41 protein-coding genes are annotated in these 47,744 nt (G+C 28.6%); 5 read left to right on the top strand and 36 right to left on the bottom strand.

Annotated features, from left to right (window positions below; all coding sequences use genetic code 11):
- Positions 1-111 precede the first annotated feature (111 nt).
- On the bottom strand, positions 112-2,217 hold the full coding sequence (locus MBFIL_RS07160; protein ID WP_066973028.1) for a beta strand repeat-containing protein: 2,106 nt from the start codon (positions 2,215-2,217) through the stop codon (positions 112-114).
- A 587-nt stretch (positions 2,218-2,804) separates the two neighbouring features.
- Here MBFIL_RS07160 and MBFIL_RS10630 point away from each other — a divergent pair.
- The 3 genes from MBFIL_RS10630 to MBFIL_RS07150 are packed head-to-tail and all read left to right on the top strand — an operon-like array spanning position 2,805 to position 3,388.
- Positions 2,805-2,957 (top strand): hypothetical protein, encoded by a 153-nt coding sequence (locus tag MBFIL_RS10630; protein WP_157078719.1) that lies wholly within the window; start codon positions 2,805-2,807, stop codon positions 2,955-2,957.
- 4 nt (positions 2,958-2,961) lie between these two features.
- A complete protein-coding gene (locus MBFIL_RS07155; RefSeq protein WP_066973026.1) occupies positions 2,962-3,237 on the top strand; it encodes a hypothetical protein in 276 nt (91 codons plus the stop codon).
- Positions 3,191-3,388: an HVO_A0114 family putative DNA-binding protein gene (locus MBFIL_RS07150; RefSeq protein WP_066973024.1), complete on the top strand. Its 198-nt coding sequence runs from the start codon at positions 3,191-3,193 to the stop codon at positions 3,386-3,388. The genes MBFIL_RS07155 and MBFIL_RS07150 overlap by 47 nt, the downstream gene beginning before the upstream one ends.
- Positions 3,389-3,644: 256 nt before the next feature.
- On the opposite strand, the gene MBFIL_RS07145 is transcribed toward MBFIL_RS07150, so the two are convergent.
- From MBFIL_RS07145 to mcrB, 22 genes are all read right to left on the bottom strand, one after another.
- Positions 3,645-3,932: a PRC-barrel domain-containing protein gene (locus MBFIL_RS07145; protein WP_245637475.1), complete on the bottom strand. Its 288-nt coding sequence runs from the start codon at positions 3,930-3,932 to the stop codon at positions 3,645-3,647.
- 99 nt (positions 3,933-4,031) lie between these two features.
- Positions 4,032-4,661: an NTP transferase domain-containing protein gene (locus MBFIL_RS07140; RefSeq protein ID WP_066973022.1), complete on the bottom strand. Its 630-nt coding sequence runs from the start codon at positions 4,659-4,661 to the stop codon at positions 4,032-4,034.
- Between the two features lie 53 nt (positions 4,662-4,714).
- Positions 4,715-5,086 (bottom strand): DUF2283 domain-containing protein, encoded by a 372-nt coding sequence (locus MBFIL_RS07135; protein WP_066973021.1) that lies wholly within the window; start codon positions 5,084-5,086, stop codon positions 4,715-4,717.
- Between the two features lie 2 nt (positions 5,087-5,088).
- Entirely contained in the window at positions 5,089-5,385 is a 297-nt protein-coding gene (locus MBFIL_RS07130; RefSeq protein ID WP_157078718.1) for a hypothetical protein, read from the bottom strand.
- Positions 5,386-5,439: 54 nt separating this feature from the next.
- Positions 5,440-6,906, bottom strand: a complete 1,467-nt coding sequence (locus MBFIL_RS07125) for a methanogenesis marker 14 protein (protein ID WP_066973017.1) — start codon at positions 6,904-6,906, stop codon at positions 5,440-5,442.
- 109 nt (positions 6,907-7,015) lie between these two features.
- Positions 7,016-7,468, bottom strand: a complete 453-nt coding sequence (locus MBFIL_RS07120; RefSeq protein WP_066973015.1) for a universal stress protein — start codon at positions 7,466-7,468, stop codon at positions 7,016-7,018.
- Between the two features lie 559 nt (positions 7,469-8,027).
- Positions 8,028-8,855, bottom strand: a complete 828-nt coding sequence (locus MBFIL_RS07115; RefSeq protein WP_066973013.1) for an Rpn family recombination-promoting nuclease/putative transposase — start codon at positions 8,853-8,855, stop codon at positions 8,028-8,030.
- 428 nt (positions 8,856-9,283) lie between these two features.
- Entirely contained in the window at positions 9,284-9,739 is a 456-nt protein-coding gene (locus MBFIL_RS07110) for a universal stress protein (protein WP_066973011.1), read from the bottom strand.
- A 56-nt stretch (positions 9,740-9,795) separates the two neighbouring features.
- Entirely contained in the window at positions 9,796-10,866 is a 1,071-nt protein-coding gene (locus MBFIL_RS07105; RefSeq protein ID WP_066973009.1) for a calcium/sodium antiporter, read from the bottom strand.
- Between the two features lie 496 nt (positions 10,867-11,362).
- On the bottom strand, positions 11,363-12,295 hold the full coding sequence (gene mtrH, locus MBFIL_RS07100; RefSeq protein WP_066973007.1) for a tetrahydromethanopterin S-methyltransferase subunit H: 933 nt from the start codon (positions 12,293-12,295) through the stop codon (positions 11,363-11,365).
- A gap of 15 nt (positions 12,296-12,310) precedes the next feature.
- Positions 12,311-12,532: a tetrahydromethanopterin S-methyltransferase subunit MtrG gene (gene mtrG, locus MBFIL_RS07095; protein WP_066973006.1), complete on the bottom strand. Its 222-nt coding sequence runs from the start codon at positions 12,530-12,532 to the stop codon at positions 12,311-12,313.
- Between the two features lie 12 nt (positions 12,533-12,544).
- Entirely contained in the window at positions 12,545-12,748 is a 204-nt protein-coding gene (gene mtrF / locus MBFIL_RS07090) for a tetrahydromethanopterin S-methyltransferase subunit F (protein ID WP_066973003.1), read from the bottom strand.
- Positions 12,749-12,766: 18 nt separating this feature from the next.
- The gene (mtrA, locus tag MBFIL_RS07085; protein WP_066973001.1) at positions 12,767-13,492 is read right to left on the bottom strand and encodes a tetrahydromethanopterin S-methyltransferase subunit A; all 726 of its coding nucleotides are present in this window, start codon (positions 13,490-13,492) and stop codon (positions 12,767-12,769) included.
- Positions 13,493-13,822 (bottom strand): tetrahydromethanopterin S-methyltransferase subunit B, encoded by a 330-nt coding sequence (locus tag MBFIL_RS07080; RefSeq protein ID WP_066972999.1) that lies wholly within the window; start codon positions 13,820-13,822, stop codon positions 13,493-13,495. It lies immediately after the preceding gene.
- 11 nt (positions 13,823-13,833) lie between these two features.
- Positions 13,834-14,667, bottom strand: coding sequence for a tetrahydromethanopterin S-methyltransferase subunit MtrC (gene mtrC / locus MBFIL_RS07075; protein ID WP_066972997.1), 834 nt, complete (start codon positions 14,665-14,667; stop codon positions 13,834-13,836).
- Positions 14,667-15,389: a tetrahydromethanopterin S-methyltransferase subunit D gene (gene mtrD / locus MBFIL_RS07070; RefSeq protein WP_066972995.1), complete on the bottom strand. Its 723-nt coding sequence runs from the start codon at positions 15,387-15,389 to the stop codon at positions 14,667-14,669. The genes mtrC and mtrD overlap by 1 nt, the downstream gene beginning before the upstream one ends.
- A 14-nt stretch (positions 15,390-15,403) precedes the next feature.
- Positions 15,404-16,297 (bottom strand): tetrahydromethanopterin S-methyltransferase subunit E, encoded by an 894-nt coding sequence (gene mtrE / locus MBFIL_RS07065; RefSeq protein ID WP_066972993.1) that lies wholly within the window; start codon positions 16,295-16,297, stop codon positions 15,404-15,406.
- A 463-nt stretch (positions 16,298-16,760) separates the two neighbouring features.
- Positions 16,761-18,416: a coenzyme-B sulfoethylthiotransferase subunit alpha gene (gene mcrA, locus MBFIL_RS07060; RefSeq protein WP_066972991.1), complete on the bottom strand. Its 1,656-nt coding sequence runs from the start codon at positions 18,414-18,416 to the stop codon at positions 16,761-16,763.
- A 15-nt stretch (positions 18,417-18,431) separates the two neighbouring features.
- On the bottom strand, positions 18,432-19,181 hold the full coding sequence (gene mcrG / locus MBFIL_RS07055) for a coenzyme-B sulfoethylthiotransferase subunit gamma (protein WP_066972989.1): 750 nt from the start codon (positions 19,179-19,181) through the stop codon (positions 18,432-18,434).
- Position 19,182: 1 nt separating this feature from the next.
- Positions 19,183-19,779: a methyl-coenzyme M reductase I operon protein C gene (mcrC, locus tag MBFIL_RS07050; RefSeq protein ID WP_066972987.1), complete on the bottom strand. Its 597-nt coding sequence runs from the start codon at positions 19,777-19,779 to the stop codon at positions 19,183-19,185.
- A gap of 73 nt (positions 19,780-19,852) precedes the next feature.
- Complete coding sequence (gene mcrD / locus MBFIL_RS07045; RefSeq protein ID WP_066972985.1) at positions 19,853-20,305, bottom strand: methyl-coenzyme M reductase operon protein D; 453 nt, start codon at positions 20,303-20,305, stop codon at positions 19,853-19,855.
- Between the two features lie 105 nt (positions 20,306-20,410).
- Complete coding sequence (gene mcrB, locus MBFIL_RS07040) at positions 20,411-21,742, bottom strand: coenzyme-B sulfoethylthiotransferase subunit beta (protein ID WP_066972983.1); 1,332 nt, start codon at positions 21,740-21,742, stop codon at positions 20,411-20,413.
- Positions 21,743-22,761: 1,019 nt separating this feature from the next.
- Here mcrB and mmp10 point away from each other — a divergent pair.
- On the top strand, positions 22,762-24,012 hold the full coding sequence (mmp10, locus tag MBFIL_RS07035; protein WP_066972980.1) for a methyl coenzyme M reductase-arginine methyltransferase Mmp10: 1,251 nt from the start codon (positions 22,762-22,764) through the stop codon (positions 24,010-24,012).
- A 439-nt stretch (positions 24,013-24,451) separates the two neighbouring features.
- Here mmp10 and MBFIL_RS07030 read toward each other — a convergent pair whose 3' ends face one another.
- The 7 genes from MBFIL_RS07030 to MBFIL_RS07005 form a co-directional block, all read right to left on the bottom strand.
- Positions 24,452-24,808 (bottom strand): hypothetical protein, encoded by a 357-nt coding sequence (locus MBFIL_RS07030; protein ID WP_066972978.1) that lies wholly within the window; start codon positions 24,806-24,808, stop codon positions 24,452-24,454.
- A 167-nt stretch (positions 24,809-24,975) separates the two neighbouring features.
- On the bottom strand, positions 24,976-25,668 hold the full coding sequence (locus MBFIL_RS07025; RefSeq protein ID WP_066972976.1) for a hypothetical protein: 693 nt from the start codon (positions 25,666-25,668) through the stop codon (positions 24,976-24,978).
- A gap of 121 nt (positions 25,669-25,789) precedes the next feature.
- A complete protein-coding gene (locus tag MBFIL_RS07020) occupies positions 25,790-26,395 on the bottom strand; it encodes a hypothetical protein (protein WP_066972974.1) in 606 nt (201 codons plus the stop codon).
- A 409-nt stretch (positions 26,396-26,804) separates the two neighbouring features.
- Positions 26,805-27,011: a hypothetical protein gene (locus MBFIL_RS07015; protein WP_157078717.1), complete on the bottom strand. Its 207-nt coding sequence runs from the start codon at positions 27,009-27,011 to the stop codon at positions 26,805-26,807.
- Positions 27,012-27,629: 618 nt separating this feature from the next.
- Positions 27,630-38,321 carry an Ig-like domain repeat protein gene (locus tag MBFIL_RS07010; protein WP_066972970.1) on the bottom strand — a complete coding sequence of 3,564 codons (10,692 nt, stop codon included), beginning with the start codon at positions 38,319-38,321 and terminating at the stop codon, positions 27,630-27,632.
- Between the two features lie 1,645 nt (positions 38,322-39,966).
- Complete coding sequence (locus MBFIL_RS10870; RefSeq protein ID WP_169805516.1) at positions 39,967-40,143, bottom strand: hypothetical protein; 177 nt, start codon at positions 40,141-40,143, stop codon at positions 39,967-39,969.
- 2 nt (positions 40,144-40,145) lie between these two features.
- A complete protein-coding gene (locus MBFIL_RS07005; RefSeq protein WP_066972968.1) occupies positions 40,146-40,475 on the bottom strand; it encodes a hypothetical protein in 330 nt (109 codons plus the stop codon).
- Between the two features lie 388 nt (positions 40,476-40,863).
- Between MBFIL_RS07005 and MBFIL_RS07000 the strand changes: the two genes are divergently transcribed.
- The gene (locus MBFIL_RS07000; protein ID WP_066972965.1) at positions 40,864-42,417 is read left to right on the top strand and encodes an ATP-binding protein; all 1,554 of its coding nucleotides are present in this window, start codon (positions 40,864-40,866) and stop codon (positions 42,415-42,417) included.
- Between the two features lie 60 nt (positions 42,418-42,477).
- On the opposite strand, the gene MBFIL_RS06995 is transcribed toward MBFIL_RS07000, so the two are convergent.
- The 6 genes from MBFIL_RS06995 to MBFIL_RS06970 form a co-directional block, all read right to left on the bottom strand.
- A complete protein-coding gene (locus tag MBFIL_RS06995; protein ID WP_066972964.1) occupies positions 42,478-42,861 on the bottom strand; it encodes a type II toxin-antitoxin system VapC family toxin in 384 nt (127 codons plus the stop codon).
- A 2-nt stretch (positions 42,862-42,863) separates the two neighbouring features.
- Positions 42,864-43,148 carry a hypothetical protein gene (locus MBFIL_RS06990; protein WP_066972962.1) on the bottom strand — a complete coding sequence of 95 codons (285 nt, stop codon included), beginning with the start codon at positions 43,146-43,148 and terminating at the stop codon, positions 42,864-42,866.
- Between the two features lie 337 nt (positions 43,149-43,485).
- Positions 43,486-44,124, bottom strand: coding sequence for a DUF3800 domain-containing protein (locus MBFIL_RS06985; RefSeq protein ID WP_066972960.1), 639 nt, complete (start codon positions 44,122-44,124; stop codon positions 43,486-43,488).
- Between the two features lie 453 nt (positions 44,125-44,577).
- Entirely contained in the window at positions 44,578-45,987 is a 1,410-nt protein-coding gene (locus MBFIL_RS06980) for an MFS transporter (RefSeq protein WP_066972957.1), read from the bottom strand.
- A 301-nt stretch (positions 45,988-46,288) separates the two neighbouring features.
- Positions 46,289-46,669, bottom strand: a complete 381-nt coding sequence (locus tag MBFIL_RS06975; RefSeq protein ID WP_245637476.1) for a type II toxin-antitoxin system VapC family toxin — start codon at positions 46,667-46,669, stop codon at positions 46,289-46,291.
- Positions 46,670-46,674: 5 nt separating this feature from the next.
- The gene (locus MBFIL_RS06970) at positions 46,675-46,911 is read right to left on the bottom strand and encodes an AbrB/MazE/SpoVT family DNA-binding domain-containing protein (RefSeq protein WP_066972953.1); all 237 of its coding nucleotides are present in this window, start codon (positions 46,909-46,911) and stop codon (positions 46,675-46,677) included.
- Positions 46,912-47,744 lie beyond the last annotated feature (833 nt).

Raw genomic sequence — 47,744 nt, 5'->3', positions numbered from 1 at the left:
TATAAGAATAATAGAAATAAAAATAAATGCAAAATAAAATGGAATTTCACTAAAAACGATGCTGATAAAAAATTATCCAAATATTATATTAACATATGAATATCATAAAAATTAAATTGTCGAGACACTAGCAGTATTATTAATAAAACTAGTATTTTCACTTATAAAAAAATTAGTTCCATTATTGTTGTAAATAGCTCCACCATCGTAAGCAGTGTTATTTATGAAATTAAAGCCTGTTATTGTGACTTTAGAACCATTATTATAAATAGCACCACCATTATTATTAGTACCCGTTAATTTACCGTTTGTGAAAGTTAAATTAATTAATGTGACATTTGTACCATTAGCAATGAAAAATATTCTTCCATTATTTAATGCATTTAATATTACTTCTTCTCCGCTGAGGCTAGTTTCACCTATTATAGTTATGTTTCTGTATATGGTTAAGTTAGTGTTGTTTTGAAGGATTACATTGGAGTTATTGTAATTACCTCCAGCTACATGGATAGTTGCTCCATATCCTGCAACTTCAAGAGCTTTTTGAATTGACTGAAAAGCATCAGACCATGCTGCTCCACTATTACCATCATTCCCACCAGTAGCATTAACATAAAGATTAAAAAGAGTGGAAACAAATCCATCAACAGTGAAAGTCACAAGCTCACCCACTTCAGGAGTGAAATTAAGAACATAAGTATCAGGTAACTTAGAAATATAAGTATCCTCATACCCATCAGTAGCATTAACAGTACCATTGAAAACTGGAATATTGCCCACAGTAAAAGCACCATTATTATTAAGATGGAAACTATAATTTAAGGTAGTTGTATTTTGAGAATAATCAATATTTAGTACATTAATATCCACTATGAAATAATTTGAAAGAGTTACAGTTCCTAATACAGAGTTTCCACGTGGATCTGTGTTATTTCCCCACCAATTATAATTAAGATTAACAGTTCCACCAGCCACATAAACTTGAGCATTACCAGTATTATTATAAAAACGATTATAATTCACAGTTAAATTTGTACTAGTATATATATCACCACCGTTTCTCTTAGCAGAATTATTAACAAAAGTACCATTATTGCGCACAGTAAAATTAACACCAGTACTATAAATAGCACCACCATCAGAATTAATAGCAGAATTATTAACAAAAACACTACCAGTACCCACAGTAAAATTAACACCACTATTCAAAATAGCACCACCATAACTACTAGCAGAATTATTAACAAAGGTACCACTACTACCCAGAGTAAAATTAGCACCACCATTATTATAAATAGCACCACCACTAGTAGCAGAATTATTAACAAAAGTACCATTGTTACCTACACTAAAATTAGCACCACCATTAATAATAGCACCACCAGAAGTACTAGCAGAATTATTAACAAAAATACTATTATCACCTACACTAAAATTAACACCATCATTAGTAATAGCACCACCATAATAATTACTAGCAGAATTATCAACAAAAGTACTATTATCACCTACACTAAAATTAACACCACTATTACTAATAGCACCACCATAATTAGCAGAATTATCAACAAAAGTACCATTGTTGTCTATACTAAAATTAGCACCCGTATTAGCAATAGCACCACCATAACTACTAGCAGAATTATTTATAAAACTTGTATTTTCATTTATAGTGAAATTAGTTCCATTGTTGTTATAAATAGCACCACCATTATACGCAGTGTTGTTTATAAAACTAGAACCATTTATTGTAACTTTAGAACCATTATTATAAATAGCACTACCATTATTATTAGTACCAGTAATATAAGCATTCATAAATGTTATGTTAATGAATGTGACGTTTAAGCCTTTACTTATGTAAAAGAGTCTTCCTGATCTTTCTCCGTCTATTATTACGTTTTCTTTTGATTCTCCTATGTATGTTATGTTTTTGGTTATGTTTATTCCTTTATTATTTGATCCTGTGTATGTTCCGTTTCCAATGTATATGATTTCATTGTTTCCAACTGTGTCTGTTGCATTTTTAATAGATAATTTAGAGTCATCTATGCTTTCTCCTGAATTATCATCACTACCGTTTGTTGCAACATATATGTTAGCAGCACTAATATTTGAAATAGCTAGGAATATTATTGTGAAAAATAAAATAAATAGTGCTATTTTTGTTATTTTTGATTTATTTATTAATTTGGTTTTATTTGTTTGATTACTCATTTTTAACCCCAATATTAGTTATTTAGATAATATATAATAATAATACAACAATAATTAGAAACAGTTGACTTTAACATAAAATTATAATTCTTATAATAGTTAATAACATATTATTTTATAAAATTATTTCAGTAGTTTAATATATATTATATATAATATATAAATGTTTGTGTTAATTAAAATAAATAGTAATTATACGAAATAGTAATTAATTAAAGAAAGATATTATGATTAAATAGCTATTAAAAAATAAAATCAAAAATGAAAGATTTTAAAGTTTATTCAATTGGTCTAAATAAATTAAAACTTGTACTTTTTATAAACAACCCTTAATTGTTCTTTAAATTATCTTAAACATGATTTTTTCCATAAAAATCTATGATTGAATTTTTATTGACTTAGTTAATTTTCCATGTGATGTTTAAAAAACAAGAAATACGTATATTAATTAAGAAACATAGCAACATATGGAAAGAAAAAACAGGAAAAACTAATAATTTATGATAAAGAAATTTATAAAGTATAGTCATATACTGATAACTGGAGTGTGATTATAATGCCTGATAACATCATAATAGATGATTATCATGATAAAAAAAACCATACATCCTGATCCTGAAAATCATCCCACACAATTTACAATACAATCAAAAACAGTAGATAAAACGTATGTGAGAGTAATAAGGCATGTTGATGAAAATAAAGGATTAGATATAAACAAATTAATAAAGGAGCTATAAAAATATGATCATAAGTTTAGTTAAAGAACAGAAAGGAACAGAAGTAATTAAGGAATTTGAAAATAAATATGGCTCTATTGATAGTTTAAATGAAAAATGGGAGAGAACAAAAAATGTATTATACTATTCCGATTTAGAAGCTTGGAAATATTATTTAAAAAATCCTGATAAAAAATACAAAAAAACACATAGTATAATGACTAATAGGGGAGATATCATTAACAGATTTAGATTTGAATTTATTAAACACTATAAAAAAGGAGAACCCCGAGTCAATTAGAGAATTAGCTAGAATAATAGATAAAGATATATCAACAGTTCAACCAAAAATAAAAAATTTAAGTGAAAATGGTTTTATAAACTTTAAAGAAGGAAGGAAAAATAGTAAAATACCTTATTTAAATTATGATGAAATAACAATAGCTATTTAGTTTATTATATTATATATTTGGCTGTGCAACAAATCAGTTAAACAATCACAGCATATAGTATATAAATTTTGAGATAATTTAAAAACTTATTTTAAATGAAATATATACTATTTACACAAAAAATAGAAATATGCTAATTATATGATAAGACAATATAATAATAAATTGTAAAAAGAGCATGAATAGCTATTAACATATTGTTTAATAGCTAAATAAGTGTTTATAAACAATTTAATGATTTTATTTATATGGTTAGCTATTCAGCAACAATGATAAATTCTCCAACTTTTTCGACCTTAGCAAAAGGAATATATAACATGTTACCTTCTTTTCTAGCTCCTTTAATGCGAACATTTTTATCATTTTCTGTTTGAACAACTATATCAACGATTTTACCACTTTTTTCATTAATAACTAATTCTTCAAGAATTCCTAATCTTCGAGCATTGTTAGTTGCTACTTCGTATGTCTTAATTTCTCCCCATAACTTTTCTTCCATAATAGGAGTTGCTTTAGGTTCTGCATTTATATTCATAGTTTTCATATTTACACCAATTATATATTTATGAACTTAATAAGTTATATAGTTAGCTATTTAGATAACATGTATATGATTTATATTTAAGTGTATATTTAGTTATTCCTATTGATTTAATAGATTATTAGCTATTTCAACATCTTCAAGAGTATTTATATTAAAAGCAAGTTCCAAGTTAGGAACAATTAACTTCTTCTCACTTTGTATTATATTTTTACTTATTAATATGTTTAATCCAGAAGGAATCAAATCATCAAAAACAAATGAAGGTTCAATTGAATAATCATTAAAAATAGTTAAAGGAGCAAAAACACTCATAGCTATTTCATCACAACTATAATATTCCTCAAGAACCTTATCAATAGTATCCGAAGATATAAAAGGAAGATCAGAATTAATAGTTAGAATAACTTCATTTAATCCATTATTTTCTAATTTATCCAATATAAATGAGAGATCTTCAACATATCCATCTCCAGGAGTATCAATGTAAGAAAATTCATGATTAGAATCTTTTAAAAAATCTGAAGCATTATAATTTTCAATTAAGTAATCCTTTGTTTTAGGAGTGTTAGGACTAATAGCTATTAAAATCTTATTAACATTCTTAGAATTTTTAAGATTATTTAAAACATAACTAACCAATGGTTTATCACGAAATTTAAATAATGGCTTTTCAGTTTTTGATTTTAAACGTTTTCCTCTACCTCCAGCCATAATTAATCCAATTACCATTTTAAATAACCCATAATAGTTCTAAATATATTAATAATTTGAATCAATGCAAATTAGGCGGTTACTAACTGAGTGTTCATAACAGGAACATTATTATCATTAACAGTGGTAGCATTAGCTATTTTAAACTCATCATGATCATGGACAGGTAAAGTGAAAATAACATTAACTAAAATTTGGTATTTATTAACCTTCACTGTTAAATCGATATTATTAATATTTTCAAGACTCTTTACAGTAACTTTCAATAATTCAGAGACATTTAATATCTCTAAGCCTGCAAAATCCCCATCTTGAGTAAAATCCATTATAACATCATCATTTAATGGTATAGCTTTTGAATTTTGATAATTATTCACTTCTAAGTATAATGCATCGACAGATGAATCATATTCGTGTTTTAATGTTTTATTTTCTTTTAACATGATTAATCCTCCTTTAGTTTAGATTTTGATTCTGGAAAAGTAGTTATTAATTTTATTTCATTATGATTTTCTAGAAACATTACAATTACAAGATTATATTTAGTAGATTCTGGATGAGAGTAGGTTATTCTAAACTTATTTTTCTTAGGTAAATTTATATATAATGGAATATTATTTTTAAGAGACATATGAGTTAATTTAGAGCTACAATATTCCCTTTGCACTCTTTTCAGATAATGAGAAGATTCAATGATAATAACTTTATCATTATCCCTTATTCTTAGTAAAATATTTTCCATATCTTCAACATCAAACTCAATAATATACACAACCTATATAGTTATATACTTAAATTATCTCTTTTGAAGTTTTACTCTTTCAGTTAGGATACATCGTCCACCTTGTTTTCCACCTATTGGTGCTTTAGGTGTTCCCATTGAATTCATACATCTTGCCATGATTGAGGTTCCGAGAGCTAGTCCATCATCAACAAATATTACATTTTCGAATTTGTCTTTAACTAAATCTAATATTAATTCTGGTTTTTTACCTGTTATACCTGCCCTTCCAGTTATTCCAAGAGCAGAACCCGCTGTTATTATGTTTTCTTTAAATGCTACATCTAATAGTCTTTTAACTATTAATGCTGAGGTGTGATCCATTGTTGCAAATAATGTGCTTATTCCATGGCTTTCATATATTTCTCCACCTAAATCCATTAGGTTACCTAACCCATCACCATTTATTCCAACATCACAACCAATTAATGTTGTTCCTGCTTCTTCTGCTGATTTTGGATTTAATGGAACTGTTCCAAATCTATCTACATCCATTGGAACTTTTCTAATGTCAATTAACTTATGTACTTCTTCTGCCCATTCTGCAGCTTTTTTCCAGTCTGCTTTTTTAAGAATTTTATCAGAATAAAGATCTATTGCTGCTCCACCCTCTTTATCTACTTGATTAGTACCTTTTATAAGTGAATCAGCTATTACACCAGCTAAACCTAAGAAATTTCCAATTGTATGAGCATAAGGTTCATCATCATTAACAACACGACCAGCAAGTGTAGATCCAAAGTCTATTGAAACACAAGGATTTCTGTAATCTACATCAGTCCATTTAGCACCTAATTTAATCCCTGCAGTAACCAATTCCCCCTCCATTTCATTAGCTACAACTTCTTTACCTTTTGGTGGAAGTACACTTACAACAGCACCATCAAACATCACCATATCCAGTAATGAGTAATCTCTAATTCGCTCAGGAAGTGAGTTTGATGACATTGCAGGAGCCATTTTACTTGGAGCTATTCCTGCCTCTAAACACCCATCAGCTAAAGCTATTATTAATTTCCCAACTTCTTCAGTTGTTGCAAATCCAGCTGTAACACCAGTAGAACGAACAACAAAGTCTAAATCTTTGTCAATATCAATGTTAGCTTTATCCACAGATTCTTTAATAGTGCTTGCTACCATTTCAGAAACAGATTCCTTAGTTAACTCAATATCCCACACTGTTTTACCAAAAACCTCTTCACCCTCTTTTGGAGGTCTTATGTCTCTGGTCATCTTCACAGTTTTGTTTAATAAATAGCTATAGCTATAATTCAAGTTTGTAGCTGTTATTATACATTTAGTTGTTGTGTTACCTAATTCTACAGATGCAGAAATGTAATATACATCAGGTTTCATAGAATATCCTGCACCAACACTTTTATTTGAAAATGCGTTGGATTGTACATCACTAATAGTTTTAAATTGACTTTCTGCAATAACAGGCTTTGGACCAAGTCCAAAAATCTTTTTTATAAATGACATGAAAATCCCTAATCCTTAATTAAATCATATGGAATTAATTATATATTATATAATATTTATTTAAGGACATATAAATTTTATTAAATCTCTGATTAATCATACCAGCTATTTAATAGCTACAAGTTTTATCAGATATTGTTCTAACTAAGTGTACTGTGCATGGAGCAAAATGAATTACTTCTTCAGATACACTACCTAGTAAATGTTTGTCTACTATGCTTTTACCAGTCCCCATTACAATTACATCTGCACACTCTTTTTCAGCTGTTTTAACTATTTCTTCTGCAGGTTTCCCTTCTAATAAGAGTTTTTTAGCTTTTACATTAGAGTGGTTTTCTAATTCTAAAATTTCTTCAAATTCGTCTAAGAATACTCTTCCTTTTTCTTTTAATTCTTTAATCATTGCTTCTTTGATTGTTTTTGGTGTTAAAAAAGGTACTGATCCATCTACAACATAAACTATAAATAAATTAACTTCTCTATCATCTATTAAATCTAAAGTACTTTCAGCTATTTCTTTAATATAATTTCCCATAATTGGAACTATAACATTTTTATACATACAAACTCCTCATATAATCGCTATTAATTACTTAGTAATGGTTATTAATTATTATTAAATATTAATTGGATGCAATTGAATAATGCTCCAAATGCTACTAAATTAATATTTAACTATTCTATTTTTATTATTCCTTCTTTGTTATTAAAATATTTGTCAAATGATACTATACTATTCTATAATTCTCTTACTAATACTATATACATTGAGTCATAAAAGCCAGTTGCAAAAGTGGATTACTTCTTCAGATACACTATCAAGTAAGTGTTAGCCTACTACATTTTACCAGTTATTAAATATATTAAAATCATCTAAAATAAATAAAAAAGTGACATTAATTTAAAGATAGCATAATATTGGATTAAGAAACCCATAATCATCACAAAAATTATTGAAATGAAAATAAAGAAAATTCAAGGAATTTCTAATTGAAATAAAAAATTTCAATAAAGAAGTTAAATGTTTTTTAGTCGAAATTTGTTTCAACTAAGAATTTTTAAAGAATATTATGTTTATTAAAGACCACATAAGTTGTTTCCCCCCACATTATAATAAATTCTTATAATTTTTCAATCTCGGTTACTGGAATTCCTGTAGCTTTACTTATATTTTCAGGTGTTAAACCTTGCTTTTTTAAATTAACAGCTATTGTTAACTTTTCTTCATTTCTACCTTTTTCTATACCTTCTTCTATTCCTTCTTCTTTTGCTATTCTTTTCAGTGTAGCTTGATCGTGTTTGTACATTTCTATTTGTTGGTATTTTCTATATTCTTCAGGGGTTTGTGTGACATGTTCTTCAATTGCTTGTGCATTGGCTAATGCTTTATCCATATTAATCAACTCCTTTATAATGTTTTCTGGGGTTTCAATATCCAAATACATAAGTAGTCGGTGGGTTGGATTTTTAATATCTTTGTTTCTTAACTTTCTAAATTTGATCATGTCAATTTCATAAGTTTCTAGTTTATCTGTAAATAATAGTAGTTCATCTTCTTCTAAGTACAGGTATCTTCTTATGAATTTTCGACTTTCTTTGTTTTCAAATCCTAAGATGTTTATCATTATGACTTTGGGCATTTCTATATATTCTTTTCCTGAGTTAATTGATGAAGACATGATTTGTGATGAGTAAAATATACTTCTATCACCCATCGCTGTTTTTTGTAGTTGTACTTCGATATTGAAGATTTCTGTTTTAGTTTTTGCCCTTACATCTAAGATGGATTTCTTATTTTTGTGAAGTTTTCCACTAATTGTAGATTCAACTATTTCAACTTCTATAATCTTATTTTTCCTAGATCTACCTAAAATTAGATTTAAAAGGTATTTTAAATTTTCTTCTTGCTCTATTTCTCCAAAAGTCTTTTTAAAAAGATAATCATTCAAAGGATTTAACCTCTTATTTTTTACATTCCTAATTTATATTCCTCCTAATTAATATATTTTTATGAAAAACAATCAGTACATAAATGAAAAACAATACTACCCCATAAGTAATAATTTTTCATCAAATAATAATAAATATATTTACAATAATCTATTATACTGTACTTTATTTAAAGTTTAGATATTAATTAGAGCAATATTAATAGAATAATTAAAAATAACAATGTAAAAACAATATTAATAGAATAATTAAAAATAACAATGTAAAAACAATATTAATAGAATAATTAAAAATAACAATGTAAAAACAATATTAATAGAATAATTAAAAATAAGAAAATAAAATAAATAAAAAAATTTGAATTAATAAAATAATTCTTTATTTTTCAGGCAATAATAATTAATATACATTAAATAATGTTTCATAGCTATTCAACACTACAAGTCTTATTAGTTATTGTTCTAACAAGATGTATTGTACATGGAGCATGATGAACAACTTTTTCCGAAACACTACCTAAAATATGCTTATCTATAATGTTTTTACCAGTTCCCATAACAATTACATCAACACATTCGGATTTAGCTATTTCTACAATTTTCTCATCAGCATTGCCCTCATTTAAAAGCTTTTTAGTAGTAATATGAGAATTATTTTCCAAATCAAGAAGATCTTCAAAGTTATTTAAGAAAATTTTACCTTTTGATTTTAATTCAGAAAAGATTGTTTCCTTAACAGATTTAGATATTAGGAAAGAACTTGGAACATCTATAACATATAAAATGATCACTTCAACATCTCTATCATCAATTAAATCCAAAGTATTTTTAGCTATTTCTTCATCGTATTGTCCAACAATTGGAACTAAAACTTTTTTATACATATTAAACCTCTAAATATAAATTTATTAAAAATTAAGATATTTAAATTAATAGACAATTAACCAAAAATCATTGGCATAACAAAGAGCCTTATTAATACATAAAGAACATATATTGCAAAAAGAATGGCACCATAGACTCTTGTTAATTTATATCCTTTTAACTTTATTATGATTAAAGATACTGCGAAAATCAACAGCATGAATGGAAGATCGAAATAAACAGATATGGCATCTATTTGAACAGGACCAAGTAACAATGGAACACCTAAACCAACAAGTATGTTAAATGTGCAACTTCCATAAATAGTCCCCATAGATATGTCATAAAGTCCTTTTCTTGCAGCAGACAATGTAACATAAAATTCAGGTAATGTTGTAAAAAGTGCTAAAACAAACATCCCCATAATTAAATTAGAAACATTTAAGATCTCACCAAAATACTCAACACTTGAAACAAGAAGCTTACATCCAATAGCTAAACCAATGAGTCCTATAACTAAAAGTAGAACATTTTTACCAGTAGATTGTTTTTCTTCTTCTATATTTGTATCAATATCTTCAATTATAGATCCATCTTTATTATCATTATTACAATGAGTATTAACAACATTAGATTCGTTTGAATCTTCTTTATTATTAATTAATATTTTTAAATAAATAATATAAGCTATTATCATTGCAATAGCGCCAACAATAGATATTATTCTCTCTCCTGTTACAAAATAAAGTGAAAATACTGTTATGACTGATAAAATAAGACCTGTGATGATTGACATTACTCCATCACGATTAATTGATTTTTTATCTGAGATAATTGCTCCTGTTACTAATGCAGTCAATGCAAGAATTCCTCCAATATTCCAAATGTTTGCTCCTACAATAACTCCGAGTCCTAATGCAGAATTACCACCTATAGCAGCTATAACAGATGATCCAAATTCAGGTAATGAAGTTCCAACTGCTGCAGCTGTAACTCCTAAAACTATTTGTGATACACCTAAAGCTTTCCCTACAATTACACTATTGTCAATAAATAAGTCTGCAGACTTTAAAACGATTATTAAAGAAATTATAAACACTATAATTGCAAGAACAATTCCAAATGTACCTTCTATACCAAAAAACATATCACTCACCAGTATAAAAATTAAATATTAATTATTATATTTTCCTAAAATTAAATATTATTATATTCCTATTAACTATAAATCATTAAATATGTTATTAACTATTACCTACTAACTATAAGCCATTAAAGATATGTTATTAACTATTACCTACTAACTATAAGCCATTAAAGATATGTTATTAACATATAATATAGTTTTTTGACATATATAGTTTTTTAATAAAAAATGAATACACATTAATTTATCCATGATTGATATTTTTGAAAATAAATAATATACATTATAATTTATCCATGATTGATATTTTGAAAATAAATAATATACATTATAATTTATCCATGATTGAGATAAGTGAAAAAAATGAACATTATTACATTAATTCATATGATTGAGATAAGTTGAAAAATAAATAAAAAATAAAAATGAAAATAAAAAAATAAATAAAGTGTATAAAACACTTATCATTTTTAATTTAAATAAATGGTTAAAATACTTAAAGCATTTTAAAGATTGGGTGACCTTCAACAGATTCAGTACCAATATCTTTTGCAGCTTCAGCTATGAAAATATCAGCCATAGCACATGCAGGGAATGCAATTTTAGCGTTTTCTATTGGTCCGAAGAGTACGAAGTCTCCACCAGCCATTTGTTGAACAATGTTAGAACCTATATCACAAACAGGCCATGCTTCTTTGTGCTCTTTTTTGTATCCTCTTAACCAGTCCCATGCAGATGGAACATTGTGTATACCAGAACCTACTGGTAAACCCCATTTACTTTTAACAGCAAAAGAAGTTCTTACAGCAACACCTGCACCTTGACCAAGTGGAGTTACAGCAGTATCCATTAAAGGTTTATCGATTCCACAAGCTTCAGCCATAGGAAGTAAACCTTCATCGATTGTTCCGTCACCAGTTTCCCATATACCAATTTTACCATCGACAGTTGGATTCATTGGATTGAAACCTAATACAATAGAAGCTGTTAAGTCAGATTCTTTAACAGCTTGGATTTCGTCTGCTTCTGCAGCCATGTTGATTGAGTTATAGATAGCTCTATCAGCTAATCCTGCTTCAGTTGCGTATTTTGCACCAGCAACTCTTGCAGCACCAGAAGTAGAATCTATAAGGAAAGGATTGTCGCTCAATTCTCCTACAAATTCTAAGTACTTTACTAAAGCTTCTTCAGTTTGTCCGAAAACTTGGATTAAACAAGGATTTCCTGTAACATCGGACATCTCTTCCATTGTTTTAATTCTTTCTTCAGCAGCATCTTTATCAAATATACCTGCTTTATCATCACTAATAATATTGTGTCCACCGTAGAAGATGGTTCCTGCTAAAACAGTAGGATATTCACCAGGTTGTCCTCCAATTTTAACACCTGCAATATCCAATACAGTCTGTTCTTTATCAAATCTAAACATTAAAAAAACCTCCGTCTAGAGAAATATTTGGAATTTAAAAATTACAATCAAAATTATAAGACCTATTATTATACCATACAAAATACCAATATCTCTACCTAATTGTTGACCTAAACGTTGAAAATATTCACCAACAGTAAATTCAACTTTTTCTTCAACACCATCTAATCTTTCATTAGCTTTGTTGAAGTCGTCTGCAGAGACAAGTACTCGAGGTACGGAATTTTCATCAGACATTATAACACCTCTTTATGCAACTAATTTTACCAAAAATGGTATTACAACAACTAAGACAAAAGCAATGAGTAAGCCATATGTAATTCCAGTTACTCTTGTTGAAATCAGTCCAGCAAATAAACGTCCTTCTCTTCCAATCAATTGAGATTTATATTTAGTATCTTCAGTGACACTTTTAATGCCTCTCACATTTGGTTTGTTAGAAAATTTAACCATTAATAAAACCTCCTATTACTAGATGAAAAGGAACAATACTCCGATTACTAAAGTGAAAACAAGTCCAATAATAATACCTTGTACTTTTCCACCAAAGGTTCCAGAAAATGTTCTTTGAACAGCTCCAATGAGCTTAACCTGTGTTTGAATATTTCTCATACGTGCTTCAATTAATGCAGTTTCAGCAGCAACTGGTCTTACTTCTTCACCATCATCGTCATCGTCGCCACCATCATCATCAACAGAAATAACTAAAGCTTCTTCTTCAAATGCACCAGGATCTTTCTCAATACATTCTTTAACTTTAGATTCAATTGCAGCAGCATCTTCTACATCAATTAAGTTGACAATTTCAAGTTGTTGTTGGAATCTTTCAATTCCCTCATCAGGAATATTTTCAACATAAGGAATAGCTCCAGTAGCACCTACGATGCTTCTTTTATCAGGATCTACACCATTTTGATGTAACGCTTCAAAACTTTGACCAGTAATGTGTCCTTGTACCTCAGCACCACATAATATCAAGAATCTGATATTTGGGTTGGAAATAACATTAGCCACAACTTTCTCAATACCAAGGTTTTCAGTTTTACATGGTCCAGAGATAGCAGCTCCAGCTGCAGCTGCAATGTCTTCATTATGTGAAGCGAGTGTAGTCACTGCTACAGGGCTTTCAGGATCTCCTGCGATGTAATCACCATTAACAATAGGCCAGCCTTCTGCTGGTGCTTTTTTATCAGCCATCTATAAAACCCCCACACTAGCTAATATAGGAATTGCAGCAACTAAAATAATAAGACCTATTACAAACCCGTAAGCTACATTAGTAAGTAAACCTGCAGTTTCAAAAGTACCTTCTCTTCCAGGATATGCATCAGCTGGAACAGAAGTAGGATCCAAAGAATTAATTAATTCATCTGCAGCAACTTCTAAAGTATCAATTTCTGTATTTATATCATCCAAAGATACAATAACAACATCTCTACCAAGAGCAGCACCAATAGCACCAGTTGATGGATCAAGAGTCAAATTGTATTCAGGAACTATTTTGATTAAAGGTAACATTTCTACCATACTTGTTCCCCCTATTCTTCAACTTTAGGCCATAATCCTGACCATTTAACAGATGCAGCTTCTTCGTAAGATGCAGTAAAGAAAGCTTTAATACTGATTATCCATCCAATAATACCAACAATTAGAATAGGTAACCATACAGGAACACCTGCAAAGGTTGCAGGATTAACAATACTTACAAGTCCAGTTACAACCATAGATAAAAATGCAGTAGCAGCACCTAATTTAAGAGTTCTTACTTGGTTTTCATTAGGACCTAAACATGCATTAAATGGGTGTTGTATAGCCATAGTGTTTAATATAAAGAATAAAGCTATTAAACCTGGTGCGATAACAGAACTAAGTATTGTGCTAAATTCATAACTTCCTGCAACAGTAGCAGAGAAAGCTACAACAGATAATGCAGCAGCTCCAGCGATTTCAGCAGTACATCTTTCTAAAACAGCAATTTTCATTTTAATAATTTTTTTAGCAATAAGTGCAACTATAAGACCAATTACCATAGCAAATATTAAAGCTAAAACAGGTCCGAGAATTGACAAACCTTTAGGAATTAATGAACTTGCAGCAAGTGCAAGACCAGCTAAACCACCGACTACACCAATAGAAAGTGACATATAACCAATAGATGGTACACCAGTACCTAATCCGTAACTTGCAACTCTTCTTATTGCATCTACACCCCATACAATAGCACATACTCCACCAAGAGCAGAGATTAAAGGTCCTATTACAGAGTTAATAGAAACTAAATATATACCAATTAGTCCACCTAAAATACCTACAATTAGCAATGTTTTATCACTAATTGCAGATTCAGTTGGACCTCCTCCAGCAGCAGACATTAAGCAACAACTCCAGTAGATAAAATAACAATGAATACACCTAGTACAGCAGATGCAATACCACATGCAAGTATTCCACGACCAATTCGTTTAAATTTAGGATCATGAAACCCTTCGATAGTTCCTCCAATATTGTAAGAAGCAACTACAGAGTTAACGAAAAATACGCCTACAGCAATAATAGCTGCAAGACCTGCTATGATAGATGCAGCAGGAACACCGTTTACAGCAGCAGTGATTGTACCTTTAAAGGATTCTTCAATAGCATAGTAGACAAGTCCTCCACCAGCACCACCAAGTAAACCTCCAATAATACCACTAACAAAACAGACAGTAGGAACACCATGTCCTTCAGTACCAGGAGTTACATATTTTTCTTGGTTACGTCCAGTAATTGGATCAACTTCTGTTTTTGCAGAAGATGGAACAACACCGACACCATAAACATAGATTATATTAGCAACGAACATTGTGATTCCCATCATCATCATTGCTCCAATTGCTCCAGCAAGTGCAATGAGATACCATGGTTGACCAGACATTGATGCTGCAGTTATAAGTCCAGTTAAACCTGCACCAGCTGCAAGCATTGCAGTACCAGTTCCTACACCAGTAGCTGTTGCCATAGCTGCAGGAGCCCCTCCTACTGGTATGAAGTGTACACCTCCACCAATAAAGACTCCTCCGACTATAATAAATATTAATAAAGTTATAGGATCCATATTAAGAAACCTCCTTAATCTTCCTTATATGGTCCGTATTTGGTTCTTGCAGAATTTTCTAATCTTTCATTTAGTAATATTAGAACAAGTACTATTAAAAGACCAGCAATTAATCCTCCAATGATTCCGAATACAACAGTTATCCAGAAGCTTAAAAATACAACAGCACCAAAACAGAAACCAGTTAAAGGTCCACCAAACTTAGCACAGAAATTTCCAGTATCAATAGAATTCCTAGCTCCGAGTTCACCTTTAGTAACTATATCTCCATGAATAGCTACAGGAATACCTCCACCAAAAGGATACTGTTGATATTCTCTTTCTGCACCATAATGTACATCCCCAGTTGAGGAACCAATAGCACCAAGAGTAATACCCCATAAAACAGCGATTAAAGGTAAAGGGAATACATGCAACGGAGCAGCAGCACCTAAAGGTATAGTCATTAAATAACTTACTCCAACAATACCGAAAGAAGTTATAAAACCAAGCCCTGCAATAGGTCCTAAAGAATGTGTTAGAACATCCATAAATAAAGGCTGTTCAAACTGAGATTGACTTACAATACGTCCCAAATGAGCAGTAGCTGTGTAAACTACTTGGACTAAAGTTGCTATGAGTGAACCAATAGCTATTGCTAAAATTGGCAATAAATTAATGTTAAATATAGGTGAGATTAAGACAAATGCAATAGAACCTGCAATACCACACCAAGTACCATAAGAAACTGGTTCCCCAGAAATAGCCTTATTTATATACCTGTGCAAATGTCCCATTTGAGGAGCAAGTTGAACTTGAGAGTTAGGGTTACTTTGGGAACCAATATCAGACTCTAAATCTTCAGCTGCACCTGCAATAGTTGCAGCTGCGCCCATCAATGCAACAACACCCAATGTTATAGGGTCCATAATTTTCCTCCTTAATTTATATATAAATTAATAAGTGTACAAATTATAAGTGTAATAATTTAGTGAATTAAAGCAAAATATTACTTAAATAATAAAAATACTACCCCAATAGTAAAAATACTACTTAAATAATAAAAATACTACCTCAATAGTAAAAATACTACTTAAATAATAAAAATACTACCCCGATAGTAAAAAATACTACTTAAATAATAAAAATATTACTTTAACACTAAAATAATAATCATGAAACTATTTTACACTAATAAAAATATTTTTAATAATATAATTTCAACTGATAAAAATATTCACTAAAATAATTTATTTGACAATTTCATGCTAAAATTGGAAACAAATCCATGAGTGAAATATAGTTAAATAAGTTCAAATAGTGAATACTCCTAAATTAAATAAATTTAGTTAATTATCAGCGAAAAATAAAGAAAAATAGGTGTTAAAGCACCTATTTAGCTGGTATGATGATAGATCTTTCACCGTCAGGTTGGAATTCTCTAAGTGCACCTTTTGCGATTTCAGCACGAGGTTTGGAGAAGTCGAAGCTTAAGTTATCATCTGCAAATGCAATTTTAATTAATGGGTTAAATGCAAATGCATCGCCTCTTGCTGCGTGAGGAGCTTGAGCGATACCAGTGTATTCACCTTGGTGACCTACATTCATTGCGTAGTTAGGATAGTTAGGTCCTCTGAGTTCAACAGGTAATCCTTCGTCGTTTCTGATTGAAAATACGTTGGATGCACCACATTGATCTTGTAAATCGTAACCATAGAATCCTAATCTGGAATGTTGTTCTTTGTGTAAGTACATAGATAAGTACCATGCGCTTAAACCAGTTTGAGAGTTTCCAGTTGCAAATGCTGTGGAAATACCTGCAGCAGCAGAAACAACAGAAGCTCTTTGAGAACCACCGAATTGAGTTTCAAGTAATGCTGGGTATTCTTCATATTGTTCTAATCCATAGAAGGTAACTTCAGATCCTACATCAAGAACAGTGTCCATGTTGTTAGGAGCTTGGGTTAGTCCACCATATTTATCTTCTACATATTCTTTACCATAGTAAGCAAAGTCATCAAGAACATTGTCAGTGTATGCAGCAGATGCATATTGTGTAAATCCAACACCACCAGACATGTATGAACCTAACCAAATTTGGTCGTAAATTGCAGCAGCTTGAGCTACAACATCTAAGGTTACTTTAACAGGATCATCAGCGTTGACTCTTGAAGATTGATTGATATCTGCCATTACACCGAATGGAATACCACCAGGTTCATTTTCAGCTCTTGCTCTTCTTACAGGCAAGTAAGTACCCATGTGAATAACTTCTGCGTGTTTAGATGCGTATGCGAAATCACCAGTAGCTCCTTCACCAGCACATTGATTGTATGAAGAAATCATTGACATACCAATTTGCATAGCAGACCATCTAGATGTAGTACCACCATCACAAACTCTTCCTACAATAGAAGGGATTCTGACTACTTGCCAGATTTTATCTCCTACTTCTTCTTTTAGAACAGCAGCTTGGTCTTCAGGGAATTCTTTGTTGATGTCTAAAACGAATGCAGAGTCAATTTCATCTGCAAGCTCATCGTCACCAGTAAATACTTTAACATAACTGTCAGCTACAAGTAATGGGTTGGTTTCAACCATGTGTTCTTGTACAACAGCTGCACCAGGCATAGCGTGGTTAACAGTTTCTAAGTAATTAGTGATTGTTTCAGGAGTAACTTCTATACCTAACCTTTTTTCAAGAACAGTGTGTGCAGTGTTTAATCCTACAACAACAGTTCTTCTGATATCATCCCACATTTGTTGAATAGCAGCATTGTTAACAAAATGGAAATCGTCACCTTCAACGTAAGTATCAGTTGTGGAAACTTGGTAAGGCATTAAAGTTCTTTGTCCAAGAGGAGAACCTACATCAGGATTGTATTGAGGAATTCCTCTTTTTTCAGCTATTTCTTTACCTGCATTGTAAAATTCAGTTTTCCTTTCAGATTGTTTCCATCCACCTAAGTTGTAAAAGGTAGTGGTTTTATCTTCTGGAGCTTCTTTAAATTTTTTATCTAATGCTTGAATAAACTTTTTATCAGCCATAATAAACTACCTCCCTTATTCAGGGCAGAATCCTCCATTGGATCTTGAGACATGGATTCTGTGTAATATTTCTACAGCATCCTTATCGTCTCTGTATGCTTCACCATCTACTCTGTAAATAGTAGTGATAGCTTTTAATTTTTCTTCGTCTAATGGTTCGCCAAGTACTACTGGTTCGTCTAATTCTTTACCAATTTGATCTTTTACAGATTCAACTTTACCAGTTTCTTTGTTGAAGACTTGTCTTCTAAGCATATCAAACATTAGACCATTTTCATCAAGTCTTAAAGAGTGTCCGTGTACAGATTTTCCTCTGATTCCAGTTCTTGCTGGGTCAAAGTATTCTGTTTCTAATAATTCTTTAGAAATTCTTTCTAAATCTCTTTCTCTTGCTTCGATGATTTGTCTTCCAGATAATGTACCTGCGTCGACACCTCTGTATCTGTTCAAGTATGATCTAGATCTTAAGAAAGGTTGAGCTGGAGCAAAGTACATGGAGTCAACAAATTGAATATATCTAACTCTGTCCCCTGCTTTTGCACCATCAATAGGCTCAACTATTTCTCTTATGTAATCTTCTGGCTCGTCCATTTCATCTAATGGTGGGTGAACACTTTTATATTCTTCACCTGGAGCTCTGTGACCTAATATCTTAACTACACCCTCATCGGATATTTCTCTTAGTTTTTCTAACTCATACTCTGGGTCAGAAAAGTTTCTTCTACTTTGAGCTACTTGAGAAGTTCCTGGATAATATTGTGCCATATCATGCACCTCCTAATGCTAACTTAACTTTTCTAATGATCTCATCTAATTTATCTTGAGGAGCTGTTTCTCCTCTAATAACACCAGTAATGATGTCCATAATTTTACCTTCTGTTTTAATCTCATCAGGTTGTACTTTTGAAGTTTTAACACCTATTTTTGCAAAGTCTTCAAAGTCAACAGGATATTCACAAATAATAACACATGGTCTATTAACATTACGCAAAATTAATCTAGCCTTATATATAAGATGGTTCCTTACTCCTCCAAGATGTATAACCAGAAGTTTGAAATTTTTCATTTGCTCTATTTCCTTTTCAGTTAGACCAAATAAACTTCCTCCTCCAGCACCAGGTGTATCACTAGGAACACCAGCTCCTGCATCAAGGATTAATGTGCTTGTTAGAACATTGGATTCACGAAGAGCAAAAGTAATCTCACAAATTGGCTTAGTAATGTGCCTCTTACCTGGAGACATACCAACAGTTAAAACATCACTTCCACATTGAGCAAAAGTGCCCCTTTGGGCAATTCCGCCTCCTTCACCAAGTCCCATAGTCTCTCTACAGTCCACAACGTGAGTAATTTTTCCGATCATAATAATCAGTGCTAATAATCTTTGGAATATATGTTAATAATTTATTTAATGATATCATAGTAAATAATGAATCCTAAGAATCATTTCCGTCTTTTTGAATATAAGTTACTCGATCTTCAAGCATAGAATATTGATCATTCATTCCAATTAATTCATCTGGAAGCTCAGCATTACCATACTTGATACTATCAGTTACAGTTTTCTGAGTCCTAATATAGGTACCAATATTAATATCAAATCCAAATGTAAGTATTTCATTACATATCTCTCTAATTTGATCAATAGTTGATTCTTCAGACAAGTCAACAAAAATACGACCAGCTTTTACTTTAAGCTCGATTTCCTTACCTTGAACAGTGATTATTCTTCTTTCAGCATACCTTGGATCATCATCAGGACTTTCAGGAGCTAACCTTGGTCCTTGAAGTATAGTTCTATTAACATCCTCAAGTCCTTCAATCTCATTTAAGAGTCTTTCAGTGGTATCTGAACCCAAAATTCTATGTGGAAATATTTCGATATCCATTTTAATTATCTCCAGTGTTATTATAGTTAAATTAGACTTTTAATAATTATTTAATAATATATTTAATTAATCTTTAATTAATATATTTAAAAATTATTGAGATAATTAGATGTTGCCTTTAATGTTGGCTGCTGCCTCCACAACATATTTCAGTGGTTCTCTGAATTCGTCTACACTACTGTATACTTCTTTGATTAATCCAGAAGTAGATTCAGGTGAGAAGAGTTGAGTACCAGCATCTAAACTCATTGCTGCAACAACACAAGGGATACAGAATCCTTTACTGTGTCTTGTTACAACGTGGTTACCGTTAAAGAGACCTGGACCTCCTCCACCATAGATGGAGTGACTAAAGAATGAGAATCCAACAGCTACCCCTTCAGCTCTACCGAAATCTACACCCGGAAGACCAGTTGCGAATTCAAGAGAGTCGTTGAAGTATAATAATGTGGATGGTACACCTTGAGCAGCTCTTGCAGCACCTACATTTACGAGTGTAGCAGCAGTAGCTCCAGCAGCAGCGTATGCGTTCCATTTAGCTAAATCGTCAGTACCGTAAACATTAAATCCGTTAAGATCTTTTTCTACAGAAATGACACCATCAGCAGCAGCTCTTTCAATAGTTGAGTTCATTACAGAACCAACAGTTCCTTCTTTTGCATTATCTTCTACAAAACCAACAACTAAGTTGTCAGCATTTAATCCTTGATAAGCAAGACCTAATAAATGTAATCTTTCAAATGCACCTACAGCGTCTCCCATCTCAAACATAGCAGTTTGTTCTAAGATACTTGCAAGAGCAGTTCCTTGAAGACTGTTTTTTAATGTAGCAGCAGTAACGTGGTTAGCCATAATGTTCCTAAATGCATAACCAGGTCCTTCAAGTTTTTGTGGAATGTCTAACATTGTAGCAAGGTTTCCACCCATATAATCTACAGATTGTGGGTATCTACCTAAAACTGCAGCTTTTACCATGTTAGCATCATATATACTTACATCAAATTGCTTAATAATAGCTTGCACTAAAGCATTTGCTGTAGTTAATGTGGATACAGAGTATTCTGCAGCAGATTCTAATCTTACACTTGGTGTTTGGACTAATATCCTTTTTCCACCAGCAAGAAGATCTACTACGGTGTCATCATCATCAGTTACTTGAATTATATCTTTTATAGAAGCAGCTATAGCCTCAGCATTAGCTGTAATATCAAGGTCTAATTCCCTACCTAAGATTTTACAAGCTTTACCACCGACAGCAGCAGTTCTTAAAGAATTTTCAATACCTTCTAAGTTAACAGCTACGGTCCTTTTAACACCACTAATGATGCTTTTAATTGCAGGATTCCGTAGTGGGCTTAAGGCTTCGATAGGCACATCAGACTCAACTAAGTTACCTCTATCGTCGTATAAATCGACTTTATCATCAAACTTTGCCATTTTTTCCCTCCTAACTAAATATAGTTAAAAATATACCATTTCCCAATCCAGACAGGCATGTACAGTCTGTATTGACCAAGCTTAAATGCAGTACTTTGCATTTATTTAGCCATTCGGTATACAAATTTTACTTTGATTAAGATATATTATAAATGTTATTGATTAGTCCAAGTAGCAAAGTTTATTAATAATGACATAAATTTCGAAATTTAAGATGACAAAGTGGAAAAGTAATACTTTTAAAAGTCAATTAAAATAAATTAAATAGCTATTAAAATAAATTAATCAATTAAATAGGCATGTAATTAATTAAAAAAATCATAATATTAAATTCAAAGATTAAAAGACTTTAAATATGAAAAATTAATTAAATAAATTAAAATTAATAAAAGTTACTTTAAAATTTGAAAAGATTAATAAGTTTACCATATTTTCAAGGTTAAAAAATAGATAAGAATGTGAAAAAATTAGGAATCATAGAATAAGTGTAAAAATATTTTTTATAAATCTCAAAAATAGGAATTTTCTCGAATTTTCTCAAGAAGAATTGATGAAAATTCATAACAATTTAAATCATTAAAACAAAGGAAGTAATAAAAATTATATGTAAAATAGAAAACATTCTAATAAACATAAATTATAAAAAGTAATACTAATTAAAATATAAACCAAAGCATAAATTAAAATAGGAAATATAAGAATTAAACTAATGCCAAATTTATAAGAGAATGATGATTATATTATATAAAAGCAATGAAATATTATAAATAGCTAATAGCTAAAGTTAACATTTTAATAGATTGATTGAAAATTAAGGAAATGAATATGGCACATCCCCCCCATATAATGTTAATAGACATATAAAAGTTAAATTTGGAAACTGAAATAAGAAAATAAAAATTTTTGCGAAATCAATGTTTAAATATAAAATTATAATTAGTTTAAACATTAAAAAATAGAAATAAGTATTTTGATATATTGTGTGATAATTTTTAAAATATAATTTAAAGGAAGGTAAAATGCAAGTTGTAGCAGATGTTGGAGGTATTCCTGGAACTGATTGTAGAGGATTTTGTAAATACTGTTATTTCAGGAAAGTGAAAGATATAGAACCAATAGGGTGTTCCAAATGTTCACCTAATAAAATAGGATGTATACAATGTAGTGAAGGAATAACAGAAACACAAAATAACTTTAAATTACCTTTTGTTGTAATGAGTGAAGTACAATCTACATTAATGCTTGGAAATGTTAGAGATAATAATTTAAAAGTGAATATAAGTGGAGGAGGAGATGTTAGTTGTTATCCACATCTTGAAGAGCTGAGTACAACCCTTGATCAATTTAATCTACCAATTCATTTAGGATATACAAGTGGAAAAGGAATAGATGATAGTCAAATAGCTAACAGGCTAATTAACAATGGAGTAGATGAGGTAACCTTTACAATATTTGCAGATGATGTAAATCTTAGAAAACAATGGATGGGAGACCCTAATCCTGAAGAATCCTTAAAAGCAGCCCGTATTTTTGGAGAAAATACTGAACTTCACGGTGCATCAGTTATAATTCCAGGAGTAAATGATGGAAAAGTCTTAAGAAACACTTGCGCATCTCTTGAAAGTTGGGGAGCAACAGCATTTATTTTAATGAGATTTGCAAACACAGCCAACCAAGGATTAATATTAAACAATGGACCAATAATAAAAGATGTAGAATCTCATAGTATAAATGAATTTGAATCATTAGTTAGTGAATTATCATCTGAATTCTCAATGCGGATTACTGGAACACCAGTTTGGGATCCTAAAACCCAAGCACCATTTGCAATAGCAAGAAAGGGAAATGAAATATACTCAAAAGAATACATTCAAAATGTAACTGGAGAAGCTACAATTATATCATCAAAAATAGCTGCACCATACATAGCTAAAATATTTGAAAGCATTGGAGCAGAAGATGTTAATGTAATAGCTACAGAGAAAGAAATAGCTTGTTTAATGACGAAAGAAGACTTAGAAACAATAGACTTAAGTCAAGTTAAGGAATCTGTTATAATTCCAGGACGATCATTCATCCACCAATTAGATGCTGAAAGAATATTGTCCTCTGATGGCAAATCCAGAATAGTTGGAAGAGGTCCAGATAAGTTAAGTGTTGATGGAGAAATGAGTGGAACATTAACTGATGAAGAAGTTATTGTAAAAGAATTAGAAGCATTTAGAGATTTAGTAGATGCAATTAACTTCTATGGAATGAAAAAAGGATAGAATAAAATTATAACATTAGACATTTCATTTCAAAATAACAACAAAAATTAATAAATTCAAAAACTTCTAAAATAGCTGTTTAATAATAGCTAATTTTAGAAGATTAATTTAAATTAAAATCAAAAATTTGAAAAGTTTTGCCCAGTGCTATAAATTAATTAATATTTAAGTTTTTTGATTACTCTTTTCTATAGATTATAAAATAGTTAAAGGATTTTCATAAAGTAATATTTAATCATATGATTCAATTTTATAATGAATACAAGAATATTACAAATTTCTAACTATTATTTAGATGATTAATCAAACCAAATAAATAGGTTATTATTATTATTATTATTACTATTAAAAATAATGATAATAATAATTATGATTATATATTTTTTTAAAATTAGTAATAATAAATGAAATCAGAATAGTTAGTATAATTTTAAAAAATTTAAAATTTTTTATTCTCATTATCTAAGTATTGATGAAATTCATTATCCTTGTGATAATTTTGACCCATTGTTGATTTTTCAGAGTAATGACTGGGAGTTAATTCATTTGAATAGTTTTGATTAGTAGTATTTAAGTGGTTTTGAGATATATTTCCATTATTACTTTCATTTGGATCAATTATTTTAAATATAGAAATAAGAAGAAGTATATATATTACTGTGATTATTGGAAAACTAATCAAAGCCATATCTATACCTAATAAATCTATTAAATACAGATGCAGATAAGACCAAGCAAAAAAAGCCACTACAAAAAGAACAATAGCTATTATAATTTTTAATCCAATTTTAGCCATTTTTATCTCCTCTTTTTAAAAATATTTCTCATGAAATTCATGATAAGTTAACAATAATTACTTATCTCATTGTATTGTTTGTTTAAATGATTTTAATATTTTAATAATACTAATACTATTAATAATATTAATAATACTAATACTATTAATAATACTTTATTTCAAATTTAGCAAATAATTCTGGTAATAGTATCTTCCCAACCATAATCATTTTCAATTGACCCTTCTACAGAAATAACAATTATTTTTCCATCCTTTTCAAATACAAAACAATAAGGAGAATCTCCAATTAGTCCTTTTTTTTCTATTTTATGTCCAAAATGATAACCCAAGAAAATACCATCATTTATTATTAATTTATCATTACTTGATTCAAAATCAGATAAAACATTTTCCAGATTTTTATTTTTATATACTGTTATTGAAATTGTGTATTTATGATAATCATCTTGCCTATTATAATTAATCTCCATCCATTTACAAAGATATTTGTGATAATGAACTTGATCATCCTCCCTTGAATCAGAAAGTACACATTTTTTATTAGGAATATGAAATATTAAATTGTTAATTATCACTTCTTCATTAAAATTGAGATTATTTTCTAAATCAAATAATTCCCATTCAATAGCTTTATTTCTAAATATAAACAAGTGCTCATCATAAGCCCTTTGTATTTCCTCACAAGTCCCTCCATTTTTCAACACCTTTTTAACAGCATTTTCTAAAGCTCCTTGTTGACCAATATTAGATAAAACCTCACGAAGATTATCACTACTTCTCCAAGTTAACCCAACTAATTCATCTACCAACTCCTCTTCAGGTGTTTTTACTTTTTTATCTCTACTAAAAAGACCCATATAACCACATCCCTTTGATTCAAACTTTTGAAAAAAGTTTGAACAAAAGCTATTCCAAAACCTAAGCATTTTAAACATGAAAAATGATTCTATTAATTTTAAAAATCTTGTAAATTGTGTTTTAGTTTATTATATTGATAAAATAGTCTTCCCAGTTATCAAAATTTATTTGTCCATTGTCACAAACAACCATTGGTCCCTGATTTTTCTTTAACACTACATAATAAGGAGTATTTTCAAACCATTCTTTCCTACTAATTAAAAAGGCAGAATCATCACCTAAAGTAACAGTATTTATGTTCCATTTGTTTACTTGAGTCTTAAAATATCCTAAAATATCTTCCAAAGATAGCTTTTTAAAAATAATAATTCTAAGTCTATGTAAATAATTTCTACCATCATCACTAGTCCATCCATAAAGATACTCATTGGAATTTACAAAATCATTTTCCTTTGATCGATTGATTCTATAATTATTTAATCCTTTATGAAAATTCTCATTTACTCCAAGCTTCTCTAATGTTTCATCATAAACTTTTTGAATATCATAAACTGATCCACCATTTTTCCACACTTTTTTAACAGCATTTTCTAAATCCGCCCGTTTAACATTATCCAATAAAACCTCACGAAGATTATCACTACTTCTCCAGGTTAACCCAACTAATTCATCTACTAACTCCTCTTCAGGTGTTTTTACTTTTTTATCTCTGCTAAAAAGACCCATATAACCATTTCCCGTTTATCCTCTTTTTAAATATTTCTTATAAAGTTCAGATAAGCTAATAATTATTTATCTAATATTAATGATTTGTTTAAATAATTTTTAAGAATTTGAAACAAACATTTCAAACTTTTAAAAACGAGAAATCAGAGATTTCTCTAAATTTCCATCACGAAATAAAAGTTTTGTCATGTGCTATTTTATGAAATAAAGATTTAAACACTGATTTCCAGATGTTAAATTGGATTAAATTGCATGTAATAGATTTTTGCAAAAATTTTTTATTTCATTTAAAAATCGAAGATTTTATTAAATTACGAAATCAGTGTCTTAAAATGCTTTTATTAATCTTAATTAATCATTCTTTCAATATATGATAGTAAACGACTTTTTTTAGCATCCCATGACACAGCTACTGTTTTTCCATCTTTTTAAAGACAAATAGTATTGGTTCGGATGTTGAAAAGCCTTTTGCTTTAACTAAATTCCCTGAATAGTTTCCATAGCTAAGACCATCTTCTATTTCCCATTTATCCTTATCCTGCTTATATGGCAACAAAATCTGATCTATCGATTCATTTTTATAGACATAGAATGTGATTGTAGTATCTATATACACTGTATCGTGGTATTCGTTATCATAACCTATCGAAGAAGAAAATCTCTCTTCACCTACATATTCTATAATATATACTGTCTCTGTTAGTTTTTTCAATAGAACTTATGATTGACCTAATACTTAAATATTTCTATTTGGTCTTTAAATTTAATAAAAAAGTGAAATAAAACTTAAAAAAGATTAAAAAGAATAAATATGAATTATAATAGTAAAAGAATTAAATAATAAATCCAGTTTAATATAAACACATGAATGATAAAAATAAGACTATGATAAAAAAATATATTATAAGTAGGAATTATTAAAAAAATAATTGAGATAACAAAATTTTGAATAAAATTAATGAAATAATCAGAAATATAAAACTATACAATTTTTTATTGAAATATAAATTATAATATTTAAATTAGTAAATAATGCATATTCATTGTTTAAGATTAAATTAAAAGAGTTTAAAGAATAAGAATAATAAAAATTAAATATTTAAAAATGATTATTTTTGATGAAATAGCTATTAATAATTGATTAAAATAAATTAAAATAAATATTTATTAAATAATAACATTTTGTATATTTATTATACTTACATTGTATATTTATGTATATTTATAATAATCATTACTTTTTCTTTTCAGGAGTGTATTTTAAAATAGCTATTCCTTTTTTATTGGTTTTAGCTTTTCCAACATATTTTCCAGCAACGTAAAATTTAATATATTTTCCAGCTAAAACTTTTCCTTTCGCATCAATCAACTTAGCTTTTAATATTGTAACTTTGTCATATTTAGTTTTAGTATAGTATATAGTAGTAATTGTTTTTTCTTTAGATTTCTCTTTGTATGTGTAGGTTTTAGATAATTTATTGTATTTATTATCTCCAGCAAACTTGATTTGTAATTTATTGGAAGATTTGATTGTGGTTTTTATAGTAAATTCACCTTTGCTATTAGTTTTGTAATTACCTATTTTTTTACCATTTATGTAGACTGTGAATGTTTTGTTTGGAACTACTTTGCCTTCGCTATTTGTAGCTTTGACTTTTATTGTTTTTTTATCTCCAACAGTTCCAGTTGGTAATTTAGTGTTTAGAGTGATTTTATCTTTGGTTACAGTTACAGTGGATTTTGATGATGTTGAGGCAGCGTAAACACCTGCAGGATCATTGAATGATGAAGTATAAGTTAGTGTACCTGTTTTTGTGGGAGTATAACTAAAGTAAGCTACACCTTTTACATTAGTCTTAGCTGTTCCAATGAGCTTTCCATTAACGTAGAATTTAACCTCTTTATCTGTAATAGGTTTACCATTGCTGTCTTTTAAAATGGATTCTAGTTTAACAGAATTATCAACAGTTGCTATTACATTTAACGTGTGGATTTGGCTTGGAATTGCTTCTGAAATAATACTTATTGAACTATTGTTATTTCCAATATTATTAGTATTATTATTATTATTATTATTATTGGTATTAGTGTTAATTGTAGCAGTATTTTTTATGGTTCCTACACTAATTATTTTTGCATTAATTGTTAGTGTAGCTGTTTTTCCACTACTTAAAGTAGATATGTTCCATAAACCAGTTATATTATTGTAAGTTCCTATGTTAGATGAATAGCTAATGAATTGTAGTTTAGAGTTTAGTTTTTCTAATACATTGAAATTAGAAGCTGTGTTTAGACCATTGTTAGTTATTTTAATTGTGTATGTGATGTAATCTTCAACTAGTGGGTTTCCTGTGATATTACTAGTTTTAACGATGGTTAAGTTCACATCATTAACTGTGAATTTGATACTATCATTTGTTTTATTATTAATATTTGATTCGTTTGTATTAATTTTAGCAATATTTTCTATTTCTCCTAAATCATTAATTTTAGCAGTAATTGTTAGTGTTAGATTATTTCCTGCTTTTAAAGTACCAATAGACCATATACCAGCGTTTTTATCATAAGTGCTTCCATCAGTAGTAGTGTAGTTGATAAATTTTAATTTATCTCCTAATATATCAGTGATATTAACACCATGACCATCAGTTATTCCATTATTAGTAATTATGATTTTATAGGTTACTATATCACCGTAGTGAGGGTTGTTTTGCAAAGTAACATTAGAAATCATGATCATACTAATATTAACATCATTAACACTTATATTGACTGTATTTTTATTGTTACTATTTATATTATTTTCACTCGCTGAAACATTAGCAGAATTACTAATGTTACCTATAGCTATTATAGTAGCATTGATTGTGAGTGTTACTGTTTTACCAGCTGCAAGCTCACCAATAGTCCATAATCCATTAACAGTGCTATAAGAACCTTGTGTTGTAGATGCTTTATTAAGTTTCAACTTAGTATTATTTATTATTTCAGTTACAAGAACTCCAGTAGCCGTAGTAGCACCATTGTTCACTACACTAATGGTATAAATTACAGTATCTCCAAAATGGGCATTGGCACTATTATTAATTCCATTAATGTTAGCTATTTTAATAATACTGATATTGACATTGTTAGGTACAATAAAAGTGGTGCTGTTAGTAGCACTAACATACCGATTATTACCATTAAAAACAGCAACAACATCAACGAAACCAGTTGAATTAACAGGATAATTAATATTCCACTTACCACTAGCATCAGTGGTAGTATTGTAATTAATGCCATTGACAGTTACAACAACCATTACATTACTAATCGCCTTATTATTCTCATCTAACAATGTACCATTAATACTAACACTACTATTCATCTTAACGTTTAGAATAGGATTAATAACTAATGTACTGTTTAAAGCTAAACCATTAAAACTAGTGCTATTTACAGCAGCAGCATAAAGAGTATTACCACTAAACTCAGCAACAACATTAATATTTCCAGATGAGTTAACAAGATAAGTAATACTCCACTTACCACTGTCATCTGTCGTAGCATTATAATTAACACCATTAACAGTCACAACAATCATCACATTAGCAATTGCATTATTAGCCCCATCTAGCAATGTACCATTAATACTAATATTGCTATTCACCTTAGCATTTGAAACATGATTAATGATCAATGTACTGTTTAAAGCTAAACCATTAAAACTAGTGCTATTTACAGCAGCAGCATAAAGAGTATTACCATTAAACTCAGCAACAACATTAATATTTCCAGTTGAATTAACAAGATAACTGATATTCCAATTACCATTTACATCGGTCGTAACATTATAATTAACACCATTAACAGTCACAACAACCATTACATTAGCAATCACATTATTATTCTCATCTAATAAAGTTCCATTAATACTAACACTACTATTCACCTTAGTATCCAAAACATGATTAATAATTAATGTACTATTCAAAGACACTCCAATAAAATTAGTGCTATTTACAGCAGCAGCACGAATATTATTACCATTAAATACAGCAACAACATTAAATAGTCCAGTTGAATTAACAAGATAAGTAATACTCCACTTACCACTGGCATCGGTCGTAACATTATAACTAACACCATTAACAGTCACAACAACTGTTACATTACTAATTACACTATTATTCTCACCAAACAAGGTACCATTGATACTGACATTAGTATTAGTCTTAGTATAAGAAATAGGATTAATAACTAAAGTACTATTTAAAGGCACTCCATTGAAATAAGTTATGTTAGCAGTAGCAGCATAATTACTATTACCAACAAACTCAGCAACAACATTAACTAACTCCTTTGAATTAACAAGATAAGTAATACTCCACTTACCACTGGCATCTGTCGTAACATTATAATTAACACCATTAACAGTGACAATAACAGTAACACCACCAATCGGAACACCCCGCTCATCTAACAAAGTTCCATTAATACTAACACTACTATTCACATTAGTATCTGCAATAGGATTAATAACTAAAGTACTATTTAAAGCCAAACCCTCAAAATAAGTAGCATTGGCAGAAGCAATGTAATTAGCATCACCAACAAACAAAGCCTCAACATTAATAAGACCAGTTAACCCCACATGATAAGTAATACTCCACTTACCACTGGTATCGGTCGTAGCAGTATAATTAACACCATTAACAACCAAATTAATAGTAACACCACCAATCGGAGCACCTCTCTCATCTAACAAAGTTCCATTAATACTAACATTACTATTAACCTTAGTATCCACAATAGGATTAATAACTAAAGTACTATTTAAAGCCAAACCCTCAAAATAAGTAGCATTGGCAGAAGCAATGTAATTAGCATTACCCACAAACTCAGCAACAACATTAATAACACCAGTTAACCCCACATGATAAGTAATACTCCACTTACCACTGGCATTAGTGGTAGCAGTATAATTAACACCATTAACAACCAAATTAATAGTAACACCACCAATCGGAGCACCTCTCTCATCTAACAAAGTTCCATTAATACTAACATTACTATTAACCTTAGTATCCACAATAGGATTAATAACTAAAGTAGTGTTTAAAGGTTCTATGTGAATTGTTGTGCTTGTGTTGATGTTACTTCCATTAAGTATTATTTCATTTGCTGTTACATTTGCAATATTTTCTATTGTTCCAATGTTAGCTATTATTACTTCGATTTCTAGTGTAGCTGTTTGATTAACATGTAAGGTTCCAATATTCCATAAACCAGTATTATTGTTATAAGTTCCTGTTGAGGAGTTGTATCTAATGTAAGTTAATTTAGAATCTAAGATATCATATACATGTACACTACTTGCATTATCTAAACCATTATTTTTAACATTAATGATATATTTAACATGATCACCAACATGAGCTATGTTAAAACCTGTGACATTAGTGACATTAGATATTTTAGTGATGTTTAGATTAACTGCTGGTAATATTGTAATTGTTACTGTGGAATTTATACTTGGATCAACAAGTGCTTCAATAGCTGTTACATTAAATGCAGTGCTGTTTATTGTTCCTGACTTAATAGCTTGAACAATCATGTGTAGTGTTACACTTGTTTTACCTGCAATATCTCCAACAGCCCATATACCTGTTGTGTTGTTGTATGATAAACCTCCAGTCACATTCAGAAGTTTAAAATTATCACCAACGAAATTAGTGAAAGTAACATTAGATGCGAGATCATTACCATTATTCGTTATAGTTATTGTAAAATTAATAGTATCATTATTCAAAACATTAGTTACATTAGCAACTTTAAGGATTGAAAGATTAAGAAGCATTGAAAGATTTAAAACTATATTTTCATTATCACCAACCGCTTCTAAACTATAACTGGTACCTGAAGTTAAATTAACATTATAAGAATAATTACCTCTTTGCTCAACACCATTCAAAGAATGAATAGTACCATTAGTAGTAGTAGTAGTAACATTAATAGTATAATTCCAGTTTATATTAACTAAAAAGAAAGGTAATACACCATAATCTACAAAACTAGTAGTATTACTAAGATTATTGTACAATAAAAATTTATATGACAAATTAACAACACCAGAAGAAGTGTAATGAGTACTATTTATAATAGTATTATATAAATTCGCAGATAACTCTATAACAAACCAATTACTCAAATTAATGCCATTAACTAAAGGAATATTATTACCCCACCAATTAAGATTTGCATTGGTGTTTATACCACTATTATTTAAAGCCAGTGTGTTATTTACAAATCTATTGTAGTTAATCACTGAATCTTTAGCTGTGAGATTAACAATAATAGCATCATGATTATTTAATATATTGGAACCCTTAGCATTAGATTTATTTCCAAGAATAAGAATAGCTATAGAATTATTTGTAATATTAGAATTAATTATGCTGTTATTTATCCCGTCCATTGTAATAGCTACTCCACTAGTGTAGTTGGAAATTGTGGAATTTAAAATAGTGTTATTGTTTGAATATTGAGTAAAGATAAAACCATTAAGGTTATTGATGTTGTTAAGGTGGTTAATGTAGGATTCATTCACAATGTAGTTAGAATTATTTCCACTGATTCCTATTGCATGTACATTATCTGTTATGACATTATTATTTAAACCAGTCATTAAGCCCTCAATTGTGTAATTGATATTGGAAAATACAAATTCAACAGCTATTCCATTATTTTTAAAATTATTATCAATTAAATTAAAGTCAGTTAAATTAGTTGCAAATCCTTGAGTATTATTTTCAAAATTAGAATTAGTAACAGAGGAATTAGTAGCTTTAGAGAAAATAGCTCCACCAATAGAAGCAGAGTTATTGGTGAAATTAGAATTATTTGCTCTGAAATTGTTAGGTAAAATAATGTTTCCATAATCCCCATTACCATTTCCAACACTTATTAAAAATAAAGAACCTAAAGTTGAAGCTGTGTAATTACCATTACCTGAACCAACATAGAAATACCTATTAGAGCTAGTGTAGTTGTTGATAGTGTTTGTGTAATCTCCATTACCAGCACCAACAAATGAAAAACTACCAGCATAGCCATAAGCATAATCTCCATTTCCAGAACCAATATATGCTAGTCCTATTTGATTAGAACGATCGAGGAAGATAGCTCCACCAAGAGGAGCAGAGTTATTGGTGAAATTGGAGTTGTTAAGATTGAAATAAGTACCATTGTTGTAAATAGCTCCTCCATTATTGTTTGCTGAATTGTTTGTAAACTCTGAATTGAGTATGGTTAGGTTGAGAGATAGTTGTTGGTAAATAGCTCCACCGTCATCATCAGCATGGTTGTTAATGAATTTGGAATTTTTGATTGTGAAGTTATTAGAGTTGTTTCCAGTGATGTAAACAGCTCCACCACCATTGTTGGTACCTATGCCTTGTGCAGAGTTGTTAACAAAGTTAGATTCTGTGATGGTAAAATTAGCGGCACCAGTGTTGTAAATTGCTCCAGCATTGCTTGTTGCAGTGTTATTTATAAAATTAGAGTTGTTTACTTTAAAATTAGTGCCTGCTGTGTTGTAAATAGCAGCACCAAGGTTTGCAGTGTTGTTTGTGAAATTAGATTGTAAAACAGTAAAATTATTTGCTGTGTTGTAAATAGTGCCTCCATATCTAGCATAATTAGAATCAAATATAGAGTTATTTACATTGAAGTTAGTTCCTGTGTTGTAGATAGCAGCACCATAGTTACTGACATTGTTATTTTTAAATGATGAATTTGTGATTTTAAAGTCAGCAACATTGTAGTTGTAGATAGCACCTCCATATCCATTAGCATTACTGTTACCTGTAGCAGAGTTGTTAATAAATGTGGAGTTATTGATTACGGTTTTTGTAACTGTGTTATAAATCGCTCCACCGCCAGTGTTGCTACCAGTACCATTAGCACTATTGTTTTCAAAATATGATACATTGATAGTTAAAGTGGAACCACCACTCCATATTGCTCCACCTCCATTGTTATTTATAGTCTCTTGAATCTTATTGTTAGTGAAGTTAGAGTTGTAAATGGTTAAATTGTTGGTAGTATGTCTAATTGCCCCACCTTGAGTAGCAGAATTATTGTTAAAAATGGAGTTATAAATTAGACCATTGGATCCTCCGTTATGGATTGCTCCACCACTAGAAGCATAATTATCTGAGAAATTAGAGTTATTTAAAATAAAACTTGGACCTGTAGCTCTGATTGCGCCTCCTTGGCTTGTTGCAGTATTATTTATAAAGCTAGAATTAATCACAGTCAAAACACCACTACCATAAATTGCACCACCAGAAACACTTACAGTGTTGTTAGTAAATTTAGAGTTAATAACTGTTATATTGGTTGTAGATCCACCATAAATCCCACCGCCATTGGCACCATTAGCATTTACAAAACTCATATTGGTAAAATTAACATACACATTACTACCTAAATAAAAGATAGTGGAATTTCCTAAAGCATCAATCACAACATCCACTTCATGATCCACAGGATTTTCACCTAAACTTGTGTAAGCTATGAAAGTGAGATTTTTAGAAATGGTTAAATTAGTGTTAGCCATTAAAAAACCATTGTTTGGAATGTAATTGTTGTTGTAGTTACCAGTTGCAATGTGTATTGTTCCACCACTAGAAATCAGATTTAAAGCAGTTCCAATACTTTGAAGAGCATATTCCCAACTAGTTCCATTATTATCATCATTTCCACCAGTAGAATTCACATAAAGATCCAAAACAGGATCAACACCTTCTAAACTCAAATAAATATTCTCATAATCAATTGTTCCGAAAAGTGTGGCGTTAGGTGAAGAATTGGTTAGTTGAATAGTAGGAGAGCTATAAAGATTTCTCCAGTCTTGATTTATAGAGGAGTTAGATCCACTAGAGTTAAGAGTAAGGTTGACTGAAAATGCAGGTAATCTTGAAGCGTTAATTCCATTAAGAGGACCATTTAAATCTAAATCTACAGCATGTAAATCTAAAGTATAGTAAAGATTAAAATCATAATATTTAAGATACTTTTCAGTTCTATTTACAAAACTTGCATTATTATTAGGAGTATTTAAATACAATGTAAGAACAAACCAAAAACCAAAAACACTAGTCCCTCCAGTGTTAAGAATAAGACTACTTATATTTGTATTTCGACCCCACCAATTATAATTAAAATCGTTACCAATACCCCTATTAATAAGATAGTAAGAAGAACCAGTAGGATTGTTAACAATACGATTAAAATTAATGAATGAGTTTATAGCATCACTATATATAGAATAAGTATTGTTGAATATATTGTTTCCAGTGATATTATTCGCATATCCAGTCATATTAATTGCCACTGCATTGTTAGTAATTGTGGAATTGAGAACAGTAGTATTGTTTCCTAAAACTAAGATAGATACATTGTTATTTGTCAAATTAAGATTATAAAGAGTATTATTTTTCGCTGTAGTGTTTACAGTAATTACCACACCATGAAGATTAGAAAAATTGGAATTAATAATCCTATTACCTGTGGTATTTACAGAGGGACGAGCAGTGAAAATTATAAACCCCGTATTGTAAGTATCCAATATAGATTCGTTAAGATAGGTATAGTTACAGTAATTACCACTTATTCCATAGGAATAGTTATTATCTTTTATCTCAGTTCCATTAATAGTAAAATTATTAACTGAAATATTAGAATTATTATGACAAAATTGTATTGCAATTGTGTTATTATATATTAGTGTGTTAATAATTTGTAAGTTTGTTGTGCTAAATCCAATAGCTTGAGAATTATTTATAAATTCAGAATTATTTATAACAGTATCCCCTGATGTATAAATCCCTCCCCCATAATAAGCATTATTACTATTAAAAATAGAATTATTAATATTCAAAGTTCCTAAATTATATATAGCTCCACCATAACTACTAGAAATAGCATTATTATCAACAAAACTAGAATTAAAAACAGTTATATTAGCAGTACTTTTACCAGCACCTGAACCATAAATAACACCACCAAAACTAGCAGAATTATTAATAAAAGTAGAATTAAAAACACTAAAATTATTACTAGCATAAATAACACCACCATAATTAGTTGCAGTATTATTAATAAAACTAGAATTACTCACACTAAAATTAACACTATTCATAGTATAAATAGCACCACCATGAGTAGCAATATTACCACTGAAACTAGAATTACTCACACTAAGAGTATTATTAATAGTATAAATAGCACCACCATAACCATTTGCATTATTAGCACTAAAACTAGAATTACTCAAACTAAAATTACCAGAATTATAAATAGCACCACCATAACTATTTGCATTATTAGCACTAAAACTAGAATTACTCACACTAAAAGTACCATTATAATTATAAATAGCACCACCATAACTACTAGCATTATTACCAATGAAACTAGAATTACTCACACTAAAATTACCATTATAATTATAAATAGTACCACTACTTGCATTATTAGCACTAAAACTAGAATTACTCACACTAAAATTACCACCATTAACAGCACTATAAATAGCACCACCTACACCATTACCATTACCAATGAAAATAGAACCCAGCACACGACAATTACTACTATTACCATTATTATTTATAGCACCACCATTAGTTGCAATATTACCAGTGAAAATAGAATCAACCACACTAAAATTATTGGTATTCAAATTAATGATAGCACCACCAATATAACCTTTATTATCAGTGAAATTAGCATCAACCACACTAAAATTAGCACCACCAGAATTACGAATAGCACCACCCTCACTACTAGCATTATTACCAGTAAAAATAGAATTAAGTAGTATGGTAAAATTAGCACCACCAGAAGTATAAATAGCGCCTCCATTAGCTGCAGCATTATTAATAAAACTAGAATTGATTATAGTAAAATTATTACCATTATTATTATAAATAGCACCACCATAACCACTATTAGCTGCAGTATTATTAATAAAACTAGAATTGATTATAGTAAAATTACTACCATTATTATTAAAAATAGCACCACCATAACCACCATTAGTTGCAGTATTATTAATAAAACTAGAATTAATCACACTAAAATTAGCACCATAACGATTATAAATAGCTCCTCCATTATTCGCCTTATTAGCACTAAAATGAGAATTAATCACACTAAAATTAGCACCATAATAATTATAAACAAAACCACCATTATTAGTATTATCAGTGAAATTAGAACTAATCACACTAAAATTAGTACCATTATTATTATAAATAGCACCATTTTGATTATTAATATTATCAGTGAAAGTAGAATTAATCACCCTAAAATTAGCACCATTATTATAAATAGCACAACCTATAGTACCCTTATTACCCTTAAAAACAGAATCAATCACACTAAAATTAGTACCATTATTATAAATAGCACCACCATTAGTAGCATTATTACCTATAAAATTACAGTTATATATGGTCACATGAGAATTTCTACTGTATATAGCACCACCAATATCGTTACTACTATTTACAAAGCTTAAGTTTGTTAATGTTACACTACCTGTGCCAGAGATATTAAAAATTCCCCCAAGATTTCCTGCATCTATTATTACAGAGTTTGGTGAACCATTACCTTGAATTGTAAGATTTACACTTGCTGTAATATTATTTCTAATATCATTAGTTTTATTATATATTCCTTCATTTAAAGTCAAAATATCATTTGACTGAGGATTACTATTTATTGTGGCTATTGCATCATTAATCCCTCCAGCATCACCAGGATTTAAAATATAATCCGCAGCACTAACACCAGAAACTAAAAAAATAGGTAATAAAATAATAATAATTAAAACTACAATCTTCTTGAAATTAAACCCATTATGAAACTTCATAAAAACACCATTTATAAATCTTTTTAAAGCCCTTTTTTGCCCTTTTTTATCCTTTTTTATATAATATACATTAATTATAATAATTATTTAATTAATATCTCAAATACTCAATTTTTTTATGATTTTTTTTTAAATTTAAAAATTTTTTTTAAAATAACGAGAAATATAAGAAAATATCAAAAGAATAACAGAATATGAAATTACATCATAACTTTTTAAAAAAAAAATAACAAATTATGAAAGAATTAATTAACCTATAGCTATTTTCTATATACATAATTAATTAATAATTCCTATTATATATTCATGATATTTAATACTATTATTATATATTGTAATATATAATATATATATTTAACTGTTCATGATAATATAAATTATTCAATGAATACAAATTTATTAAATACTATATATAGAAAATTTTATAAGGAAAAAAGAAAATAGTTACAATGTTTAAGAGTGAAATATGTGTTTAAGGGTGTTTAAGGTGTTTTAAATAAAATATTAACATGAGAACGATTATTCATTCATTTAATAATAATAATAATAATAATAATAATAGATAAATTAAGAGATACTAAGTTTAATTTAAGATATTTACCACAATTATTACAAGGATATTGTTTAAAATAGAATTTTTTATCTCCTGTTTGGTTTATCAAATAAATTTATAATAATTAAAGGTGATTTAAATTAAAAATAGGTTAGTATTAAAATCAATCTAAAGCTAGGGAAGATAACTATTGTTCTTAAAAAAGTATAGTAAAGCATAACTACTATACTTTAAAAAGTATAGTTAAATTAATTCACTATACTTTAAAAAGTACAAACATTTATATTATAGCATAATTTTTATAAAAGATTATGAAAATCCAAATAATAAATTAAATGGTGAAGATATTGTATTGGATAGTTTTAATATAACTGGAAGTGGAAATTCAAGTGAAAAAGCTAAAAATTTATTGGGGTAAATGTTACTTTCTCAAATCCTTATGCTGATAGCTGGAATATACTATCCGATGGAGTGAATTAATTATGGTTCAGTCTATCATTATAATGAAAGTTATTACTTCGGAGAAAATGGAACTTCTGGACTTCTTGAACATCACACTAGCTACTCTGCACCATTTAAAAATATGAAACAAACTTTTAAAAAAAGTTTGAACAAAAGCTATTTCAAAAAATAATCAATTCAAATTAAGAAATGCTTTTACTAACATGAAACAAACGTTTCAAACTTTTAGAAAAAGTTTGATCAAAAGCTATTTCCATAAATAAAGCATTTTAATCATTAATTATGCTTTTACTAACATTAAATACTTTAAAACTGGAGATACAATTACAATTGATGATTATTTATCTCAGAAAAAATATATTTATGAAATTACTAAAATTAATGATATAAAGTAGGATTATAAAGTAAATCCTATAAAATTCCTTTCTGGATCTTATAATCTAACACTTGCAACATGTTGGTCTCCAGGAAAGAGGCTGCTTATCAAGTTCATTGTAAATTAATAGCTATTGAAAATATTTAAATAAGATTTAATATAGACATGTGTTTTAGAGAAGTAAAAGGGGAGATATAAAACAGAAAATAATGAGAATTAGATTAAATCAGATAAATCTTAAATCATGACAATCCTTATTTAATAAATTTTAGTTTTCTATCAATATAACACATAGCATTATCTTTTAAAATTACTCTTTGTGCTTTATGCCTTCCAGATTTAACTATAACTACAGCATCAGTTATTTTTCTAGCTTCAGCAACTAAACGATTACCTTTTATTATTGTTCCCTTCTCTGTGTAAGTAGTCATTATTAAACTCCTAAACGTCCTTCTTTTTCCAATTCATCAGTTATCTTAATAACTAACTCTAAATCAAGCTCTAAGTTTTCAGCTACTTCAGATATGTATGATTCTTGATATTTTCTAAAATATCCAAGAACTTCTTTTTTAGCAGTATCATAATCAATATCTTTTAACCGTATTATGTTAATTGATTTTAGCTTATCCCTTACAGCTTCCCTGACAAAATCAGAACTATTTAAATACATTCCAGCATTTATAATTTCTTGTATTGCCTCATATTCAATATTGGTTAATTTTGTCCCTAATGTCTTATTTTTTCCTTCATCTGCACTTAGCATATTTAGTTATATATAGTTAACAATATATAAATTTATCTCAAAAATATCAAAAATATTCATTGTAAATTAATAGCTATTAGAAGTATTTAAAATAAGATTTAAAATAGGCATATGTTTTAAAGAGGTAAAGTAGATATAAATAATAGTTATTTTCTCTTTATAAAGAATAAACCTTTAATTTGAGAGATTTTTCTTAATCATGGGATTTAATTTTCCTAAAAATATTCTATAATTTAATTTTTATTATATTTTATAATAATTAATATCACATAGTTAACAATATATTATTACTAAATTCTAATATATATAATAATAACATCAACAATTATATAAACAATCAAAAACAAAAATAAGTAAAAGAATATAGATAAATAAGAGGTAAAAGATTATGCAGAAATTACCTGTAGGTAGACAAGACTTCACTACAATAAGGGAAAACAATTATTTATATGTGGATAAAACAAAATATATCCACAAAATGATAAAAAGTGGAGATATAAATTTTCTATCAAGACCACGACGTTTTGGAAAGTCATTACTTATCAGTACTTTAAAAGAGCTTTTTAAAGGAAATAAAAAGCTTTTTGAAGGATTATATATTTATGATAAATGGAATTGGGAGGAAGAATATCCAGTAATACAGATAGATTTAGCTGGGGGAACTTATAATACCTTAAATGATTTGGAAGCTAAACTTAAAGATATTATCAACAGAATAGCTAGGGATTTTCAAGTAAATATATACAGTGAATCATTAGAAGAAAAATTCACAGATTTAATCAGTGAGATTTCTAAAAAAACAGATAAAAAGGTGGTTGTTTTAGTTGACGAATACGATAAGCCTATTATCTCAAATCTTCAAAATAAGAATTTAGACGAAATTCAAAAGAAATTAGGAAGTTTTTATGAAGTTTTAAAAACAAATGATCAGTATATTAAATTTATTTTTATAACTGGAGTGTCTAAGTTTGCTCAGGTGTCTGTTTTTTCAAAATTAAATCATGTAGATGATTTAACACTTATTAATGAGTTTAACTCTATCTGCGGATATAGTCAAAAAGAATTAGAGGATAATTTCCAACCATTTATTCAAAAATTAGCTGATAAATTCCAAATATCTTATTCTCATACTTTAGATAAACTTAAATCATATTATAATGGCTATAGTTGGAATGGTGAAGATAGAGTATATAATCCTTATTCTACACTGCTGTGTTTTAAGCATGGTGAATTTGCTGAGGAATGGTTTAATACAGGTACTCCAAGTGTTTTAGCTGATTATCCCATGGGTGCTTATAGTCTTAAATCTATTGCTGATCCAAATAGAGTTAGTTATAATGAACTTAAGAATCCAACAACTGAAAATATTAAGGAAGAAGTGTTATTGTTTCAAACAGGATATTTAACTGTGGATAATGTGGAAGTTGGTGAACGTGCGAAGTTTTATGATTTAAAAATTCCTAATTTAGAGGTTGAAACTGCTCTTTTTGAAAATCTCATAGCTCGATACTCTAAAATTTCTTTTAATGATATTTTAGATTATGCAAGTAAACTTTTAAAATATACAATTGATGGAGATTGCAAGAAAATAAAAGAAACACTTGGAGATTATCTGTCCCCAATACCTAGTAATTTAAGAGGACAAGATGAAAGATACTACCATGTACTTGTATTCATGTTATTATACTCAGCAAAAATACATGTTCACAGCGAAGTACATGGCTATAAAGGAAATGCAGATCTAATAATTGAAGAAAACGACAATGTAATAATAATTGAGTTTAAACAAAGTAACAAAAGCTCACTTAACTACATGATAAATGAAGCATTAGAACAAATAGAAACACAAGAATATGGAAGACAATACAAAAATAAAAATATAATTAAAGGAGCTATCGTATTTAGAGATAATAATATTGGATGTAAATTAATCAAAGAATAATTATTTAGACACTGATTTCGCAAAACGATAAGAAATATTTTCTCAATTAGGGTAGAAATATTATCCTATTCTTTTTATATCATTGAATATGTCAAATCCTTTATCAAAGCTAGCTATTTCTTTAATTCCATTTTCAATCATTGTAACGTGATGTAAATTGTCAAAAAAACCAATTTCATTACTTAAACAATTTTCAACTGCTTTATTATGGTTTTCTAAATCTTCTAAGATGATTATATTGTTTAATATTTCATTATAATATTTCTTTATATCATGACTTTTAACATTTTTCTTTCTTAAAACAGTTAAAAATTCATATAAAGTCATTATATTTATTACTTTTTTATCATCACCTATATATTCCCATATTTTCATTGCTCTTCTATGATGTTTGTCTTTTTTAACATAAAATCCTATTAAAAAGCTTGTTTCTAAAAATATCATGTTTAAAACCCTGATTTATCTAGGTAAATACTATTTTTTAGTTTTACTGCATCTGTTTCATCCTTTAATACTATTCCTCCAGCTGTCATTTCAGTTTTTACAAATCCTTCTACTTGTGGTAAGGTATTGGCTATGTTTTTGCTTGTTACTTTATCTTCTGGATTCATGGTTTCTTTTACTAAATCAGCAATTATTTTAGATTTACTTTTACCTGTTTTCTTTTTTAAATTTGAAATTTGATTTATAACATCTATAGGCAGATTATAGGTTACTTTTTTAGTTTCCATATACTTAACCTCATTCTAATATTTTTATTATTGTTACAATAATATTAATTATGGTTTTTATTTTATTTAAATTTAGTTATTGATTTAGAATTATTGGAAGATTAACAAATATAAAAACCAATCCCATAGCGAAACAATAATCTAACTAAATATCTTCGAACCATTATTATGTATTTTAGTGTATTCAGTTACATGTGATTAATGTTTATTTTATCAAACAAAAAATTTATATAATATAATAAATATAATATATAGTATTGTCTGCGTAAGGCCTTATAGTTCCGTTGCCCGCTGGTGGCGGATCCTTATTGGATAATGTGGCTATAGGGCACGGACACTACTTATATTTATATATGATATGATTTTTATCAATTATTTTAAAAAATTCACTATTTTTTCTATCAAAGTGTTGAAAACAACTACTTGCAATTAAATCAGCAAATTGTAATCCTCTAATTTTTTCAGATGAATTTTGAGATATATTACACTTCTCATTAAATTTAGCTAAATCGCCCAATATTTCTTTTTGAATAAACTTTATATAATTTGAAGGAAAACATTGATCTATTTTCAAATCAAAAGATTTCTGGATATTTATTTCTTTTAATAAGTAAATTACCATTTCTGCATAATTCCTATTTTTATTAGATTTAGCTGAAAATAAATGTTTACAATCTTTTTTATGTGTTACAAGTGAGTAAGCTTTAAAATTGAGTTTATTAAGTTCCTTTAAAAAATAAATCTTTATTTCTGGAGGTAATTTATAAAATTTAAGTTCATTTATATTTTTCAATTTGCGTTTAAGTTTATTCTTTCTAGCTTTTTTGATTATATTCTCTAATTTTTTAAGATCTTCTGAATTAATCATTAAAATACTAATAACAAAGTATTCAGAATCCAATCCTAAGTCCCCACTTTCATCTAAGAATAAATAATAAGAATATTTTTTCATAATATCACTGCTGTGTTTGTGCATAAAGTTTCTCTATACTATATACATGACATCACTGCACCCGCAACGAAAAGTTTATATAATAGTAATATTTTTATTATATATAGTATTAAAAAGTATTATTACTATGATAAAAAGATTTAATAAATACTAATCGTCATTAAATTGAAAAATGTCTGAATGAGCAAAGTTCATATGATGTGACATTCTAATCTAGAGCATGCTCTATTGCCTCATTCATTTTTAGAAGACATCTGAAAGGTGGTTATGCAGATTCATTTTTTGAACCATATATATGTAGGGTTTAAAATTTGGATTGTTTAATTTTTCCATAATTCCATACTCATATTATGTTAGTCAGTAGTATTTAATAGTTAAACGAGAGCATTTGAAAAGTAATATATTATACTGAAATTAATCAAAAAAAGCATTAATAACCAAGTATATTATGTAATAAATAAAAAATGAAAATACTGATTACTCAGTATTCAACTGATTTTTTGAATTTATCCCAACAACAGAAAGTACAACAGCTATTATACAAAAGACCGTTGATATTATACATGTGGTCTGTAAACTTTGAATTAATAAGGGATAGTACTTTGGAATAATTTGAACAGAACCTAATATAAATGCTAATATAACAGTTAACATTCCTAAAGAAAGAGTTTGACCTATAACTCGAGCTGTAGACACTGTTGCAGAAGCTATTCCTGTGAATTTTCTTGGAACTGAACTCATTATTGCATTTGTATTTGGGGAAGTGAAGAGTCCTAAACCAATTCCTTCTAAAACCATAGCTATTACAATTAACTCTAATGGCATATCTCCACTTAAAAATGATAAAATAGCTAAAGATGCTCCGACAAATAGCATTCCTATTGCAGAAAGTATTTGAGGATCAATTTTATCTGAAACTCTACCTGAAATTGGAGCTATAATTGCCATAAGCCCTGGAGTTACAATTAAAAATATTCCTGCTGTTTGAGGATCCATTCCTTTAATATATTGCAAGTAATAAGTTAAAATATAAGTTACAACAAATGTAGCTAAATAAGAAATAAGGGCTGCAGCAGTAGATGAAGAAAACTTAGTATTTTTAAATAGCTTAACTTCAAAAACAGGAATCTTTTGTCTTAACTCATATAATACAAATGCTACAAGTATAATTAAACCAATAGCTGTTAAAACAACCCCATGTAATTCATTTATAATTGTAAATCCATATATTGCAAGTAAAATACCTACTCCATACAATAAAGTTCCAATATAATCAAATGGTTCTCCTTTAGATAATACCCATTCTTCAGGTACTTTTGAATATCCGATGATTAAATTAAGGATTAAAAAAGGAATAATTAAATAAAATATCCATTCCCAGCCAAGTAAATTAGTTATTACTCCTCCAAGAACTGGTCCTAGAGTAAGACCAATGTAAACACTTGAAATATTCATTCCCAATGCTTTTCCTCTTTCTTTTGGTGGCACAGCCTGAGCAACAATTGCAAAGGTTGATACAGATATCATTGTAGAACCTATTCCTTGAACAGCTCTAAATAGCAATAAATACCATGGAGAAGGAGATAATGCTGCTCCAAGGCTACCTATTCCTATAATCCCAATACCTAAAAATAAAAATTTCTTCAATCCAAATTTTCCACATATCTTACCAAAGGGTACTGAAAGAATAGCTACAGTTAAAAGAAAAATTGTTGCTATCCAATTTTGAAAGATAGCATTAATATGAAATTGAATAGCTATTGAAGGCAAAGCTACAGTTATTGCTGTAATTACAAATGCAGAAAAAAAGGTAGAAAATGCTGCTATAAATAAAACATATTTTTTTGATGAATCTCTTACAATTCCATCATCTTTATTATTTTCCATAAGCAAAACCTCTTTATTAATTAAAATCATCTATCAAACTTTTGAAAAAAGTTTTATCATATTATTAAATATTATTAAAGACATATATAATTTTGGTTTAATTTTAGTAATTTGGACAAAATGTAAAATATTATAGGAATAATTCAAAACAAGAAACTGTTAATCGATTATGAGAATATAGTAAATATCAATACTCTTAAAAATTGATTAAAAACATTATTTATAAATATTAGGTTTTTGGAATAGAAAAAAGGAAAGAGGAGTTAAATTTATAATTTGGGAGTTCATGGAAAATTGTATTTTAATGTATTCTCACTATCCCATCTACTTTGTCGAAATCATCATCAAAAGATACTATTTCATAGATTCCTAATTTTTTCATTATTTCAACACTTAATGAATCTGCTAAAGATAGTGTTCCATCATACTTTACTAAAGTATTCATTGCTTTTGTATATAATTCCCTATCCACATCATAAATTTCATAATTGTCAAGTATATGATAATATATATTTTTACTTTCTTTTGCTCCAACTTTACTTGCTACTAATGTTGTTATTTCGGATATTAATAAATCACTTAGTATTTTATCTTGTTTATAAACATCTGAGGATATTTTAACAGCCTGATCATGCCATTGATCATTGGTAACATAAATTCCCACTAAAAAGTTTGCATCCACTAATATCAAATATTTTCCCCTCGTTCAATCTTTTTTTGTAATTTGACACTATTAATTGGTTCTTTAGCTGTTACTTTTCCGAGTATATCTTTTAGTGTAGATTTTTTCCTAAATTCAAGTTCTGGTTTTCCATTTAGATTAATACTCCATTCAATAATATCATCAGGCTTTAGATCAAATTTTTTTCTAATTTCGGAAGGTACAACAGTTTGATTATTTTTGTATAATTTTGTGCTTGTCATTTAAAATCACCTATTAATATATTGATCCCTATTATATTTAAAATCACCTATAAAAAAGAATACTACCTCTTAAAATAATACTAACTTTTAAAAATTTAGTGAAACATGATGTTTTTAAACAATTAGATGGCTATAATGAACTGTCAAAAGTGTAATAATCTTCCCTTATTAGATATGGTTTGAATTTGTTTTTATTAAAAGAATAGTTTCGACCCATTAAACTCCTATACTTATTAATTATATTTTTATTTTTCACCTAATTTTTAAAATATATCACTATTTAAGTGTAAATAAGACAAGTTTAAAAACGTTGAAAAAAATAGCTACAATTTAATGTTAATTTAGTACGATTGTCTTGAAAACTCTTTAAAAACTTTATTAACGAGTTTTGTTAATTAAAGGAGATCTTCCATAATTCATTGATTAGTTAATTGATATTTATTGGTTTATATTGTGATTATGAAGTAATATTAAGTTAAAATAAGGATTATTATTTAGTTTATTGGGTTTTAAGTGGTTTATGTTTGTTGATTGTTTTTTAGTAAAGTTTATTAATCTTTGTGTTGAAATATGATTTTATGCATTAATGACTTTAATAATCTTTTTTTTATTAAGTTTTTGTGCATTTATTATGAAATTTGTATTAATAAATTAGTGCTTTTGTATGAATTATGTTTTGATAAATGGCATACTGACTAAGGGATAATTATTTAGACATGTATGGTTTTATACTATGTTTATTTATGTTTTTTCTAGTATATTGTGTCTTTTAGATTTCTTGTTCGTATTGTATTGTATATTGCATTTCTGATGTTTATTTCATTAGTTGCAGC

The organism is Methanobrevibacter filiformis (genome assembly GCF_001639265.1).
Lineage (GTDB): Archaea > Methanobacteriota > Methanobacteria > Methanobacteriales > Methanobacteriaceae > Methanacia > Methanacia filiformis.
Note: the sequence above shows the minus strand (reverse complement) of the source record. Positions and strands in the feature narration are given on the sequence as shown.

Excerpts from the sequence above, each read along its gene's own strand:
- MBFIL_RS07160 (WP_066973028.1), bottom strand. The coding sequence starts at position 2,217 with ATGAGTAATCAAACAAATAAAACCAAATTAATAAATAAATCAAAAATA.
- MBFIL_RS10630 (WP_157078719.1), top strand. The coding sequence starts at position 2,805 with ATGATAAAAAAAACCATACATCCTGATCCTGAAAATCATCCCACACAA.
- MBFIL_RS07155 (WP_066973026.1), top strand. The coding sequence starts at position 2,962 with ATGATCATAAGTTTAGTTAAAGAACAGAAAGGAACAGAAGTAATTAAG.
- MBFIL_RS07145 (WP_245637475.1), bottom strand. The coding sequence starts at position 3,932 with ATGAAAACTATGAATATAAATGCAGAACCTAAAGCAACTCCTATTATG.
- MBFIL_RS07140 (WP_066973022.1), bottom strand. The coding sequence starts at position 4,661 with ATGGTAATTGGATTAATTATGGCTGGAGGTAGAGGAAAACGTTTAAAA.
- MBFIL_RS07135 (WP_066973021.1), bottom strand. The coding sequence starts at position 5,086 with ATGTTAAAAGAAAATAAAACATTAAAACACGAATATGATTCATCTGTC.
- MBFIL_RS07130 (WP_157078718.1), bottom strand. The coding sequence starts at position 5,385 with ATGGAAAATATTTTACTAAGAATAAGGGATAATGATAAAGTTATTATC.
- MBFIL_RS07125 (WP_066973017.1), bottom strand. The coding sequence starts at position 6,906 with ATGTCATTTATAAAAAAGATTTTTGGACTTGGTCCAAAGCCTGTTATT.
- MBFIL_RS07120 (WP_066973015.1), bottom strand. The coding sequence starts at position 7,468 with ATGTATAAAAATGTTATAGTTCCAATTATGGGAAATTATATTAAAGAA.
- MBFIL_RS07110 (WP_066973011.1), bottom strand. The coding sequence starts at position 9,739 with ATGTATAAAAAAGTTTTAGTTCCAATTGTTGGACAATACGATGAAGAA.
- MBFIL_RS07105 (WP_066973009.1), bottom strand. The coding sequence starts at position 10,866 with ATGTTTTTTGGTATAGAAGGTACATTTGGAATTGTTCTTGCAATTATA.
- mtrH (WP_066973007.1), bottom strand. The coding sequence starts at position 12,295 with ATGTTTAGATTTGATAAAGAACAGACTGTATTGGATATTGCAGGTGTT.
- mtrG (WP_066973006.1), bottom strand. The coding sequence starts at position 12,532 with ATGTCTGATGAAAATTCCGTACCTCGAGTACTTGTCTCTGCAGACGAC.
- mtrF (WP_066973003.1), bottom strand. The coding sequence starts at position 12,748 with ATGGTTAAATTTTCTAACAAACCAAATGTGAGAGGCATTAAAAGTGTC.
- mtrA (WP_066973001.1), bottom strand. The coding sequence starts at position 13,492 with ATGGCTGATAAAAAAGCACCAGCAGAAGGCTGGCCTATTGTTAATGGT.
- MBFIL_RS07080 (WP_066972999.1), bottom strand. The coding sequence starts at position 13,822 with ATGGTAGAAATGTTACCTTTAATCAAAATAGTTCCTGAATACAATTTG.
- mtrC (WP_066972997.1), bottom strand. The coding sequence starts at position 14,667 with ATGTCTGCTGCTGGAGGAGGTCCAACTGAATCTGCAATTAGTGATAAA.
- mtrD (WP_066972995.1), bottom strand. The coding sequence starts at position 15,389 with ATGGATCCTATAACTTTATTAATATTTATTATAGTCGGAGGAGTCTTT.
- mtrE (WP_066972993.1), bottom strand. The coding sequence starts at position 16,297 with ATGGACCCTATAACATTGGGTGTTGTTGCATTGATGGGCGCAGCTGCA.
- mcrA (WP_066972991.1), bottom strand. The coding sequence starts at position 18,416 with ATGGCTGATAAAAAGTTTATTCAAGCATTAGATAAAAAATTTAAAGAA.
- mcrG (WP_066972989.1), bottom strand. The coding sequence starts at position 19,181 with ATGGCACAATATTATCCAGGAACTTCTCAAGTAGCTCAAAGTAGAAGA.
- mcrC (WP_066972987.1), bottom strand. The coding sequence starts at position 19,779 with ATGATCGGAAAAATTACTCACGTTGTGGACTGTAGAGAGACTATGGGA.
- mcrD (WP_066972985.1), bottom strand. The coding sequence starts at position 20,305 with ATGGATATCGAAATATTTCCACATAGAATTTTGGGTTCAGATACCACT.
- mcrB (WP_066972983.1), bottom strand. The coding sequence starts at position 21,742 with ATGGCAAAGTTTGATGATAAAGTCGATTTATACGACGATAGAGGTAAC.
- mmp10 (WP_066972980.1), top strand. The coding sequence starts at position 22,762 with ATGCAAGTTGTAGCAGATGTTGGAGGTATTCCTGGAACTGATTGTAGA.
- MBFIL_RS07030 (WP_066972978.1), bottom strand. The coding sequence starts at position 24,808 with ATGGCTAAAATTGGATTAAAAATTATAATAGCTATTGTTCTTTTTGTA.
- MBFIL_RS07025 (WP_066972976.1), bottom strand. The coding sequence starts at position 25,668 with ATGGGTCTTTTTAGTAGAGATAAAAAAGTAAAAACACCTGAAGAGGAG.
- MBFIL_RS07020 (WP_066972974.1), bottom strand. The coding sequence starts at position 26,395 with ATGGGTCTTTTTAGCAGAGATAAAAAAGTAAAAACACCTGAAGAGGAG.
- MBFIL_RS07010 (WP_066972970.1), bottom strand. The coding sequence starts at position 38,321 with ATGAAGTTTCATAATGGGTTTAATTTCAAGAAGATTGTAGTTTTAATT.
- MBFIL_RS10870 (WP_169805516.1), bottom strand. The coding sequence starts at position 40,143 with ATGACTACTTACACAGAGAAGGGAACAATAATAAAAGGTAATCGTTTA.
- MBFIL_RS07005 (WP_066972968.1), bottom strand. The coding sequence starts at position 40,475 with ATGCTAAGTGCAGATGAAGGAAAAAATAAGACATTAGGGACAAAATTA.
- MBFIL_RS07000 (WP_066972965.1), top strand. The coding sequence starts at position 40,864 with ATGCAGAAATTACCTGTAGGTAGACAAGACTTCACTACAATAAGGGAA.
- MBFIL_RS06995 (WP_066972964.1), bottom strand. The coding sequence starts at position 42,861 with ATGATATTTTTAGAAACAAGCTTTTTAATAGGATTTTATGTTAAAAAA.
- MBFIL_RS06990 (WP_066972962.1), bottom strand. The coding sequence starts at position 43,148 with ATGGAAACTAAAAAAGTAACCTATAATCTGCCTATAGATGTTATAAAT.
- MBFIL_RS06985 (WP_066972960.1), bottom strand. The coding sequence starts at position 44,124 with ATGCACAAACACAGCAGTGATATTATGAAAAAATATTCTTATTATTTA.
- MBFIL_RS06980 (WP_066972957.1), bottom strand. The coding sequence starts at position 45,987 with ATGGAAAATAATAAAGATGATGGAATTGTAAGAGATTCATCAAAAAAA.
- MBFIL_RS06970 (WP_066972953.1), bottom strand. The coding sequence starts at position 46,911 with ATGACAAGCACAAAATTATACAAAAATAATCAAACTGTTGTACCTTCC.